This is a genomic window from Caldimonas tepidiphila (assembly GCF_003569765.1).
GTDB classification, from domain to species: domain Bacteria; phylum Pseudomonadota; class Gammaproteobacteria; order Burkholderiales; family Burkholderiaceae_C; genus Caldimonas; species Caldimonas tepidiphila.
On sequence record NZ_QXMG01000004.1, the window covers coordinates 1 to 54,936 of the forward strand.

Consider the following 54,936-nt stretch of genomic DNA (forward strand, 5'->3'; position numbering starts at 1 on the left):
CTGCACCTCGGCCGCGCACCGCTTCGTCCTCTTCAACTCACCGGGGGTGAATAGATACCTTGTAGGCGCCATGGCTGGCGCCGATCGCGAGCGCGAGCGCGTCGACGCCCGTCCTCGCGACGAAGTCTGCCGCCTGCTCGGGGTCGGTGAGCAGCTGCTCGTGCGTGAGCACGCCCTCGGCGCCGGCCCGGGCGGCGAGGCGCTCAGCGCGCGATGGCGGCCAGCTCGGCTTCGCCCGACGATGCGGACGGCACCGCGGGGCTCGCGACGCGCAGCAGGCGCCGCGCGCGGGCGGCCACCCCCTCGGGCGTGAAGCCGAAGTGGCGGAACAGCTGCGTCGCGGGCGCTGACTCGCCGAAGCGGTCCAGCCCCACCACGTCGCCGTCCTCGCCGACGTACTTCCACCACAGCCCGCAGCTGCCGGCCTCGATCGCGAGGCGCGGCAGGTGGCGCGGGACCACGCTGCGCCGCCAGGTCTCGTCCTGGCGCTCGAAGGCCTCGACGCAGGGCATCGACACTACGCGCGCCGGGATGCCGTCCGCGGCGAGCAGCTCGGCCGCGGCGAGTGCCAAGCCCACCTCGGAGCCGGTGGCGATCAGCACGACGCACTCGCCCGCCGGGCGGCGCAGCACGTAGCCGCCGCGCGCGATGTCGTCCAGGCGCGGGCGGCCGCTGCCCACATGCGGCACCGCCTGGCGCGTCAGCAGCAGGCAGCTCGGGCCCTGCGCGCGGCGCAGCGACTCGCGCCAGGCGACCGCGGTCTCGGTGGCGTCGGCCGGGCGCCAGACGTCCACGTTCGGGATCAGGCGCAGGCTGGCCGCGTGCTCGATCGGCTGGTGCGTCGGGCCGTCCTCGCCCAGGCCGATCGAGTCGTGCGTGAAGACGTGCACCACCGGCAGCCGCATCAGCGCCGACATGCGCACGCCGTTGCGGGCGTAGTCGCAGAAGGTCAGGAAGGTGCCGCCGAAGGGGCGCAAGCCGCCGTGCAGCGCCACGCCGTTCATGATCGCCGCCATGCCGAACTCGCGCACTCCGTAGTGCACGTGGTTGCCGGTCTTCTCGCCCGTCAGCGGCCGGTGGCCCTTCCAGTCGGTGAGGTTCGATCCCGTCAGGTCGGCCGAGCCGCCGAGCAGCTCCGGCATCGCGGGCCCGAGCAGCTGCAGCACGTCCTGCGAGGCCTTGCGCGTGGCGACCGGCGCGGCGCGCTGCTCGGCGGCCCGGCAGGCGGCCTCCAGCGCCGCCTCGGCCGCGGCGTCGAGCCGGGCCGGCTGCTCGCAGCGGCGCAGCAGCTCCGCGGCGAGCGCCGGGTGCTCGGCCGCGTAGGCCGAGAAGCGCGCCTGCCAGTCGCGACGCCGCGCGGCGCCCCGCTCCAGCCCCGACCAGGCCTGCCGCACCGCCTCGGGCACCTCGAAGGGCGCGGCCGTCCAGCCCAGCGCCGCGCGCGTCAGCGCGATCTCGGCCTCGCCGAGCGGCGCACCGTGCACCTCGGCGCTGCCGGCGCGGTTGGGCGAGCCCTGGCCGATGCGGGTGCGGCAGCAGATCAGCACCGGCCGGTCCGATTCCAGCGCCGCCTCGATCGCCCGGTCGAGCATCGCGAAATCGTGGCCATCCACCTCGCGCAGCACCGTCCAGCCGTAGGCCTCGAAGCGCCCGGGCGTGTCGTCGCCGAACCAGCCCTTCACGTCGCCGTCGATCGAGATGCCGTTGTCGTCGTAGAAGGCGACGAGCTTGTTCAATCGCCAGGTGCCGGCGAGCGAGCAGGCCTCGTGGCTGATGCCCTCCATCAGGCAGCCGTCGCCGAGGAAGACCCAGGTGCGGTGATCGACGATCTCGTGGCCGGGCCGGTTGAACTCGTCGGCGAGCAGCTTCTCGGCCAGCGCCATGCCGACCGCGTTCGCAAGGCCCTGGCCGAGCGGGCCGGTCGTGGTCTCGACGCCCGGCGTGTGGCCGACCTCGGGGTGGCCGGGCGTGAGCGAGCCGAGCTGGCGGAAGCGCCGCAGCTCCTGCATCGGCAGCGCGTAGCCCGCGAGGTGCAGCAGCGCGTAGAGCAGCATCGAGCCGTGGCCGTTGGAGAGCACGAAGCGGTCGCGGTCGAGCCAGTGCGGGTCGGCCGGGTCGTGCTTCAGGTGGTGGCGCCACAGCGCCTCGGCGATGTCGGCCATGCCCATCGGCATGCCGGGGTGGCCCGAGTTCGCGGCCTGCACCGCGTCCATGGCCAGCACGCGCAGCGCGTTGGCGCAGTCGCGGCGCAGCGCCGCATCCGTGGCGGCCGGGGATGTGGTGACGCGGCTCATGCGTTCATCGCCTTTCTGCGGCGCTCCACGAGCCGCATGATCATGGGGGTGAAGATCAGCTGCATCGCCAGGTCCATCTTGCCGCCCGGCACCACCAGGGTGTTGGCGCGCGACATGAAGGAGTCATGCAGCATGCTCAGCAGGTAGGGGAAGTCGATGCCGCGCGGGTTCGCGAAGCGGATCACCACCAGGCTCTCGTCGGGCGTCGGGATGGTGCGCGCGATGAAGGGGTCGGAGGTGTCGACCACCGGCACGCGCTGGAAGTTGATGTGGGTGCGCGTGAACTGCGGGCAGATGTACTCGACGTACTCGTGCATGCGGCGCAGGATCACGTCCGTCACCGCCTCGGTCGAGTAGCCGCGCGTGCTGCGGTCGCGGTGGATCTTCTGGATCCACTCCAGGTTGATGACCGGCACCACGCCGATCAGCAGGTCGGCGAAGCGCGAGACGTCCACCTTGCCGGTCTTCACGCCGCCATGCAGGCCCTCGTAGAACAGCAGCTCGGAGTCGGGCAGCGGCTCCCAGGCGGTGAAGGTGCCGGGCGGCTGGCCGTAGGGCGCGGCCTCCTCGTCGTTGTGCAGGTACTTGCGGTACTGGCCGCTGCCGGTCTCGGCGTACTGGCGGAACAGGTCCTCCAGCTCCTCGAACAGGTTGGCGTCCTCGCCGAAGTGGCTGAAGTGCGGCTTGCCGCGGCTCTCGGCCTGCGCCATCTCGAGCTTCATCTCCTGGCGGTCGTAGCGGTGGAAGCTGTCGCCCTCGATGACGACGGCCTTCACCGCCTCGCGGCGGAAGATGGTCTCGAAGGTGCGCGTGACGGACGTGGTGCCGGCACCGGACGATCCGGTGATGGCGACGATCGGATGCAGGGTGGACATGGAGCGGCCTCTCGATGCGATAAGGGGATGCGTCGTTGCGCGGGCCTCAGACGCTGGCGAACAGCCCGCGCGTGCCGAACAGCGGCGAGCGGTAGCAGTCCTGCATCGGCTCGTCGCGGTGGTAGCACTCGATCAGGTCCACCTCGTCGGCCGAACCGAACACGAAGCCGATGCGCTGGTGCAGCGACTCCGGCTTCACGTCCATCAGCCGCCGCCGCCCGGTGCTCGCCATGCCGCCGGCCTGCTCGACCAGGAAGGAGATCGGGTTGGCCTCGTAGAGCAGGCGCAGCCGGCCGGGCTTGGCCGGGTCCTTGGTGTCGCGCGGATAGAGGAAGACGCCGCCGCGCATCAGGATGCGGTGCGTCTCGGCCACCAGCGACGCGATCCAGCGCATGTTGAAGTCCGCGCCGCGCGGCCCGGTCTGGCCGGCGACGCACTCGTCGACGTAGCGCTTGACCGCCGACTCCCAGTAGCGGCTGTTGGAGGTGTTGATCGCGAACTCGCGCGTCTGGCGCGGGATCTGCAGGTTCGGGTGGCTCAGGATCCACTCGCCGTAGTTCGGGTCCATCGTGAAGGCGTGGGTGCCGGTGCCGAGCGTCAGCACCAGCATCGTCGAGGGCCCGTAGATCGCGTAGCCGGCGCAGACCTGCTCGGTGCCGGGCTGCAGGAAGTCCTCGGGTCGAGGGTCCTCGCCAGGCGTCGGCGCGCGCAGGATCGAGAAGATGCTGCCGACCGCGACGTTGACGTCGATGTTGCTCGAGCCGTCGAGCGGGTCGAACAGCAGCAGGTACTTGCCGCGCGGGTGCTGCTCTGGCAGCCGGTACGGCGCCTCCATCTCCTCGGAAACCAGCCCGGCGACGTTGCCGCCCCACTCGGTGGCGCGCACGAAGAGTTCGTTGCTCAGCACGTCGAGCTTCTTCTGCTCCTCGCCCTGCACGTTGCCGGTGCCGGCGCTGCCGAGCACCCCCGCGAGCGCGCCGAAGGCCACCTTGCGCGAGATCGCCTTGCAGGCGAGCGAGACGTCGGTGATCAGCGCGTTGAGATCGCCGGTGGATCCGGGGTGGCGCCGTCGCTCCTCGATGAGGAACTGGGTCAGCGTCGATCTGCCTCCTGCAAGCATGGCTGTCTCCTGAAGGTTGAGGGATGTTCCTGTCGGGCGTCCTGGGTGGCGGCGATCAGGCCGGCCAGCAGGTGCTGCGGCGTCTGCACGCGCCACAACGCCGTGTCGGTCTGCGCGGCCCCGGCCGCCTCGTGTCCGTAGCCCCAGCTCACCAGCGCCGCCGGGCAGCCCGCGGCCTCGGCGGCGCGCAGGTCGGCGGGGCCGTCGCCGACCATCAGCAGCTCCGCGGTCGACACCCCGAGGCGGTCGGCCGCCGCCTGCAGCATCGCGGGCGAGGGCTTGCGCAGCACCGGCGTGTCGGCGCCGTGCACCGCGCACAGGTGCGGCAGCAGGCGCGCGGCGGCGAGCACCGCGCGCGCCAGCGCCGTCGGCTTGTTCGTCACCACCACCAGCGGCTGCTCGCGGGCCAGTTGCGCCAGCAGCGCCTCGATGCCCTCGTAGACATGGCCGTGCGCCAGCGGCGCGTCGAGCGTCACGACGTCGAAGGCCACCCGCAGCCGCTGCCGCAGCGCCTCGTGCGCGTCGGCGAGGCCCTGCGCGGCGAGCGCGCGCTCGATCAGCCGGTCCGGCCCGTCGCCGATCCAGGCGCGCACCGTGTCCAGGTCGAAGGGCTGCAGGCCCGCGCCCAGGAGCGCCGCGTTGAGCGCGTGGGCGATGTCGGGCGCGCTGTCAACGAGCGTGCCGTCGAGGTCGAAGGCAATCGCGCGCAGCCGCCCGAGGGTCTCGGGCGCCCTCATGCGGCGATCCTCGCGTCGCGGCCGCGCTGCGCCTGGCCGAGCAGCGCCTGCTCGCGGATGCGGGCGATCGAGACGCCGTAGTTGCCGCCGTTGAAGACCGCCGAGCCCGCCACCAGCGTGTCGGCGCCGGCCGCCGCGATGCGCCGCGCGTTGTCGGCCTTCACGCCGCCGTCGACCTCCAGCCAGATGTCGCGCCCGCTGGCGTCGATGCGCTTCCTGACCGCCTCGATCTTCGGCAGCACCCGCTCGATGAAGCCCTGGCCGCCGAAGCCGGGGTTCACCGACATCAGCAGCACGAGGTCGAGCTGCTCCAGCACGTGGTCGAGGTGGTGCAGCGGCGTGGCCGGGTTCAGCGCGAGGCCGGCCTTGACGCCGTGGGACTTGATCAGCTGGATCGTGCGGTCGACGTGCTCGCTCGCCTCCGGGTGGAAGGAGATGATGGACGCGCCGGCCTGCGCGAAGGGCGCGATCAGCGCGTCCACCGGCCTGACCATCAGGTGCACGTCGATCGGCACCGCGGCATGGGGCCGCAGCGCCTGGCAGACCATCGGCCCGACCGTCAGGTTCGGGACGTAGTGGTTGTCCATCACGTCGAAGTGGATCAGGTCGGCGCCGGCGTCGATCACGGCGGCGGTTTCCTCGCCGAGCCGCGCGAAGTCGGCCGACAGCAGGCTGGGGGCGATGCGCAGGGTCGAACTCATCACCACGCTCCTTGGTAGAGCTCGCGCAGCGCAGAGGGCCGGCGCGGTGCGCGCACCGTGGCGAGTTCCTCCATCGTCAGCCAGCCTGCCTGGCGCAGCAGGCTGCCGGGCTCGTGCGCCAGCGGCTGCCCGGGGTCGCCCAGGCGCGGCAGCAGCAGGCCGGCTTCCGAGAAATCGTCGCCCTCGGTCCAGTAGGTCGGCGTCACCACCGTCCACAGCCCGGCGGCGACCGCCGAGCGCAGCCCGTTCCAGGAATCCTCGAACGCGACCGCCTCCTCCGGCGCGACGCCGAGCGTGTCGAGCACGAGCCGGTAGATGTCGGGCGCCGGCTTCTTCACCCGCACCAGGTCGCCGCAGCCGATCACGGCGAAGAGTCCGGGGCCGTGCTCGCCGAGCGTGGCGCGCAGCAGCGCGTCGACATTGGCCGCGGTCGTCGTGGTGGCGATCGCGAGCAGGCAGCCCGCGTCGCGCGCCTCGTGGATCAGTCGCGCCACGCCGTCGCGCAGCGGCAGCCGCCCGGCCGAGACGGCGGCGGTGTAGCGGCGCGTCTTGTCGGCATGCAGCTCGGGGATGCGCTCGATCAGGCGCCGGCGCTCGGCCTCGTCCAGCCCGAGCCGCGCCACGTGCGCGGCGATGCGCTCCTTGCCGCCGGTCACGCGCAGCAGCTCGCGGTACTCGGCCGGCGTCCACTCCCAGCCGAGGCCGGCGTCGCGGAAGGCGGCATTGAAGGACTGGCGGTGCAGCTCCTCGGTGTCGGCGAGCGTGCCGTCGACGTCGAAGATCAGGGCGTTGATGCTCATGCGGGTCTTCCTCCTCAGGTGGATGGCCGGGCCGCGCCGAAGACGCGGCTGGCGAGGATGTCCTCGGCCTGCAGCACGGTGAGCTGCTCGCGCGTCAGCGGCTCGTCGCTGCCGAACAGCCGCGTCGCGTGGCGCAGGCGCACGCGGTCGAGCGCATTGCGGATCGAGCGCGCGTTGGCGAAGTGCGGCTGGCCGCGCCGCAGCCCGATGTAGCGCGTGAAGGCCTCGGTGGCCGGCGCGTCGAAGCGGTAGTTCAGCCGCTCGAGCATCAGGCGGCCGATCTGCAGCAGCTCGGCTTCGCTGTAGTCGGGGAAGTCGATGTGGTGGGCGATGCGCGAGGCCATGCCCGGGTTGCTCGCGAAGAAGGTGTCCATGCGGTCGCGGTAGCCGGCGAGGATCACGACGAGGTCGTCGCGGTGGTTCTCCATCACCTGCAGCAGGATCTCGATCGCCTCCTGGCCGTAGTCGCGCTCGTTCTCCGGGCGGTAGAGGTAGTAGGCCTCGTCGATGAAGAGCACGCCGCCCATCGCCTTCTTGATGACTTCCTTGGTCTTGGGCGCGGTGTGGCCGATGAACTGGCCGACGAGGTCGTCGCGCGTCACGGCGACCAGGTGGCCGCGGCGCACGTAGCCGAGCTGTTTCAGGACTTCGGCCATGCGCATCGCCACCGTGGTCTTGCCAGTGCCGGGGTTGCCGGTGAAGCACATGTGCAGCGAGGGCGGCTGCGACTGCAGGCCCTGTTCGGCGCGCAGCCGGTCGATCAGCAGCAGCGCGGCGATGTCGCGGATGCGGCCTTTCACCGGCGCGAGGCCGACGAGCTCCGCGTCGAGCTGCTCGAGCACCGCCCTGACGCCGGAGTTCTCGAACAGCGCGCGGGGGGTGGCGGGGGCGGTCGCGGCGGCCTCGCCCGTGGCCGGGGAGGCGTGCGCGCGGGTGTCGGGGGTGGCGAGGGTGTCCATGGCGTGCCGCCTCCCCGCGCTCAGTAGCGCGCGCCTTCGGGCCGCGACTGCACCGCGTAGCTCTCCAGCCCGTAGCGCATCGTGCGCCCCGGCCCCTCGGCGCGCACCAGGCGGAAGCCCGGCTCGTCCTTCGGGCGGTTGACGATGAAGGTCAGCACCACCGACTCGGTGCCGTGCGTCGAGTCGAAGGCGGTGACGCGGATGTAGTGGTTCGGGAAGGTGCTGCGGCAGTTCTTGATCTCCAGCAGGATGCCCGCCGGGTCCTGCAGGTCGAACATCGGCATGCCGAACATCTCCCAGTAGGTGTTGCGCGGATGCGGGTCGTCGGTGTACTCGACGCCGACCGCCCAGCCGTGCTCGAGGCAGTACTCGAGCTGCTTGAGGATCTGCTCGTCGGTCAGCTCGGGCAGGAAGGAGAAGGTGCCTTGGGTGATGCGCATGGTGTGCCTCTTGATGTTGGGACAGGCTGTGTCGGGTCCGTCGCAGGGGGCGCGCAGGGAACGCCCCGCTGCGACATTCATGCCACCGAGGGGGTGGGCAGGAAGTCCGAGGTGTCGGTCGGCGTGTAGTTGAAGCTGATGTCGCCCCAGGTATCGAGCGCGGCCTTGAGCGGGCCGCACCAGCGCGCGGCGTCGGCCAGGATCTGCGGGCCCTCGGCCTTGATGTCGCGGCCCTCGTTGCGCGCCAGCACCATCGCCTCGAGCGCGACGCGGTTGGCGGTGGCCCCGGCCTGGATGCCCTGCGGGTGGCCGATCGTGCCGCCGCCGAACTGCAGCACCACGTCGTCACCGAACAGGTCGATCAGCTGGTGCATCTGGCCGGCGTGGATGCCGCCCGAGGCCACCGGCATGACCTTGCGCAGCGCGCCCCAGTCCTGCTCGAAGAAGATGCCGCGCGGCAGGTCCTGCCGGGTGTGGGTGTCGCGGCACACGTTGTAGTAGCCCTGCACCGTCAGCGGGTCGCCCTCGAGCTTGCCCACCGCCGTGCCGCAGTGGATGTGGTCCACGCCCGTCATGCGCATCCACTTGGCGATGACGCGGAAGGACACGCCGTGGTTCTTCTGGCGGGTGTAGGTGCCGTGGCCCGCGCGGTGCAGGTGCAGGATCATGTCGTGCTGGCGGCACCAGTGGGACAGCGACTGGATCGCGGTGTAGCCCACCACCAGGTCCACCATGACGATCACCGAGCCCAGCTCCTTGGCGAACTCGGCGCGCCGGTACATCTCCTCCATCGAGCCGGCGGTGACGTTGAGGTAGCTGCCCTTGACCTCGCCGGTGGCGGCACTCGCCTTGTTGACCGCGTCCATCACGAAGAGGAAGCGGTCGCGCCAGTGCATGAAGGGCTGCGAGTTGATGTTCTCGTCGTCCTTCATGAAGTCGAGGCCCCCTTTCAGGCCCTCGTAGACCACGCGGCCGTAGTTGCGGCCCGAGAGACCCAGCTTGGGCTTGGTGGTCGCCCCGAGCAGCGGGCGGCCGAACTTGTCCAGGCGCTCGCGCTCGACGACGATGCCGGTGGGCGGGCCGGCGAAGGTCTTCACGTAGGCCACCGGGAACTGCATGTCCTCCAGGCGCGCCGCCTTCAGCGGCTTGAAGCTGAAGACGTTGCCGATGATCGAGGCCGCGACGTTCGTGATCGAGCCCTCCTCGAACAGGCTCAGGTCGTAGGCCACCCAGCAGAACCACTGCCCCGGCTGCCCCGGCACCGGCTCGACCCGGTAGCACTTGGCGCGGTACATGTCGCAGGCGGTGAGCCGGTCGGTCCACACCACGGTCCAGGTCGCGGTGGACGACTCGCCAGCCACCGCCGCGGCGGCCTCGATCGGATCCACCCCCTCCTGCGGCGTGATGCGGAACAGCGCCAGGATGTCGGTCGCCTTCGGCTGGTAGTCGGCGTCCCAGTAGCCCATCTGCGCGTACTTCAGGACGCCTGCCGAATAGCGCTTCTTCGCGTCCACGATCTGCTTGAGTTCGTTCATCTCGCCCATGGTCTGCTCCTCTTGGTGGCTGACGCCGTGCCTGCGTCGGTGGAGTCAATGTAGGCAGCGCAATGCTTTTACAAAAATCAAATCTTTTGGCAGACGCATCAGCTTTGCCTAATATCGGAACCATGTCGCTCAAGCACGCCACCTTCCGCCAGCTCCACGCCTTCCACGCCGTCGCGCGGCTTGGCAGCGTCTCGCGCGCCGCGGACGAGCTGCACCTGACGCAGCCCGCGGTGTCGCTGCAGATCAGCGCGCTGGAGGAGTCGGCGGGAACGCCCTTGCTGCAGCGCACCGGGCGTGGCGTGCGGCTGACGGCCGCCGGCGAGCTGCTCGCCGGCTACGCGGGGCGCATCCTCGAGCTGTGGCGCGAGGCCGGCGACGAGATGGCGACGCAGCGCGGCGAGTTCTCCGGCACGCTACGCGTAGGCGCCGTCACGACGGCCGAGTACCTGCTGCCGCCGATGATCGTGACCTTCGCGAACGAGCACCCCAAGGTGAAGGTCAAGCTGCAGGTCGGCAACCGCGACCAGATCGTGCACATGCTCGCGGCGCAGGAGGTGGACCTCGCGATCATGGGGCGCCCACCGCGCGAGCTGCAGACCGTTGCCACCGCTTTCGCGAAGCACCCGATGGCATTCATTGCTGCGCCGCAGCATCCGCTGATGAGCCAGCGCGCGCTCGAGCTCTCGGGCCTGAGCGGCGCGAACCTGCTGGTGCGCGAGCGCGGCTCGGGCACGCGCACCACGGTCGAGCGGCTGTTCAAGGAGGCGGACCTGCCGCTGCGCATCGGCTCGGAGATGTCGAGCAACGAGGCGATCAAGCAGATGTGCGCCGCCGGCTTCGGCATCGCCTTCCTGTCGCTGCACACCTGCCAGCTCGAGATCCAGGCCGGGCGGCTGGCCTTGCTGCCGCTGGCTCGGAACCCGATCGAGCGCGACTGGTACGTGATGCACCTCGCCTCGCGCCAGCTGCCGCAGGTCGCGGCCGCCTTCGCCGGGTTCCTCGAGGCCCGCGGGCAGGAGCAGATCCGCGCGCAACTCGAGAGCGATGCGCTCGTGCGGCGCAACAGACGCCGCGCCGCAGGACCGGCCCCGAAAAAGGGGTGAGGACGCCCGACGGCAGCCTCGAAATCCTCGTGAGCACCGCGTGGCCGGGGCGCGCCGCAAGGGCTCGCCTGTCGCGGCGCGCGCCGCTTTGCACGGCGAAGTGTTTCAGACTGCACCACCCTGTCCACCCGGGCGGGCCGGGTGTTGCACATTGCGCTGCCGCCGAGGGTCTGCACTAGGTGGAACGCGTTCGCCGCCGGCTCTACAAGGTCAACCGGGAACTCTTCGAGCACGCCGAGGTGGTGCCCGTTCACATCGACCAAGGAGACACGAATGACGACATCCATGCGTACCGGTGCAGGGCTGTGGCGCCCCCTGGCGGCGGCGATGATGGCGCTGCCCGCGCTGGCGATGGCCAACGCCGACCTCGAGAAGCACATCGCCAACCCGAAGAACTGGGCGATGCAGGCCGGCGACATGTTCAACCAGCGCTACAGCAAGCTCGACCAGATCAATGCCGGCAACGTCGGCAAGATGCAGGTGGCCTGGACCTTCTCGACCGGCGTGCTGCGCGGCCACGAGGGCTCGCCGCTGGTGATCGACGGCACGATGTTCGTGCACTCGCCCTTCCCCAACAAGGTCTTCGCGATCGACCTGGAGACGCAGAAGATCAAGTGGAAGTACGAGCCGAAGCAGGATCCGTCGGTGATCACGCAGATGTGCTGCGACACCGTCAACCGCGGCGTGGCCTATGCCGAGGGCAAGGTGTTCCTGCAGCAGGCCGACAGCAACCTGGTGGCGCTCGACGCGAACACCGGCAAGGTGATCTGGACCGTGAAGAACGGCGACCCCAAGCTCGGCGCCGTCAACACCAATGCGCCGCACGTCTTCAAGGACAAGGTGATCACCGGCATCGCCGGCGGCGAGTGGGGCGTGCGCGGCTTCCTGGCCGCCTACGACATCAACACCGGCCGCCAGGTCTGGAAGGCCTACAGCACCGGCCCCGACGCCGAGATGCTGATGGACCCGCAGAAGACCATGACCTGGAACGACGGCCGCCTGCAGCCGGTCGGCAAGGACTCGTCGCTCAAGACCTGGAAGGGCGACCAGTGGAAGATCGGCGGCGGCACCACCTGGGGCTGGTACAGCTACGACAAGGCCACCAACACCGTCTACTACGGCACCGGCAACCCCTCGACCTGGAACCCGGCGCAGCGCCCGGGCGACAACAAGTGGTCGATGACGATCTTCGCGCGCGACCTCGACACCGGCATGGCCAAGTGGGCCTACCAGATGACGCCCTACGACGAGTGGGACTTCGACGGCGTCAACGAGATGATCCTCGCCGACATCGACGTCAAGGGCAAGCCGACCAAGGCGCTGGTGCACTTCGACCGCAACGGCTTCGCCTACACGCTCGACCGCGTCACCGGCGCGCTGCTGGTGGCCGAGAAGTACGACCCGGTGGTGAACTGGGCCACGCACGTCGACATGAAGAGCGGCCGCCCGCAGGTGGTTGCGCAGTACTCCACGGCCAAGAACGGGCCCGACGTCAACACCAAGGGCATCTGCCCGTCTGCGCTCGGCACCAAGGACCAGCAGCCGGCGTCGTTCGATCCGAACACCAAGCTCTTCTACGTGCCCACCAACCACGTGTGCATGGACTACGAGCCGTTCGCGGTCGAGTACACGGCCGGCCAGCCCTACGTGGGCGCGACGCTCGCGATGTACCCCGCGCCCAACAGCCACGGCGGCATGGGCAACTTCATCACCTTCGACGCCGGCACCGGCAAGATCGTGCAGCGCAAGGCCGAGAAGTTCTCGGTGTGGAGCGGCGTGCTCAACACCGCGGGCGGCATCTCCTGCTACGGCACGCTCGAGGGCTACCTGAAGTGCGTGGACGCGAAGGACATCAACAAGGAGCTGTTCAAGTTCAAGACCCCGTCCGGGATCATCGGCAACGTCTTCACCTATGACCACAAGGGCAAGCAGTACCTCGGCGTCTACTCGGGCATCGGCGGCTGGGCCGGCATCGGCATGGCGGCCGGCCTCGAGAAGGACAACGACGGCCTCGGCGCCGTCGGCGGCTACCGCGAGTTGAGCCAGTACACGGACCTGGGCGGCTCGCTCACCGTGTTCGCACTGCCGAACTGAGCGGCCCCGTCCGTCCCGCCGGGCCCGTGCGGGCCCGGCACCCCCGGGGAAGGGGGCCGGGCCGGCCGCCTTCCCCGCCTCACCCCCGAATGGAGTACCCCGCATGAAATTCCGCACCGCCGCGCTGGCCCTCGCTTCCTGTTTCCTCGTCACCGCGCAGGCCCAGAGCGCACCGCAGGGCGGCCAGCTCTACACCGTGGTCGAAGGCACCAAGGTCGACTCCGAGACGATGAAGGGATTCCGGGCCTGGCGCACCGGCGCCTGCGACCGCTGCCACGGCCCCAACCAGGAAGGCATGGTCGGCCCCTCGCTGATCAACAGCCTCAAGACGATGAGCAAGGAGCAGTTCGTCGCCGTCGTGCGCGACGGCCGCCTCGACAAGGGCATGCCCGCCTTCGGCACCAGCAACGCGGTGATGGGCAGCGTCGAGCAGCTCTATGCCTACCTGAAGGGCCGCTCGGACGGCGCCATCACCTCGGCCAAGGTCGAAGAGATCAAGAAATGAGCGCCGCTGCTGCCGTCTTCCGCCGTCCGGCGCGGCTTGCCGCGGCGGGCTGCGCGCTGGCGCTGGCGGCGCTGGCCTGCCTGCCGGCGGCCGCGCAGGACGCGCCGGCCCGCAAGGCCTTCCGCGTCTGCCAGGACCCGAACAACCTGCCCTTCTCGAGCGTGAAGGGCGAGGGCTACGAGAACCGCATCGCCGAGCTGTTCGCGCAGGACCTCGGCCTGCCGGTCGAGTACTACTCCTTCCCCCAGCGCCTGGCCTTCGTCCGCAACACGCTGCGCTACAAGCTGCCGGGCGAGGACTACCGCTGCGACATCGTGATGGGCGTGCCCGAGGGCTTCGGCCAGGTGCTGTCCACCAAGGCCTACTACCGCTCGACCTACGCGCTGGTGATCCCGCAGGGCCGCGGCCTCGACCAGGTGCGCAGCGCGCAGGACCTGCTGGCGCTCGACGCGGGCCGCCGCGGCAAGCTGCGCATCGGCGTGTACGACCGCTCGCCCGCCTCGCAGTGGCTCACGAAGCACGGCCTGGTCGACAACGGCGTGCCCTACCCGATGATGAGCCCCGACCCGGACCACTACCCGGGCCAGATCATCGAGCGCGACCTCGCCGAGGGCCGGCTCGACGCGGCGATCGTCTGGGGCCCGATCGCCGGCTACTTCGCGCACCGCGTGAAGCAGCCGGCGCTGCAGGTCGTGCCGCTGCAGTCCGAGCCCGGCGTCCGCTTCGACTACCCGATGGCGATGGGCGTGCGCCACGGCGAGGGCGAATGGAAACGCCAGATCGAGGCGCTGATCGACAAGCACCGGCCCCGCATCCACGCCATCCTGCAGGAATACGGCGTCCCGGTGGTCGAGGATGGCGTCCTTGCCACGACCTCGTCCCGCTGAGCCGCACGCCCCGATGCGCCCGTCCCCTGCGGCGCCGCGCCTCCCGGCCCCGGCCGCACTGCTCGTGGTGCTCGCCGCCTCGACGCCGGCCGGCGCCGCGGAGCCCGACGTGGCGATGGGAATGCGGCTCGCGCCGAGCGTGCTGCAGGTCCGTGCGACCGGCGGCACCGGCCTGCAGCTCGGCTCCGGCGTGGTGGTGGCCCGGGAGACCGTGGTGACGAACTGCCACGTCACGCGCTCGGCACAGACCGTGTCGGTGGTGCACGCCGGCGCGACGCTGCCGGCCCGGGCGCAGTCCGCCGACATGGCGCACGACCTCTGCCTGCTGCAGGTCCCCGGGCTGGCGGCGGAGGCGGTGGCGCTCGGCTCGGCCTCCGGCCTCGTCACCGGCCGGCCGGTGCTGGCGATCGGCTTCACCGGCGGCTTCGGCCCCCGGATCAGCCGCGGCCGGGTCGTCGCGCTGCACCGCTGGGACGGCGCCCATGTCGTCCAGAGCAGCACCAGCTTCACGTCCGGCGCGAGCGGCGGCGGCCTGTTCGACGCGGACGGCGCGCTCGTCGGCGTGCTCACCTTCCGCCTGCGCGGCGGCGAAGCGCACTACTACGCGGCGCCCGTCGACTGGCTGCATCCCCGCCTCGCGCCACCGCCGCGCTGGGACGACATCGGGCCGCTGGCCGGTCGCGGCTTCTGGGAACGGCGCGGCCCGGCCCAGCCGATGTTCCTGAGGGCCGCCGCGCTGGAGCACGGCGCGCAGTGGCCGGCGCTCGCGCGGCTCGCCGCCGAATGGGCGCGCGCCGCCGCCGACGACCCGGAGGCGCCCTACATGCTCGGCGTGGCCGAGGAGGCGCAGGGGCGGCACGAGCAGGCCGCCGCCGCCTGGAACCACAGCCTGCGCCTCGATGCCGACTACCACCGCAGCCGCATGCGCCTCGCGCGCCTCCACCACCGGCTGGGCCGGGAGGCGGAGGCGCGGCAGGCGCTCGACGCGCTGACGCGGCGCGAGCCGCAACTCGGCCGCGAGCTGGCCGAGGAACTGAAGTCCGGGGCCCCCGCGGGCCCCTTCCCCGGGAGACGCCCATGACGCACTGTCCCTCCGCCTGCATGCGCGCCCTGCGCGCCGCGCTCGGCACGGCCGGCCTCGCACTGGCCTGCCTGCTGCCCGCGCAGGCCGCCGAGAGCTCCTCCGAGCTTTCCGCCGCCGAGCAGATCGTCTTCAACGGCCCGCACCTGCAGAACGTGCGGCCGCCGCAGTCGCTGCACTACCGCTTCCAGAAGAGCGGCCCGCTCGAGCCGGGCTTCGAGGACGAGGTGCAGCTCGCGCTGCGCCCCGGCCCGAAGGGCGGCTGCTGCAGCGCGAGCGGCCGCTTCCTCAGCGGCGAGCGCCAGCTCTCGCTGCCCGAGATCGAGGACGCCCGGTCCAACCCGGTGATCCTCTACTTCCTCGAGCACGACGTGCGGGAGATGCAGCGCCGCACCAAGGGCCAGTCGAGCTACTTCCGCAAGCGCATCCGCCTCGCGATGGTCGAGCGCGCCAGCGTGGCCGACACGGTGGTGCGCTGGGGCGGCGCCGAGCTGCCGGCGCGCGAGGTGAGCCTCACGCCCTACGCCGACGATCCGCTGCGCGCGCGCTTCGAGCGCTTCGCCGGCAAGGAGTACCGCTTCGTGCTCGCGCCCGGCGTCCCGGGCGGCGTCTACCAGATCCGCACCCGGGTCCCGGGCGCGCGCCCGGCCGATCCGCCCGCGCTCGAGGAAACGATGACGCTCGCCGAGCCCGGCAACGGCCGCCCTGCCGCATCCACCCAAGGAAACGCACGATGAACACGAAGTCCCTCCTCCTCCCCGCGCTGCTGCTCGCGCTCGGCCTCGGCGGCAGCGGTGCCGCGCTCGCGCAGGGCTACCCGACCGCCGAGCGCGTGCTCTACGTGCAGGAGTGCATGCGCCAGCATCCCGGCCCCGGCTTCGAGATGCTCAGCAAGTGCTCCTGCACGCTCGACAAGCTCGCGGGCGAACTCTCCTACGACGACTTCGTGCTGATGCGCACCGCGACGAACGCCAACAGCATCGGCGGCGAGCGCGGCAACCAGATCCGCGACACCGAGCTGCTGCAGCAGCAGATCCGCGCCTTCCGCCGGCTGCAGTCGGCCTCGAAAAAGAGCTGCTTCATCCTCTCCGAGCCGGTCGACCGCTGAGCCGGGGGCGAGGACCGTGAAGCCGCAGCGCATCGCAAGGGGCCTCGCGCGCCGGTTCGCGCCGGTGCTCGCCGCGCTGCTGCTCGTGCCGACCCTCTGCGCGGCGCAGGCCGCGCCAGAGGCGAGCGCGGTGCTGCGCCGTATCGCCGACGGCGTCTACCTGCGCGAGGGCCGGCACGAGCCCTGGGGAGCCGGGATGCGCGGCCCGGTGGCCAACGGCGGCTTCGTGGTCGGGCGGCGCTGCGTCGCGGTGATCGACCCCGGCGGCAGCCTCGCCGAGGGCCGCGCGCTCGCCGCGGCGCTGCGACGCGTCACGCCGCTGCCGGTCTGCCACGTCGTCAACACCCACGGCCATCCGGACCACGTGCTCGGCAACGCGGCCTTCGACACGCGGCCCGCGAGCGGCGCGGCGCCCGAGTTCGTCGGGCATCACCGCCTGCCGGCCGCGCTCGCCGCGCGCGGCCCCCACTACCTGAACGCGCTGCGGCGGGGCGGCAACGCGACGGACGAACGCATCGTGCCGCCGACCCGCCTGGTGCACGACACGCTGGAGCTCGAGCTCGGCGGCCGCACGCTGCGGCTGCGCGCCTGGCCGACCGCACACACCGACGCCGACCTGACGGTGCTCGACAGCGCGAGCGGCACGCTTTGGCTCGGCGACCTGCTGTTCGACGGCCACCTGCCGGTGCTCGACGGCAGCCTGCGCGGCTGGCTCGACGTGCTCGGGCAGCTGCGGACGGAGCCGGCGCGGCTGGCGGTGCCGGGCCACGGCGCGCCGAGCACCGCCTGGCCCCGGGCGCTGGACGCGCAGGAGCGCTACCTGGTGCGGCTGCGCGACGACACCCGCGCCGCGCTGCGCGCCGGGATGCCGCTCGAGGCGGCCGTCGAGCGCGTCGCGCCGGCCGGCGACGCGCGCTGGCAGCTCGTCGACGACTTCCATCGCCGCAACGTCGGCGCCGCCTATGCCGAACTCGAATGGGACGAGTGATCCCGGGAGCCCGACGATGAGCCTGTCCGCCCTCCTCGCCCGGCCGCTCGCGGCCCTGCTGCTGTGCGCGCTGTCGCTCGGTGCGCTGGCGCAGGAGCCCGACCCGCAGGCCAGCCCGCGCTGGCAGCAGCTGCGCGAGCGGCTGTTCAAGGACCGGTCGATCGAGACCGGCTCCGCCGTCGTCACGCTCGAGGCGCCGGCGCGCGCGGCCGACGCGGCGCTGGTGCCGCTGGCGGTGCGCGCGCAGTTCCCGCAGGGCCCGTCGCGCCGCATCGAGCGGCTGTGGCTCGTCGTCGACAGCAACCCCTCGCCGGTCGCGGCGCTGTTCCGCTACGGGCCGGCGAGCGGCCGCGCCGACGTGGCGACACGGGTGCGCATCGACGAGTACACCTTCGTGCGCGCGATCGCCGAGACCGACGACGGCCGGCTGCACATGGCGGTGCGCTACGTGAAGGCGTCCGGCGGCTGCAGCGCGCCGCCCGCCAAGGACGCGCAGGCGGCACGCGCCACGCTCGGCCAGATGCGCCTGCGCGTGCATCCGCCGCTGCCGCCCGGCGAGCCCGCTCCCGCGCAGCTGCTGGTGCGCCACCCCAACCATTCCGGCATGGCGATGGACCCGCTCACGCGCCAGTACGAGCCGGCCCACTTCGTGCGCAGCGTCGAGGTGAGCTACCGGGGCCGGCCGGTGCTGTCGGCGGAGCTCGACTTCTCGATCAGCGAGAACCCGCACCTGCGCTTCTTCTTCGTGCCGCAGCAGGGCGGCGAGCTGAGGGCCGAGGCCGTCGACTCGCAGGACCGGCGGTTCGAGGCCGCGCTCGATCTCGACCGCCCCGAGCGTTGATGAATCCCCGCGCGCCCCTCATGCCGCCCGCGCGCACGGTTTCCAGGAGACGGCCCCGATGCACCGCAGACTTCCCCTGACCCTGATGCTGGGCCTGGCCCTCCTGCCCTCGCTCGCCCTGCCGCAGGCCCTCCGGGCACAGCGCAGCCTGGCGGTGCTGGACTTCGACCTGATCGAGGAGCATCCGAATCCCGCCGGCCACGCCGCGCTGCGGCGCCGGCTGCTGGCCGCGCATGCGCAGCTGCAGCAGGAGCTGCGGGAGCGGGAGCTCTACCGGGTGCTCGACCTCGCGCCGGCGCAGGAGCTGCTGGGCTCGCTGCGCGGGCAGCAGGAGCACTTGCACCGCTGCAACGGCTGCGCGCAGCAGCTCGGCCAGCGGCTCGGCGCCGAGCTGGTGATGGCGACCTGGGTGCAGAAGGTCAGCGAGCTGATCCTCAACATCAACCTGGAGATCCACGAGGTGACCACCGAGCGCGTCGTGCTGACGAAGTCGGTGGACCTGCGCGGCAACACCGACCAGTCCTGGCAGCGCGGCATCCGCTACCTGGTGCGCGACATCGCCGAGAAGCGCGAGCGCAATCCGGCCTACGGCCTCTGATCAGGCCAGCGCCGCGCTCGCGAGCCGGTGGCCGAGCGCCGCGGCGCCCAGCGCGCCGAGCACGTGGGCCAGCGCGTGTGCCAGCGCTGCGCCCCATTCCTGGCGCTGCAGCATGAGCAGCGATTCGGCCGAGAAGGCCGAGAAGGTGGTCAGGCCGCCGAGGAAGCCGGTGACGAGCAGCAGGCGCAGCAGCTCGTCGGGATGGCGGCCGAACCAGGCCAGCGCAGCGCCGATCAGCAGGCCGCCGGCGCAATTGACCAGCAGCGTGCCGAGCGGCAGCGCGCCCCAGGCGCCATTGAGCCACAGCCCGGCCTGCCAGCGCAGCAGCGCGCCGAGCGCGGCGCCGAGCGCGACGGCGAGCGCCTGCGACAGCGCGAGCGTGCCCATCGCCGGCAGCGGGCCCGGCTTCAGGCGGGATCGGACGGCGCGGCGTTGCCGGAGGCGACGCCCCAGCGCCTGAGCGCCGCATCGTCGCTGGTGCGCGCGTCGACCCAGCGCTCGCCCTGCGGCGTGCGCTCCTTCTTCCAGAACGGCGCCTCGGTCTTCAGGTAGTCCATCAGGAACTCGCAGCCCTTGAAGGCCTCGCCGCGGTGGGCGGCCGTGACGGCGACGAAGACGATCTGGTCGCAGGGAAGCAGCGGCCCGACGCGGTGGATCACGCGCGCGCCGTAGAGCTCGAAGCGGCGGTGCGCCTCGTCGATCATGGCCTCGATCGACTTCTCGGTCATGCCGGGGTAGTGCTCGAGCTCCATGCGGCTGACGCCCTGCCCCTCGTTGATGTCGCGCACCGTGCCGACGAAGCAGGCCACCGCGCCGATGCGCGCGTCGCCCTCGCGCAGCGCGGCGAGCTCGGCCGACACGTCGAAGTCCTCGGTCTGGATGGTGACGCGCGCGCGCGGCTGGTTCATCGTTCGTCCCCCGGAAAGGAAGCTCAGCCGCCGGTGACCGGCGGGAAGAAGGCGACCTCGGCGCCGTCGGCGAGCGGCGCCGACTCGTCGCACATCGCCTGGTTCAGCGCGGCGCGCAGCGCGCGGCCGCGCGCGAGCACCTCGCCGTGGCGCTCGCTCGCGGCGATCAGCCGCTCGCGCAGCGCGCCGACGGTGGTGCCCTCGGGCACGTCGAGCGCCTCGCCGGGACCGAGCGCCTCGCGGATCGAGGCGAAGTAGCGCACGTTGATTCTCATGACAGCAGTTCCGTGAACGGCAGGAAGCGGACGGCGTCGCCGCGGCGGATCGTCTGGCCGGGCGGATTGTCGACGAAGCCGTCGCCCCAGAACACCGAGGTCAGCACGCCCGAGCTCTGGTTGGGGAAGATCTCGACGCCGCCCGTGTCGGTGCGGCGCGCGCGCAGGAACTCGCGCCGGCGGTCGGCCTTCGGCCAGTCGAACTCGGCCGGCAGCGTCTGCGCCCTGGGCTCGCGGTGCGGCACGCCCTGCAGCGCAAGCAGCACCGGCCGCACCAGCAGCACGAAGGTCAGGAAGCTCGACACCGGGTTGCCCGGCAGGCCCATGAACAGCGCCGGGCGCGCGCCGCCGTGGCGGATCTCGCCGAACACCATCGGGCGGCCCGGCTTGGTCGCGAGCTGCATCGCCTCGAGCCGCCCCTCGGCCTGCACCGCCGGCTTGATGTGGTCCTCCTCGCCGGCGGACACGCCGCCCGAGGTCAGGATCAGGTCGTGCGCGCCGGCCGCGCTGCGCAGCGCCTCGCGCGTCGCGTCGAGCCGGTCGGGCACGATGCCGAGGTCGCTGACCTCGCAGCCCAGTTGCTGCAGCAGCGCGCACAGCATCGTGCGGTTGGAGTTGTAGATCGCCCCGGGCGGCAGCGGCTCGCCGGGCATCACCAGCTCGTCGCCGGTGGAGAACAGCGCCACGCGCGGGCGGCGCACCACGTCCACCTCGGCCGCGCCCACGGTGGCCGCGAGGCCGAGCGCCTGCGGCGTCAGCCGCGTGCCGCGCGGCAGCGTCACCGTGCCGCTGCGCACGTCCTCGCCGCGCGCGCGCACCCACTGGCCGGGCTGCGGCACGAGCTGGATGCGCACCGCGCCGCCCTCGAGCGCCTCGGTGTCCTCCTGCATCACCACCGCGTCGGCACCGGCGGGCATCGGCGCGCCCGTGAAGATGCGCGCGGCGGTGCCCGGCTCGAGCTCGGCGCCCACTTGGCCCGCAGCGATGCGCTGCGCGACCGGCAGCACCGTGCCCGCCGCCGCGACGTCGGCCGCGCGCAGCGCGTAGCCGTCCATCGAGCTGTTGTCGTGCGGCGGCACGTCCAGCGGCGACACGAGGTCGGCCGCGAGCACGCGGCCGAGCGCGTCGAAGGTGGGCAGCCGCTCGCGCTCGGCGATCGGCGTCAGCGCGGCGAAGAGCTTTGCCTGCGCCTCAGGCAGGCTGAGCAGCGGCGGACGCCCCGGGGAAGGCGTCGAAGGGGGGGCTGTATTCATGTCGGGAGGCATTCGCGAGCAGGTACTCGACCACCGCGTCGGGGTCGTTCAGGTCGATCAGCGGCAGGCCCGTGGGCTGGGGCAGGCGGTCCGGGCTGTCGGTGGCGATCGCGGCGATGAAGGGATCGCCCGGGTACTGCGCCGGCTTGCCGGTCTCGGCGCGCCAGATCTCGATCTTCAGCAGGTCGGCGTGCTTGAAACCCTCGACCAGCACCCAGTCGCAGGGGCTCAGCTCCTTGATGAGCTCGTGCACGCCCGGCTCGCGCGGCTGCTCGTACTCGCGGATCAGCGCCAGGCGCTGGTTCGACGCGATCAGCACCTCGCCGGCGCCGGCCTCGCGATGGCGCCACGAGTCCTTGCCGGGATGGTCGATGTCGAAGGTATGGTGCGCGTGCTTGATCACCGAGACGCGCTGGCCGGCCAGGCGCAGGCGCGTGACCACCTGCTCGACCAGCGTGGTCTTGCCCGCGCCCGAATAACCGCTGAAGCCGACGACTTTCATCTGTGTTGCTGCTGCCCCGGCGGCCCCTCGACGGGGGCCGCACGCAAAGTCAGCAATTCTCGGCGATGTAGGCCTGCACGGCCTGCGCGTCCACCGGCATGACCTTGAACCGCCTGGGGAGGTCCTCGATGCCGGCGAGCGCCGCCGGGCGCTCCGGCTCGCGGCCGAGCGCCTCGCGGATCGTCGCGGCGAACTTCACCGGCAGCGCGGTCTCGAGCACGATCATCGGCACGCCCGGCTCCAGGTACTGGCGCGCCACCTTCACGCCGTCGGCGGTGTGGGTGTCGATCATGGTGCCGCAGCGCTCGAAGGTGTCGCGGATCGTCGCGAGCCGGTCGGCATGCGTGCTCGAGCCCGAGACGAAGCCGAATTCGGCGATGCGCGCGAACTCCTCCTTCGACAGCGTGAAGGAGCCGGTCTTCTCGACCTCGTGCGCGAAGAGCTGCTTCACGCGCGCGCCGTCGCGGCCGAGCAGGTCGAACACGAAGCGCTCGAAGTTCGAGGCCTTGGAGATGTCCATCGAGGGGCTCGAGGTCTCGTGCGTCTCGGCGCTGCCGCGCACGCGGTAGGTGCCGGTGCGGAAGAACTCGTCGAGCACGTTGTTCTCGTTGGTCGCGAGCACCAGCCGCCTGATCGGCAGGCCCATCATGCGCGCGACGTGGCCGGCGCAGATGTTGCCGAAGTTGCCCGACGGGACCGTGAAGCTGACCACCTCGTCGTTGCTCTTCGTCGCCTGGAAGTAGCCGGCGAAGTAGTAGACCACCTGCGCCAGCAGCCGCGCCCAGTTGATCGAGTTGACGGTGCCGATGCGGTACTTGCGCTTGAAGTCGAGCTGGTTGGAGACCGCCTTGACGATGTCCTGGCAGTCGTCGAACACGCCCTGCACCGCGAGGTTGTGGATGTTCTCGTCCTGCAGGCTGAACATCTGCGCCTGCTGGAAGGGGCTCATGCGGCCGTGCGGGCTGAGCATGAAGACGCGCACGCCCTTCTTGCCGCGCATCGCGTATTCGGCCGCGCTGCCGGTGTCGCCGGAGGTGGCTCCCAGGATGTTGAGTTCCTCGCCGCGGCGGCCGAGCTCGTACTCGAACAGGTTGCCCAGCAGCTGCATCGCCATGTCCTTGAAGGCGAGCGTCGGTCCGTTGGACAGGGCCTCGAGGCTGAGGCCCGGCTCCAGGGCTTTCAGCGGCGTGATCTCGCGCGTGCCGAAGACCTCCTCGGTGTAGGTCTTGTCGACCAGGCGCTTGAGGTGGTCGGGCGGGATGTCGTCGATGTAGCGCGCGAGGATCTCGAACGCCAGTTCGGCGTAGGACAGGCCGCGCCAGCGCGCGAGCGTGGCGGCGTCGATCCTCGGGTAGTGCGTCGGCAGGTAGAGGCCGCCATCGGGCGCCAGGCCCTCGAGCAGGATCTCGGAGAAGCCGCGCTCGGTGCGGTCGCCGCGGGTGCTGATGTACTTCATGTCTCTTTCCTCGGGCCGGGAGCGGCCGGCGCCCAAGCGTGGTCTGTCGCGGCCCGGGACCGGCCCGGGCGCCAGCTGTGCCGGCGGGTCCGGGCGCCGCACGGGCGCCCGGAGGCCTGCCTCAGGCCAGCTCTTCCTTGCGGATGCGCACGATCGGCTGCAGCACGCTCGGCAGCGCCTGCATCTGCTCGAGCGCCGCGTTCATGCGGCCTTCCTGCGTCTCGTGCGTCAGGATGATCAGGTCGGTCTGGCTGGCGCCCTCGCCGTCCACCTCGTCGGCCTCGCGCTGCAGCACCGCGTCGATCGAGATGTCGCTCTCGGCCAGGATGCGGGTGATCTCGGCCAGCACGCCGGCGCGGTCCGCAACCCGCAGGCGCAGGTAGAACGAGGTCCGGACCTGCTCGAGCGGCAGGATCGGCGCGTCGCTCATCGCGTCGGGCTGGAAGGCCAGCGAGGGCACGCGATGGTCGGGGTCGGCGCTGTGCAGGCGCGCGATGTCGACCAGATCCGCGACCACGGCCGAGGCGGTGGGCTCGGCGCCCGCGCCCTTGCCGTAGTAGAGCGTGGTGCCAACGGCGTCGCCGTTGACCATCACCGCGTTCATCGCGCCCTCGACGTTGGCGATCAGGCGCTTGGCCGGCACCAGCGTCGGGTGCACGCGCAGCTCGATGCCGCGTGCGCCGGCCTCGTCGCGGCGCTTGGCGATGCCCAGCAGCTTGATGCGGTAGCCGAGCTGCTCGGCGTAGCGGATGTCGGTCGCCTGCAGCTTGGTGATGCCCTCGACGTGGGCGCGGTCGAACTGCACCGGCACGCCGAACGCGATCGCGCTCAGGAGCGTCGCCTTGTGCGCCGCGTCCACGCCCTCGATGTCGAAGGTCGGGTCGGCCTCGGCGTAACCGAGGCGCTGCGCTTCCTTGAGCACGACGTCGAAGTCCAGGCCCTTGTCGCGCATCTCGGACAGGATGAAGTTGGTCGTGCCGTTGATGATGCCGGCCACCCACTGCACGCGGTTGGCGGTCAGGCCCTCGCGCAGCGCCTTGATGATCGGGATGCCGCCGGCGACCGCCGCCTCGAAGGCGACCATCACGCCCCTGGCGTGCGCGGCGGCGAAGATCTCGGTGCCGTGCACCGCGAGCAGCGCCTTGTTGGCGGTGACGACATGCTTGCCGGCGGCGATCGCCTCCATCACGAGCGTGCGGGCGATGCCGTAGCCGCCGATGAGCTCGACCACGATGTCGATGTCGGGCCGCGCGATCACCGAGCGCGCATCGCTCACCACCTCGACGCCCTCGCCGACGACCTGGCGGGCACGCTCAGTGTTCAGGTCGGCGACCACGGCAATCTCGATGCCGCGGCCGGCGCGGCGGCGGATCTCGTCCTGGTTGCGGCGCAGCACCTCGAAGGTGCCGCCGCCGACGGTGCCGATGCCGAGCAGGCCGACGCGCAGCGCGCGCGGGAGCGTGTCTTGATTCATTTCAGTTGCGTCCTTCGCCGGCACGCCGGGCCGGCTTCTTGTGGGGGGATCAGAGGCTGTGGCGCTTGCGGTAGCCGTCGAGGAAGCGCGCGATGCGGCCGATCGCGTCGGCGAGGTCGTCGGAGTTCGGCAGGAACACGAGCCGGAAGTGGTCGGGCTGCGGCCAGTTGAAGCCGGTGCCCTGCACGATCAGCACCTTCTCCTCGGCCAGCAGCTCGTAGGCGAACTGCTGGTCGTTCTGGATCGGGTACATCTTCGGATCCAGGCGCGGGAACATGTACAGGGCCGCCTTGGGCTTGACGCAGCTGACGCCCGGGATCTGGGTGAGCAGCTCGTGCGCGAGGTCTCGCTGGCGGCACAGCCGCCCGGTCGGCGCGATCAGGTCCTTGATGCTCTGGTAGCCGCCGAGCGCAGTCTGGATCGCGAGCTGCCCCGGCGTGTTCGAGCACAGGCGCATCGAGGCCAGCATGTTCAGGCCCTCGATGTAGTCGCGCGCGCGCTTCTTGTCGCCCGAGACCACCATCCAGCCGGCGCGGTAGCCGCAGGAGCGGTAGTTCTTGGACAGGCCGTTGAAGGTCAGGCAGAGCACGTCGTCGGCCAGCGACGCGATGCTCGTGTGCGTGTTGCCGTCGTAGAGCGTCTTGTCGTAGATCTCGTCGGCGAAGATGATCAGGTCGTGCTGGCGCGCGATCTCGACGATCTCGCGCAGCACGCTGTCCGGATAGAGCGCGCCGGTCGGGTTGTTCGGGTTGATGACGACGATCGCGCGGGTGTTGGGCGTGATCTTGGCGCGGATGTCGGCCATGTCCGGCATCCAGTCGCTCTGCTCGTCGCAGATGTAGTGCACCGGGTTGCCGCCCGAGAGCGCCACCGACGCGGTGTAGAGCGGGTAGTCGGGCGCGGGGATCAGCACCTCGTCGCCGGCGTTCAGCAGCGCGTTCAGGCTCATCGTGATGAGCTCCGAGGCGCCGTTGCCGAGGTAGACGTCGTCCACCGTCACGCCGCGGATGTTCTTTTCCTGCGTGTAGTGCACCACCGCCTTGCGGGGGGCGAACAGGCCCTTGGAGTCGGTGTAGCCCGCCGTGTGCGGCATGTTGCGGATCATGTCCTGCACGATCTCGTCGGGCGGCTCGAGCCCGAACACGGCCAGGTTGCCGATGTTGAGCTTGATGATCTTGTGACCGTCCTCCTCCATCTGGCGGGCCTTCTCCAGCACGGGCCCGCGGATGTCGTAGCAGACATTGGCCAGCTTGGCGGACTTGGAGACGGTCTTCAAGGGAACCTCCTGAGGGAAAAGGGCCGCACCACCGGCGACTGTGGTGCAAAACCTATAATTTAACCACACCCCCACCCCTCACCCGAGCCGCAATCCGTGAAACTTCAGCCCGACCGCATCAGTTCCGCGAACGTGATTTCGGGGTATACGCCGCAACACATCGCGATCAACGGCCAGCCCTGGACGCAGAGCATGCTGGTACCCTGGGCCGGCGAGGTCGGCTCATGGGACGTGACGCGCTTCGACGAGATGTCGGCGGGGCACCTGGCCTCGGTCGCGCAACTCGCGCCGGAACTCGTCATCATCGGCACCGGGGCACGCCAGCGCTTCCTGCGCCCGGACGTGCTGCGCCCGCTGATCGAGGCGCGCATCGGCTTCGAGATCATGGACACCGCGGCCGCCTGCCGCACCTACAACATCCTCGTGTCCGAGGGGCGCTCGGTGGTCGCCGCGCTGCTGCTCGAGATCGCGGGCTGACACGGAAAACCGCACCCGCAGCGCCCCCCGACGACGGGGTGCGGCGAGTTCGCACGCGGCAGTTTATAATTGCGGGCTACGCCGAGTCGGGCGCAACTGACAGAACATTCATGACGCCAGCCCTCAACAAACCCCTCCCGGAATTTGAAGCGCTCGCGACCGGGGGCGTGAAGTACACGCCCCAGGCTTTTGCGGGGCAGACCGTGGTGCTGTACTTCTACCCCAAGGACAACACCCCCGGCTGCACCACCGAAGCCATGCAGTTCCGCGATCGCCACAAGGATTTCGTGAACGCGGGCGCGGTGGTGTTCGGCGTGTCGCGCGACAACATGGCCTCGCACGACAAGTTCAAGCAGACGCTGGAACTGCCGTACGAGCTGATCGCCGACACGGAAGAGAAGATGTGCCACATGTTCGGCGTTGTCAAGAACAAGATCATGTACGGCAAGAAGGTCAAGGGCATCGAGCGCTCGACCTTCGTCATCGACGCCGAGGGCGTGCTGCGCCACGAGTGGCGCGGCATCAAGGTCGCCGGCCACGTGGACGAGGTCCTGAAGGTGGTGCAGTCGATGAAGGCGGTCGCCTGAGCGGCATTCCACCGACGGCGTGGCGGGCATTGAAGCGTCACGCCGGACATGCATAATGGGTCCATGCCTTTGATCCGGACCCGCCGCATCAACCGAAGCCGTGCAGATTCCTGCGCGGCTTTTTTGTTGGCGCCTCGCGCTGGCGGGCCGGTCCCCTTCCCCTGACCCACCCCGACCGCCCACGATGCCGTTGCCCAAACCGCCCGCGAAGAAAGCCACCATCCTCTCCGCTGCCGAGATCGACGCCCAGGCGGCGCCGAAACCTCGAAAACGCGTGAAGGTCGCCGCCGAGCCCTCGGCGCCCGCGGTTCTGGAACTCTACGATCCCGCCCAGAAGGCCCCGGCCGCCACCCCCACCCCGGGCAATGCCGTCGAGGCCGAGGCCGCCGCGCGCGTGCCGATGCGCCGCCCCGACCCGAGCCCCAGCCCGCGCTCGCGCCGCCCGCGCCGCGAAGGCCCGTCCTGCCTGTTCGTGCTCGACACCAACGTGCTGATGCACGACCCGATGTCGCTGTTCCGCTTCGACGAGCACGACATCTACCTGCCGATGATCACGCTCGAGGAGCTCGACGGCCACAAGAAGGGCATGACCGAGGTGTCGCGCAACGTCCGCCAGGTGAGTCGCGACCTCGACGCGCTGGTGGCCGACGCCCCTGCCGACATGAGCAAGGGCATCCCGCTCTCGAAGACCGGCCACCGCGAGGCCGGCGGCTGCCTGTTCTTCCAGACCCAGATCCTCAACGCCCAGTTGCCCGTCGGCCTGCCGCAAGGCAAGGCCGACAACCAGATCCTCGCCGTGGTGCAGTCGCTGCGCGAGCAACTGCCCGAGCGCAACGTCACGCTGGTGTCCAAGGACATCAACATGCGCATCAAGGCCCGGGCGATGGGCCTGCCGGCCGAGGACTACTTCAACGACAAGACGCTCGACGACGCCGACCTGCTCTATACCGGCGTGTTGCCGCTGCCGGCCGACTTCTGGGAGCGCCACGGCAAGACGATGGAGAGCTGGCAGCAGGGCGGCTCGACCTTCTACCGCATCAGCGGGCCGATGGTGCCGGTGCTGATGGTCAACCAGTTCGTCTACCTGGAAGCCCCCGGCGTCACACCGCTCTACGCCAAGGTCTCCGAGATCACCGGCAAGACCGCGGTGCTCAAGACGCTGAAGGACTATACGCACCAGAAGAACGCCGTCTGGGGCGTGACGGCCCGCAACCGCGAGCAGAACTTCGCGCTGAACCTGCTGATGGACCCGGACTGCGACTTCGTGACGCTCTCCGGCACAGCCGGCACCGGCAAGACGCTGATCACGCTCGCCTCGGCGCTGAGCCAGGTGCTCGACGAGCGCCGCTACACCGAGATCATCGTCACGCGCGTGACGGTGCCGGTGGGCGAGGACATCGGCTACCTGCCCGGCACCGAGGAAGAGAAGATGTCGCCGTGGATGGGCGCGCTCGACGACAACCTGGAGGTGCTCGCGCGCACCGACGGCGGCGCCGGCGAATGGGGCCGCGCGGCAACGAACGAGCTGGTGCGCTCGAAGATCAAGATCAAGAGCCTGAACTTCATGCGCGGGCGCACCTTCCTGAACAAGATCGTCATCATCGACGAGGCGCAGAACCTGACCCCGAAGCAGATGAAGACGCTGATCACGCGCGCCGGCCCCGGCACGAAGATCGTCTGCCTCGGCAACCTCGCACAGATCGACACGCCCTACCTGACCGAGGGCAGCTCGGGCCTGACCTACGCGGTCGACCGCTTCAAGGGTTGGCCGCACTCGGGCCACGTGACGCTGGCGCGCGGCGAGCGCTCGCGTCTGGCGGACTTCGCGTCGGACGTGCTGTAGGCCCGCGGCGCAGTCCGCAAAAAGAAACGGCGGCCCATGCGGGCCGCCGTTTTTCCTTCGGCACGGGCGCGGCGTCAGTACTCGTCGCCGCCGCCGACGTAGCCCGGCGCGAGGTTCTCGAACTTGGTGTTGGGCTTCAGGAAGGCGAGCTTGACGGTGCCGACCGGGCCGTTGCGCTGCTTGCCGATGATGATCTCGGCCACGCCCGGCTCCTTGCACTGGTCCTTGGTGTAGTACTCGTCGCGGTAGATGAACATGATCACGTCCGCGTCCTGCTCGATGGCGCCGGATTCGCGCAGGTCGCTCATCATCGGGCGCTTGTCGGTGCGGGTCTCGACGCTGCGGTTGAGCTGCGACAGCGCGATCACCGGGCACTTCAGCTCCTTGGCCAGCGCCTTGAGCCCGCGCGAGATCTCGCCGATCACGGTGGCGCGGTTCTCCTCGCTGCCACCGCCGCTGCCGCTCATCAGCTGCAGGTAGTCGATCACGATCAGGCCGAGCTGGCCGCACTGGCGCGCCTGGCGGCGCGCGCGGGCGCGCAGCTCGTTGGGCGACAGGCCCGGCGTCTCGTCGATGAAGATGCTCGCGTTGCGCAGCTTCTCGACCGCCTCGGACAGCCGCGACCACTCGTCGTCGCGCAGCGAGCCGGTGCGCAGGTGCTGCTGGTCGATGCGGCCGAGCGAGCCGACCACGCGCAGCGCGAGCTGCGCGGCGCCCATTTCCATCGAGAACACCACCACCGGCAGGCCCTCGGCCACCGCCACATGCTCGGCGATGTTCAGCGCGAACGCGGTCTTGCCCATCGACGGGCGCGCCGCGAGGACGATCAGGTCGCCCGGCTGCAGCCCCGCGGTCATGCGGTCCATGTCGATGAAGCCGGTGCGCACGCCGGTGACGTCCTCGGCGCCGTTCTCGGCCAGCTCGGTGACGCGGTCGAGCAGGTCGACCACCAGCGCGTCCATCGACTGGAAGCCCTGCTTCGCGCGCGAGCCCTCCTCGCCGATCTTGAAGATCTTGCCCTCGGCCTCGTCGAGGATCTGCGACACCGGCTTGCCCTGCGGGTTGAAGGCGTTGGTCGCGATCTCGTCGCTCGCGGCGACAAGCTTGCGCAGGATCGAGCGCTCGCGCACGATCTCCGCGTAGCGGCGCAGGTTGGCCGCGCTCGGCACGCTCTGCGCGAGCGCGTTCAGGTAGACGAGGCCACCGCACTCCTCGGCCTTGCCGAGGCTCTGCAACTGCTCGAAGACCGTGATCACGTCGGCCGGCTTGTTGCCGCCGATCAACCCGCCGATCGCGGCGAAGATCAGCCGGTGCTCGTAGCGGTAGAAGTCGCCCTCGGTCAGCAGGTCGCCGGCCCGGTCCCAGGCCATGTTGTCGAGCAGCAGGCCGCCGAGCACGCTCTGCTCGGCCTCGATCGAGTGCGGCGGCACGCGCAGGCGCGCCACCTCGTCGTCGGCACGGCGGGACGGATCGGCGAATTCGGAACCGGAGAGGATGGCAGCCATGGCTCGATGATAAGAAGCAGCCCGCTCGCATGCGAGGGACAAGGTTGTGGACAAAGCGTGGATTTCCTGGGGGCGGCATGGGAAAACCACCCCCGGAAACGACGAGGGGCCGGTCTCGGACCGGCCCCTCGTTCGGAGGGCGGCCGCGGCCGCCTCCTGTCTTCAGCTCGCGATCAGGCGTTATCGGCCACGACGCGGACGTTGACTTCCACCGTCACGTCGGTGTGCAGCTGCACGTTGACCGGGAACTCGCCGACGGCCTTGATGGCGCTCGGCACGCGGATCTGCGACTTGTGCACCTCGAAGCCGTTCTTGGCCAGCGCTTCGGCGATGTCGGCGCTGGTGACCGAGCCGAACAGGCGGCCGTCGACGCCCGCCTTCTGACCGATCACGACGGTGGTGCCGTTGAGCTTCTCGCCCACGGACTGGGCGCCGCTCAGCTTGGCGGCGGCGGCCTTCTCGAGCTCGGCGCGCTTGGCTTCGAATTCCTTGATCGCGGCCTCGGTGGCGCGGCGAGCGGCACGGGTCGGGATCAGGAAGTTGCGGGCGTAGCCGTCCTTGACGCGGACGACGTCGCCGAGGTTGCCGAGGTTCGCGACCTTTTCAAGCAGGATGACTTGCATGTCGGAAACTCCTTAGACGCGGTGCTTGTCGCTGTACGGCAGCAGGGCCAGGAAGCGCGCGCGCTTGATGGCGGTGGACAGCTGACGCTGGTAGATGGCGCGGGTGCCGGTCAGGCGCGCCGGCGTGATCTTGCCGTTCTCGCCGATGAAGTCGCGCAGGACGTCGATGTCCTTGTAGTCGATCGACTCGACGCCGGCGACGGTGAAGCGGCAGAAGCGCTTGCGCTTGAACAGCAGCGACTGCTGGTTGCGCTTGCCCTTGCGATCCTTGGAAAACTTGCCACGAGGCGGTGCCATGATGAATCTCTTCCTTTAACTAATCGATTGATCCGGATATCGGACTACAGCAGTTCGGTGACGTGAAACACGACGCCCCGGCCGTTGCGCTGCGCCGCCAGGAAACCGCCGAACTCGCGCATCGCGCCGAGCTCGAGCCGCTCCAGGCTGCGCGCCATGTCCCCCAGGGCCACCGCGCGGAGTTCGAGCTGAACCCTTCGCGGCTGGCCGGCTTCCAGCGGCACCGACTCGTGCGCGAGGCGCAGGTCGAGCGCCGGGAGTCCGGCCGGGGTGTAGCGCATGGCCCCCCGCTCCACGAGCGCCGCGGCGAGAACCAGACGGTTCATGCGACGCGCGGCTGCTCAGGCAGGGCGGGCGAACGGCCTCAGGCCGCGGCTTCCTGCTGCTGGGACGACTTGCGAGCCTCTTCGCGCTCGACGGCCTTCATCATGACCGACGGGGCGGTCTCGGCCTTGTCCTTCTGGACGGTCAGGTGGCGCAGCACGGCGTCGTTGAAGCGGAAGCCGGTCTCCAGCTCTTCGAGCGTCTCCTTGGAGCACTCGATGTTCAGGCAGATGTAGTGGGCCTTCGCGAGCTTCTGGATCATGTAGGCCAGCTGGCGGCGGCCCCAGTCTTCCACGCGGTGGATCTTGCCGCCGGCAGCGGTGACCACGCCCTTGTAGCGCTCCACCATCGCGTTGACCTGCTCGCTTTGATCCGGATGGATCAGCAGGATGATTTCGTAGTGACGCATCGAGACTCCTTATGGATTCCGATTGGAGGGAAGCCGCCCCGGGCGTCGTATCGGGCTCCGAAGAAAAAACTGCCCCGTCGGGCAGCTTCTTCCCCGCCCGATCCAGGTGCGGCAAGGAAAGCCAAAGATTATAGCCTGGATTCGCACCGCCTTGCAGTCCCTGCCCGGCGGCGACGCCCCGGGACCCGCTCAGGCCGCCCGTTCGCCCGGCTCGTGCAGGCGCTCCACCAGGCGCTGCACCTCCCGGTCAGGCGCCGGCGTCACCAGGCTCACCAGCACGATGACGAGGAAGCCGAGCGGCACGCCGAACAGGCCCGCGGAGATCGGCTGGATGCCCCACCACAGCTGCGCCGGCCCGGTGACGCCGAACACCGAGCGCAGCCAGGGCTGATTAACGGCCATGTAGTAGACGGTGACGCCGAGGCCGGCGCACATGCCGAGCACCGCGCCCCACGAGGTCGCGCGCTTCCAGAAGATGCCGAGCACCAGCGCCGGGAAGAAGGCGGCGGCGGCGAAGGAGAACGCCGCGGAGACGAGGAACAGGATGTCGGCGGGCTTCTGCGCCGCGACATAGGCCGCCGACAGCGCGACGACGAGCAGCAGGATCTTCGAGATCGTCACCCGCCGCGTCGTCGAGGCGTTGGGGTCGATCATCTTGTAGTAGGTGTCGTGCGACAGCGCGTTGGCGATCGTCAGCAGCAGCCCGTCGGCGGTCGACAGCGCCGCGGCCAGCCCTCCCGCGGCCACCATCCCGGAGATCACGTAGGGCAGCCCCGCGATCTCGGGCGTCGCGAGCACGACGATGTCGCTGCCGATGCGGATCTCGCCGAGCTGCAGCACGCCGTCGCGGTTGACGTCGCTCACCGACAGCAGCGAGGGATCGACCTTGCTCCACTGCGCGATCCAGCCCGGCAGCTCGTCGAAGGCGGTGCCCACCAGCACGTTGAAGACCTCGAACTTCACGAGCACCGCGAGCGCCGGCGCGGTCACGTAGAGCAGGAAGATGAAGAACAGTGACCAGGCCACCGACTCGCGCGCCTCCCTCACCGAGGGCGTGGTGTAGTAGCGCATCAGGATGTGCGGCAGCGCGGCCGTGCCGACCGTCAGGCAGAACACCAGCGCGAGGAAGTTGCGCCGCGACAGCTCGTAGGCCTCGCGCTCGGCCTCGCTGCCCTGCGGATCGCCGGCATGCTGCTGCGCGTGCGGCGGCATGCCGCCGAGCGGCCGGGCCCGCTCGGCGGCCGCGGCCCGCGCGCGCTCGTAGGCCTCGCGCGCCGCCTGCTCGCTGCGCGGCAGCTGCGCCAGCGCCTTGTCGGCGGCTTGGATCTCGGCCAGCGGCGCGTCGAGGTCGCGCAACTCCGCCACGCGCTGCTGCCCCGCGGCACGGTCGGCCGCGAGCGCCTTGGGCACGTCGCGCAGCTTCGCCTCGGCCTCGGTCGCGCGCTGCGCGAAGATCTGGATCACCTCGAGCTCGCGCGCGTCGGCCATCAGCTCGCGCTCCTTGGCGCTGACCTGCTCGAGCTGCACGCCGTAGACCGCGTGCGGCACCGGCACGCCGGTCTGCTTGACCGACAGCCACACCACCGGCACCAGGTAGGCGACGATCAGCACGATGTACTGCGCGACCTGCGTCCAGGTCACCGCCCGCATGCCGCCGAGGAAGGAGCACACCAGGATGCCGCCGAGGCCGACGAAGATGCCGATCTCGAAGGCGAAGCCGGTGAGGCGCGTCGTGATCAGCCCCACGCCGTAGATCTGCGCGACGACGTAGGTGAAGGAGCACAGGATCGCTGCGAACACGCCGATGAAGCGTGCGGCGTTGCCGCCGTAGCGCGCGCCGAGGAAGTCGGGGATCGTGAACTGGCCGAAGCGGCGCAGGTAGGGCGCGAGGAACAGCGCCACCAGGCAGTAACCGCCGGTCCAGCCGGTGATGTAGGCCAGCCCCCCGTAGCCCGACAGGTAGAGCGTGCCGGCCAGGCCGATGAAGGACGCCGCCGACATCCAGTCGGCCCCGGTGGCCATGCCGTTGTAGATCGCCGGGACGCGCCGCCCGGCGACGTAGTACTCGATCGGATCGGTGGTGCGGCACATGATGCCGATCGCGGCATAGAGCACCACGGTCGCGAGCAGGAAGACGAAACCGATGTAGCGCTTGGGCAGCCCCATCTGCTCCAGCAGCGCCAGCACCACGACGAAGGCGAGGAAGCCCCCGGTGTACCAGCCGTAGACCTTGTGCAGCTGCCGCCGGAGGTCGGCGCGCCCGTCCTGCGCGGCGCTCAAGCCGCGTCCTCCGCGGCGGGACCGTGCGCCTCGTCGAGCCGGCCCATGCGCCAGGCGTAGAAGGCCACCAGCAGCACGTAGAGGATCAGCGTGCCCTGCGCGCCCATCCAGAAGCTGAAGGGCCAGCCGAAGAAGCAGAAGCTGAGCTCGCGCGCGAAATACGGCACCGCGAAGGTGACCGCGAACCACAGCGCCAGCAAGCCGCCGGTCAGGCGCAGCTTGCCGCGCCGGTAGTCCCCCGACCTGTCGCCGCCTCGCATCTCCCCTCCTCCTCGTCGCGTGCCGCGGATGCACCGTCCGCGCAGCGCCTCACATTAACTCACGCCGCCAGCCCTGTCTGCCGCTCGAGTCGCGCCGCGACGACCGGCTCGAAGCCGCGCAGCTGCCGCAGCAGCCGCCGCGCCTCGTCGAGCTCCTGCCGCCGCAGGTGCAGGTGCACCAGTCGCTCGTGGCCGTGCGGGCTCAGCGGCTGCAGCTCGACGTTGCGCCGCAGCGCCGCGATCGCCTCCTCGTCCCGGCCCAGGCCGGCCAGCACGAGGCCGAGCCCGTACCAGGCGCGATCGAGCCGCTCGTCGAGCGCGAGCGCGGCGCGGAACGCCGCCTCCGCCTCGCCGAGCCGCCCGCTGCGCTCCAGCAGGTAGCCCAGGTTGAACCAGGGCGCGGCGCCTTGCGCCGGATACCGCGCCAGCAGCCGCCGGTAGTCGGCGATCGCCCCCGCGTCGTCGCCCGCCTGCGCCCGCAGGTGGGCGCAGCTCGCGAGCGCGTCGGCGTCGTCCGGGTCGAGCGCCAGCAGCCGCTCGAAGCCGCCTCGGGCGGCCTCGGTGCGGCCGAGCAGCAGCAGCACGGTACAGGCCGCCCGGAGGCTGGCGCGGCGCAGGCGCCAAGCCGGCCGCGAGCGGCTCACCCCCGGCACGCCGCCACCCCGAGCTCGACGCAGAGCGCGATCTTGGCGAGCGTCGCGAGCAGCCAGACCAGCGCGAGCACGGCGAAGGTCGCGAGCGGCACATGCGCGTCGAGCACCACGCGCGGCGTCAGCGCCCGCACCACGCGCTCGAAGGGGCGCGTCAGCACCTGCAGCAGTTGGTAGAAGGGGTTGCGCTCGCGCCCGGCGCCGGCCATCAGGCCGAGCAGCCCCCGCCCGAGCAGCGCCAGCAGCGCGATCTCGGCCACCAGCTTCACCGACGACACCCCAAGCAGCCACATGCCCTCTTCCCTCCGGGACGCAAGAACGGCCCCCGCAGGGGCCGTCCGTTCCGCGCTTCAGCGCCCGATCAGCGGCGCGCCAGGCGCTGCCAGGTGTCGATCACCGTGTCGGGGTTCAGCGAGATCGACACGATGCCTTCCTGCGCCAGCCAGTCGGCGAAGTCGGGGTGGTCGCTGGGGCCCTGGCCGCAGATGCCCACGTACTTGCCGACCGCGCGGCAGGCCGTGATCGCGCGCGAGATCAGCGCGCGCACCGCCGCATCGCGCTCGTCGAAGTCGGCCGCGAGCAGCTCCAGGCCCGAGTCGCGGTCCAGACCCAGCGTGAGCTGCGTCAGGTCGTTCGAGCCGATCGACATGCCGTCGAAGTGCTCGAGGAACTGCTCGGCGAGGATCGCGTTGCTCGGCACCTCGCACATCATGATCACGCGCAGGCCGTCCTGGCCGCGCTTGAGGCCGTGCTGGGCCAGCAGCTCGTTGACGCGCTGCGCCTGGCGCAGCGTGCGCACGAAGGGCACCATGATCTCGACGTTGTTCAGGCCCATCTCGTTGCGCACGCGCTTGAGCGCCTCGCACTCCATCGCGAAGGCCTCGCCGAACTCCTCGCTGACGTAGCGCGACGCGCCACGGAAGCCGAGCATCGGGTTCTCTTCCTCGGGCTCGTAGCGAGAGCCGCCGATGAGCTTGCGGTACTCGTTGGACTTGAAGTCCGACAGGCGCACGATGACCGGCTTGGGCCAGAAGGCCGCGGCGATCGTCGCGATGCCCTCGGCGAGCTTGTCGACGTAGAAGGCGCGCGGCGAGGCGTGGCCGCGCGCGACCGACTCGACCGCCTTCTTCAGGTCGGCGTCGACGTTCGGGTAGTCGAGGATCGCCTTCGGGTGCACGCCGATGTTGTTGTTGATGATGAATTCCAGCCGCGCCAGGCCCACGCCCGAGTTCGGCATCTGCGCGAAGTCGAAGGCGAGCTGCGGGTTGCCGACGTTCATCATGATCTTGACCGGGCAGTAGGGCAGCTCGCCGCGCTGCACCTCGCTGACCTCGGTCTCGAGCAGGCCGTCGTAGATGTAGCCGGTGTCGCCCTCGGAGCAGGCCACCGTCACCAGCGCGCCGTCCTTGAGCACCTCGGTCGCGTCGCCGCAGCCGACCACCGCCGGGATGCCGAGCTCGCGCGCGATGATCGCCGCGTGGCAGGTACGGCCGCCGCGGTTCGTCACGATGGCGCTGGCGCGCTTCATCACCGGCTCCCAGTTCGGGTCGGTCATGTCGGTGACGAGCACGTCGCCGGGCTGCACGCGATCCATCTCGGCGATGCTGTGTACCAGCCGCACTGGGCCGGTGCCGATCTTCTGGCCGATCGCGCGGCCCTCGGCCAGCACGGTGCCCGTTGCCTTGAGCTTGTAGCGGTGCTCGACCTTGCCCTCGGCCTGGCTCTTCACCGTCTCGGGACGCGCCTGCAGGATGTAGAGCCGGCCGTCGCCGCCGTCCTTGCCCCACTCGATGTCCATCGGGCGGCCGTAGTGCTCCTCGATGATCAGCGCGTACTTCGCGAGCTCGACCACGTCGGCGTCGGTCAGCGAGTAGCGGTTGCGCTGCTCGGGGGCGGTGTTGACGGTCTTGACGAGCTTGCCGCTCTCGGCCTTCTCCTCGGGCGTCGCGAACTCCATCTTGATGAGCTTCGAGCCGAGGTTGCGGCGGATGATCGGGAGCTTCCCGGCCTTGAGCGCGGGCTTGTGCACGTAGAACTCGTCCGGGTTCACGGCGCCCTGCACCACCGTTTCGCCCAGGCCGTAGCTCGAGGTGATGAAGACGACGTCCTTGAAGCCGCTCTCGGTGTCGATCGTGAACATCACGCCCGCGGCGCCGAGGTCGGAGCGCACCATGCGTTGCACGCCCGCGGACAGCGCGACGTCGGAGTGCGCGAAGCCCTTGTGCACGCGGTAGCTGATCGCGCGGTCGTTGTAGAGGGAGGCGAAGACCTCCTTCATCTTGTGCAGCACCTCGTCGATGCCCACGACGTTCAGGAAGGTCTCCTGCTGGCCGGCAAAGGACGCGTCGGGCAGGTCCTCGGCGGTGGCCGAGGAGCGCACCGCGAACGAGGCGCCCGGGTTGCCCGCGGTCAGGCGCTCGAACTCGGCGCGGATCGCCTGCTCGAGGTCGGCCGGGAACGGGGTCTCCTCGACCCACTGGCGGATCTGCGCGCCGGCCTCGGCGAGCGCACGCACGTCGTCGGTGTCGAGCGTCTCGAGCTTGGCGTTGATGCGCTCCGCGAGCCCGTTGTGGGCCAGGAACTGGCGGAAGGCATGGGCGGTCGTGGCGAAGCCGCCCGGGACGCGCACGCCCGAAGCCGCCAGCTGGCTGATCATCTCGCCGAGGGAGGCGTTCTTGCCGCCGACCGTCTCGACGTCGGTCATCCTCAGTTCTTCAAAGGGTACGACCAGGGCGGTCGCCAGGTGGGTTGAAGACATGGAAAAGCTCCTTGATGTTGGAAAACCGGTGCTCTCCCGCCCGGTGCGACCTGCGGCGGGCGGACGGACGCGCGCTCGAACGCCCACTTTGTGGCTTGTTCTGAGTGTGGTGCGGAGCGCATCGTGTTCGTGGCGGGAGAAATTCCAGAGAATTCTACGGGGCTTTTCCGGCGACTGTCAGCATGCCGGCTGAAACAATGGCGGATGCCCAATCGCACCATCTTCTTCGTCTCCGACGGCACCGGCATCACCGCCGAGACCTTCGGCAACTCGATCCTCAACCAGTTCACGGTCAAGCCGCGGCGGGTGCGCCGGCCCTTCGTGGACACGCCGGACAAGGCGCACCAGCTGGTGCGCGAGATCAACGAGTGCGGCGCGCGCGAGGGGCGGCGCCCGGTCGTGTTCCTGACGCTCGTGGACGAGGAGATCCTCGAGATCGTCAAGGCGCAGGCGAACGCGATGGTGCTGGACATGTTCAACACCTTCATCGAGCCGCTCGAGAGCGAGTTCGGCATCAAGTCGAACCACCGCGTCGGCCGCTTCTCCGACATCGCGCACAGCGCCGAGTACGACAACCGCATCGAGGCGATCAACTTCTCGCTCGCGCACGACGACGGCCAGTCCTCGCTCAACCTCGAGCAGGCCGACGTGATCCTGGTGGGCGTGAGCCGCAGCGGCAAGACGCCGACCTCGCTGTACCTGGCGATGCAGCACGGCGTGAAGGCGGCCAACTACCCGCTGATCCCCGAGGACTTCGAGCGCGGCCGCCTGCCCTCGGCGCTGCTGCCGCACCGCAAGAAGTGCTTCGGCCTGACGATCGACCCGCAGCGCCTCTCGCAGATCCGCAACGAGCGCCGCCCGGGCAGCAAGTACGCGAGCCTCGCGAACTGCCGCTACGAGGTCGCCGAGGCCGAGACGATGATGCGCCGCGAGGGCATCTCCTGGCTGTCGTCGACGCACAAGTCGATCGAGGAGATCGCCACCACGATCCTGCGCGACATCCGCCCCGACCGGCTGATCTACTGAGCCGCGGCATGCGGCTTGCCGGCGGGCGGAACCACCCCCTCCCGCCGCCCGAGCCATGCCGCTGCACCCGCCCCACCCGCCCGACGCCGCGAGCCGTCGCCGCTTCCTGCGGGCCGGCCTGCTGACCGGCTTCGCCGCCGGCGGGCTGTTCGACGGCATCCTGCTGCACCAGGTGCTGCAATGGCACCACCTGCTGAGCGCGCTGCAGCGCCCGCCCTTCGACGAGCTGCGCACGCAGCTGCTCGCCGACGGCCTGTTCCACGTCCTGATGTACCTGATCGGCGCCTGGGGCCTGGTGCAGCTGGCGCGCTCGCGCGGCGTCTGGAATCTGCCCGACGCGAACGGCTGCCTCGCCGCGCAGCTGGCGATCGGCTTCGGCGCCTGGCAGCTGGTCGACGCGCTGCTGTCGCACTGGCTGCTCGGCCTGCACCGCATCCGCACCGACGCCGGCCCGCCACTGCTGTGGGACCTGGGCTGGCTCGCGGTGTTCGGCCTGCCCTTCCTGCTCGGCGGGCTGCTCGCGCGGCGGCGCCTGCGGCTGCACGGCGGAGGCAGCAGCCGGGGCGGCTCGCTCGCCGCCTGGACGGCGCTGCTGCTGCCGCTGGCGATGCTCGCGGCCGCGCTGCCGCCGCCGGTCAACGCCGACGGCACCCGCACGGTCGCGGTGGTGCTGCGCGATGCGCGCGATGCCGTCGCGATGCTGGAAGCCGCGCCGGCGCGCGAGGCCCGGGTGGTCTGGAACGACGACAGCGGCACCGTGTGGCTGCTCGAGGTCGGCGCCGCGTCCCGGCCCTGGCAGTGGTACCGGCACGGCGCGCTGCTCGTCGGCGGCGCGACCGGCGCGGGCTGCGCCGGCTGGCTGCGCTCGGCCTCGTCCTGAAGCCCGCACCGCAAGCGAAGGAGCTCAGCCGGGAGCGGAGGCCGGCCAGCGCTGGCGCGCCGACTCGTAGAGGCAGATCGCCGCTGCGCTCGCGACGTTGAGCGACTCCTCGCCGCCGGGCTGCGGGATGCGCACCGTCAGCGCGCAGCGCTGCATCAGCGCCTCGCCGACGCCCTGCCCCTCGTGCCCCAGCACCCAGGCGCAGGGATCGGGCAGGCGCACCTCCGGCAGCGCCGCGCTCGCATGCGAGCTGGTCGCGACCCACGGCATCTCCAGCGCCGACAGCGCCTCCTCGCCGACGCCCTCGACAAGGTGCAGCCCGAAATGCGCTCCCATGCCGGCGCGCAGCACCTTGGGCGACCACAGTGCCGCGGTGCCCCTCAGCGCGACGACCTGCTGCACGCCGAGCGCGGCCGCGCTGCGTAGGATCGTGCCGACGTTGCCCGCGTCCTGCAACCGGTCGAGCACGACGCTGCGCGCGCGCGGCAGCAGCGGCGGCGCCGGCTGCCACTCGATCAGGAAGCCGATCGGCGGCGGGCTCTCGAGCGTGCTCAGGTCGCTCCAGAGGGCATCGTCGACGACGACCGACTGAGCCGCCTCGCGGGTCAGCGCCCGCAGGGGCGGCTGCGCCGCGTTGCGCGCCGGCAGCAGCGCGACGAGCGGCCGCCCGCCGCGCGCGAGGAAGGCACGGCAGAGGTGGTCGCCCTCGAGCCAGACGCGGCCGAGCTTGCGGTAGGCGCCCGGGTCCTGCCCCAGCCGGCGCAGCTGCTGCAGCAGCGGGTTGTGGCGCGACGTGATCGTGCGTGCGCCGCCGTCAGGCTGCTCGCTCATCGTGACACTCCTGCCGCGCGCGCGGCCGGGAAGGCGTGCAGCGCCTGCTGCACCGGCGAGAAGGAGCGACGGTGCGCGGCGCAGGCGCCGTGCGCCTTCAGCGCCGCCATGTGGGTCGCGGTGCCGTAGCCCTTGTGGCCGTCGAAGCCGTACTGCGGGTACTGCGCGTGCAGCTCGGCGCAGAGCCGGTCGCGGTGCACCTTCGCGAGGATCGACGCGGCCGAGATCGCCGGCACCAGCGCGTCGCCCTTGACGATCGCCTCGGCGCTGACGCGCAGCACCGGCAGCCGGTTGCCGTCAACCAGCACCTTGGCCGGCATCAGCCGCAGGCCCTCGACGGCGCGGCGCATCGCCAGCATCGTCGCCTGCAGGATGTTGAGCCGGTCGATCTCCTCGACGCTCGCCTCGGCGATCGAGCAGCACAAGGCCTTGGCGCGGATCTCGTCGAAGAGCCTCTCGCGCGTTCGCGCCGTCAGCTTCTTCGAGTCCCCGAGCCCCTCGATCGGCTGCAGCTCGTCGAGGATCACGGCAGCGGCGACCACGGGGCCGGCGAGCGGCCCTCGGCCGGCCTCGTCGACCCCTGCGATCAGTCCGGGTGCATCCCAGCCCAGTGTCATCTGTTCAGCTCCCGAGCAGCGTCGCGATCGCATCGGTGGCGGCCTGCGCGGTGTTGCGGCGCAGCGTGTGGTGGAGTTCCAGAAAGCGCCGCTCGACGGCGCGGCAGCGCGCCGGGTCGTCCAGCCAGGCGAGCGTCGCGTCGGCGAGCGCGGCGGGCGTGGCCGCGTCCTGCAGCAGCTCGGGCACCACGAAGTCCTCGCACAGGATGTTGGGCAGGCCGACCCAGGGCTGGTACTTCATGCGCTTCATCAGCTGCCAGCTCAAGGCCTGCATCCGGTAGGTGATCACCATCGGTCGCTTGAAGAGCGCCGCCTCGAGCGTCGCCGTGCCGCTGGCGATCAGCGTCACGTCGCAGGCCGCCAGCACCTCGTGCGACAGGCCGTCGACCAGCGTCAGCGGCAGCCCGGCGGCCTGTGCCGCGATCGGCTCGACCAGCTCGCGCAGCCCCGGAACCACCGGGAGCACGAAGCGCAGTGCGGGCCGGCGCCGGTGCAGCTCGCGGGCGGCGGCGATCAGGTCCGGCGCGATGTAGCGGATCTCGCTGCGGCGGCTGCCCGGCAGCAGCGCGACGACCGTCTCGTCCGCCTCGAGGCCGAGGCGGCGTCGCGCCGCCTCGCGCGGCACCTCCAGCGGAATCGCGTCGGCGAGCGGGTGGCCGACGTAGCGGGCCGGCACGCCATGCTTCTCGTAGAGCACCGGCTCGAAGGGGAACAGGCACAGCATCAGGTCCACCGAGCGGTGGATCTTCTCGATGCGCTTGCCGCGCCAGGCCCACACCGACGGGCTGACGAAGTGCACCGCCTTGATGCCCTCGCGCTTGAGCCGGGCCTCGAGGTCGAGACAGAAGTCGGGCGCGTCGACGCCGATGAAGGCGTCCGGCCGCTCGCGCAGCAGCCGCTCGGCGAGCCGGTCGCGGATGCCGACGATCTCGCGGTAGTGGCGCAGCACCTCGACGTAGCCGCGCACCGCGAGCTTCTCGTGCGGCCACCAGGCCTCGAAACCCTGCGCGGCCATGCGCGGCCCGCCGATGCCGGCGGCCTGCAGGTCCGGCCAGCGCGCCTTCAGCCCGCCGAGCAGCAGCCCCGCGAGCAGGTCGCCGGAGGTTTCGCCGGCGACCATCGCCAGGCGTGGTGCGCCGCAATCCATTCAGCGCTCCCGTGTCAGCGGACGATGCCGCGATCGGCCGCAGCGAGGAAATCGAGCATCAGCGCGATGTCGCCCTGCGCCTCAGGCAGCTGCTCGCCCAGCTGCGCGATCTCGGCGCGCGCCTGCTCGAGCGTGAGGCCGCGCCGGTAGAGGCTGCGGTACATCTGCTTGACCGCGCTCAGCCGCTGCGCCGAGAAGCCGCGGCGCTTGAGGCCCTCGAGGTTGAAGCCGTGGGCCTTGGCGGTGTTGCCGGTGGCCATCACGAAGGGCGGCACGTCCTGGAACAGGACCGTGCCCATGCCGGTCATGCTGTGCGCGCCGATCTTGACGAACTGGTGCACGACGGTGAAGCCGCCGAGGATGACGCGGTCGCCCACGATCACGTGGCCGGCGAGCTGCGAGTTGTTCGCGAAGATCGTGCCGTCGCCGACGCGGCAGTCGTGCGCCAGGTGCACGTAGGCCATGATCCAGTTGTCGTTGCCGATGCTGGTCACGCCCCCGTCCTGCACGGTGCCGAGGTTGAAGGTGCAGAACTCGCGGATGGTGTTGCGGTCGCCAATGCGCAGCTCGGTCGGCTCGCCGGCGTACTTCTTGTCCTGCGGCGCGGCGCCGAGCGAGCAGAACTGGAAGATGCGGTTGTCGGCGCCGATCGTGGTGTGCCCCTCGATCACGCAGTGCGGGCCGATGCTCGTGCCGGCACCGACCCGCACATGCGGGCCGATCAGCGTGTAGGCGCCGACCGTCACCGATTCGGCCAGCTCCGCCTTCGCGTCGACGATCGCGGTGGGATGGATGTTCGCCAAGGCCGTCGTCCTCAGTCCTCGATGCGGCGCATCGTGCACATCAGCTCGGCCTCGACCGCGACCGACTCGTCCACCGTCGCGCGGGCCTTGAACTTGAAGATGCCGCCGCGGCTGCGCTCGAGCTCGACGTGGAGGATCAGCTGGTCGCCGGGCTCGACCGGGCGCTTGAAGCGCGCGCCGTCGATGCCGACGAAGTAGTAGACGTTCTTGTCGTCGGCCTGCGTGCCCGACGATTCGAACGACAGGATCGCCGCGGCCTGCGCGAGCGCCTCCAGCATCAGCACGCCCGGCATCACCGGCCGGTGCGGGAAGTGGCCCATGAAGTAGGGCTCGTTGATCGAGACGTTCTTCAGGGCCTTGATCTGCCTGCCCTTCTCGATCTCGAGCACGCGGTCCACCAGCAGGATGGGATAGCGGTGCGGGAGCTTCTCGAGGATCTTGTGGATGTCCATCATAGTGGGTTCGTACTTCATTCTGCGGCGCGGCGCTCGAGGGTGCGCAGCCGCTCTCTGAGGGCATGGAGCTGGCGCAGCGTGGCGGCGTTCTTCTCCCAGCTCGCGTTGTCGTCGAAGGGGAAGATGCCGCTGTAGTGGCCGGGCTTGAGGATGGATCGCGAGATGAGCGTGAACGAGGAGACGTGCACGTGGTCGACAATCGTCAGGTGGCCGAGGATGCCGGCGCTGCCGCCGATCGTGCAGTGCGCGCCGATGCGCGCGCTGCCGGCGATGCCGGCATTGCCCGCGATAGCGGTGTGGCGGCCGATGTGCACGTTGTGGCCGACCTGGATCAGGTTGTCGAGCTTGACGCCGTCCTCGATCACCGTGTCGTCGAGCGCGCCGCGGTCGATGCAGGTGTTCGCGCCGATCTCCACGTCGTCGCCGATCGCGACGCCGCCGAGCTGCTCGATCTTCACCCACTCGCCGGCGTGCGGCGCGAAGCCGAAGCCGTCGGCGCCGATCACGACGCCGGAGTGAACGATGCCCCGCGCGCCGATGCGGCAGCCGAAGCCGAGCGTGACGCGCGGCGCGAGCCGCGTGTGCGCGCCGACCACTGCACCGGCACCGATGACGGCATGCGCGCCGATCACCGCGCCGTCCCCGATCACCGCGCCCTCCTCCACGACCGCCAGCGGCCCGATGCTCACGTCGCGGCCGAGCTGCACGCCGGTCGCGATCAGTGCCGAGGCGTGCACGCCCGGCGCCGCGGCCGGCCGCACGCGCCGCGCCCACCACTGGGTGAGTCGCGCGAAGTAGAGGTAGGGATCGTCGGCGACGATGACCGCGCCGCGCGCGGCGGCCGCATCGCGCAGCGCCGGCGCGACGATCACGCAGGCGGCCTGCGTCGTCGCGAGCTGCGACTGGTACTTCGGATTGGAGAGGAAGCTCAGCGTGGTGGGCGTCGCGCCCTCCAGCGGCCCCACGCGGTCGACGGGCTGCTCGGCAGGCCCGAGCAACTCGCCGCCCAACTGCTCGGCGATCTCGCCCAGGCGAACTTGCATCACGCGTCCCGTGTCACTTCCCGCCGTTGTTGGCGTTGAGGGCCTTGATCACCTTGTCGGTGATGTCGACCCGGGCGCTGGCGAAGACGGCTTCCTGGACGATCAGGTCGTACTTTTCCTGCTCGAAGATCTGGCGGATCACGCGGTTGGCACGCTCGACCACCGCGGCGAGCTCCTCGTTCTTGCGCTGGTTCAGGTCTTCCTGGAACTCGCGGCGCTTGCGCTGGAAGTCGCGGTCCTGCTCGACGAGGTCGCGCTGGCGGCGCGTGCGCTCGGAGTCGGCCAGGGTCGGCGCATCCTTCTCGAGGCGGTCGGAGGCCGCCTTCAGGCGGGCCGCGGCGTCGGCGAGCTCCTTCTCGCGGCGCGAGAACTCGGCCTCGAGCTTGGCCTGCGCCGCCTTGGCCGGCGTGGCGTCCCTGAGCACGCGGTCGCTGTTGACGTAGCCGATCTTGAGCTCCTGGGCCTGCGCTGCCTGCAGCCCCAGCGACAACAGCCCGGCGCACAGCACGGACGCCAAAAGAGATTTCTTCATCAGAACGCAGTCCCGATCTGGAATTGGAAACGCTGGATTCTATCGCCTTGCTCTTTGCGGATCGGGGTACCGTAGCTGAGCTTCAGCGGCCCGACCGGCGAGACCCAGCTCAGGCCGATGCCGGTCGATGCGCGCAGCTCGCCGAGGTCGAAGTCCTCGCCCTCGCCATAGACGTTGCCGGCGTCGAGATAGCCGAACACGCGCAGCGTGCGGTCGTTGCCGGTGCCCGGGAAGGGCACGTACAGCTCGCTGTTGAGGTTGATGCGCTTGGAGCCGCCGGGATAGGCGCCGGTCAGGTCCACCGGCCCGAGCGAGCCCTGGTCGAAGCCGCGCACGGTGCCGAGGCCGCCGCCGTAGAAGTTCTTGAAGATCGGGTAGGGCCGCCCGCCCAGCCCCTTGCCCCAGCCGAGCTCGCCGTTGAGGCCGAGCGTGAAGCGGCTGCCGAGCGGGATGTACTGCTGGTACTGGTAGTTGGTGCGCAGGTAGCGCGTGTCGCCGGCGACGCCCCATTCGGCGTTGACGCGCTGGTAGCGGCCGCGCGTGGGCACCAGCGCGCTGTCGCGCCCGTCGCGCGACCAGCCGAGCGTGAGCGGCACGGTGGTGCTGCGCTCGCCGAACTGCGTGCGGTAGCGCAGGTAGCTGTCCGGCAGCGACGCGGCGCTGCCCTCGATCTGCGTGCTCTCGACGCCGCCGCCGATGTAGACCGTGTCGTACTCGCTGAACGGGATGCCGAAGCGCACCGAGGCACCGGGGGTGACGAGCTTGTAGTTGGTGTTCGTGACCTGCGAGGACAGCGGCCGCGTGGTGCGGTAGTAGACGTCGAGCGCGCGCGACACGCCGTCGCGCGTGAAGTACGGGTCCACCGTGCTCACGACGACCGTGCGGTTGGTCCGGCTGGTGTTGAGCTCGAGCCCCAGGTAGTTGCCGGTGCCGAACACGTTCTCCTGCTTCACCGACGCGGTGAAGGCCAGGCGCTCGGCACTCGAGAAGCTCGCGCCGACCATCAGGTTGCCGGTGGGCCGCTCGGTGACGTTGACGGTCAGGTCGACCTGGTCGAAGGTGCCCGGCACCTCGGTGGTCTCGATGTTGACCTCGGTGAAGTAGCCGAGCCGGTCGACCCGGTCGCGCGACAGGCGGATCTTGTCGCTGTCGTACCAGGACGACTCGAACTGCCGGAACTCGCGCCGCACCACCTCGTCGCGCGTGCGGGTGTTGCCGGCGACGTTGATGCGGCGCACGTAGACGCGGCGCTGCGGCTCGGCCACCAGCGCGATGCGCACGAGCCCGGTGTCGCGGTCGATCTCCGGCCGCGGCTCCACGCGCGCGAACGCGTAGCCGAAGGCGCCGAAGCGCTCGGAGAAGGCGCGCACCGTCTCGGCCACGTCCTCGGCGCGGTAGGGCTGGCCGGGGCGGATCGTGACGAGCCGCTTGAAGTCCTCGTCCTTGCCGAGATAGTCGCCCTCGAGCCGCACCCCAGCGACGTTGAAGCGCTGGCCCTCGCTGACGTTGATCGTGATCGTGATGTCCTGCTTGTCGGGCGAGATCGCGACCTGCGTCGATTCGACGTTGAATTCGAGATAACCCCGGTTCAGGTAATAGGCGCGCAGTTTCTCGAGGTCGGCATTCAGTTTCGTGCGCGAATAGCGGTCGCTCTTCGTGTACCAGGAAAGCCAGCCGCCGGTGCTCAGGTCGAACAGGCCGCGCAATTCGCCGTCCGGGAAAGCGCGGTTGCCGACGATGTCGATCTCGCGGATGCGCGCGACGCCGCCCTCGGTCACCGTGAAGGTCACGTTGACGCGGTTGTTCTCGACCGGCGTGACGGTGGTCGCCACGTCGGCGCCGTAGAGGCTGCGCGTCAGGTACTGGCGCTTGAGCTCCTGCTCGGCGCGGTCGATCAGCGCGCGGTCGAAGGGGCGGCCCTCGGCGATGCCGACGTCGCGCAGCGCCTTGAGCAGCACGTCGCGGTCGAACTCCTTCTGCCCGGCGAACTCCACGCCGGCGACGATCGGGCGCTCCTCGACCACCACGACGAGCACGCCGCCCTCGACCTCGAGGCGCACGTTCTGGAACAGCCCGGTGGAATAGAGCGCGCGCAGCGCCGCGGCGCCCTTGTCGTCGTTGTAGGTGTCGCCGACGCGGAACGGCAGCGAGCCGAATACGGTGCCGGCCTCGGTGCGCTGCAGGCCCTCGACGCGGATGTCGCGCAGCTCGAACGGCTCGACCGCCCACGCCCACCCGGCCTGCAGCGTGGCAAGCAGCGCGGCGGCGAGAACGGAGGGACGGGAAGGGATGAAACGAAAGGCCGGGGGTGAGGAAATAGGCATGCGTTCTATTGGAGCCCCAGCAGGCGGGCCACGTCGTTGTACAGGGCGAGGGACATCATCATGAACATGACGGCCACTCCCCCGCGCTGCAGCCGCTCGAGCCACAGGTCCGAGATCGGCCGCCCAGTCACCCCTTCGAAAAGATAATACATCAGGTGCCCGCCATCGAGGACGGGCAAGGGCAGCAGGTTCAGCACGCCCAGGCTGACGCTCACGAGCGCCAGGAAACCGAGGTAATAGGCCAGGCCGAGCTGCACTGTCTGGCCCGCGATGTCGGCGATCGTCAGCGGCCCGCTGAGGTTCTTCAGCGAAGCCTCGCCGATCAGCATGCGCCCGAGCATCTGCAGGCTCAGCACCGACACGTCCCAGGTACGCTTGGCGCCCTGCACCAGGCCTTCGAGCGGGCCGTGCTGCACCTTCACCATCTGCGGGGGCGTGCCGACATAGGCGTCGATGCGGCCGGCGGGCTGGCCTTGGTCCTGGCGCACCGCGGCCGTCACCGGCAGTTCGATCACGCGGCCGTCGCGCTGCACGCGCCACTGCATCTCGCGCGGCGTGCCGCCCTGCACCGACTGCCGGATCCACTCGCGCAGCTGGCCCGCATCGGGCACCGGGCGGCCGTCGACCTCGAGGACGCGGTCGCCCTTCATCAGGCCGGCGCGCGCGGCCGGACCGTCCGCCTTCACGTCGCCGAGCACCGGCTCGCTGTAGGGCGAGGCAAAGCCGAGGCGCTGCATCAGTTGCGCGTCGACGTCGCGCGAATCGATGCCGTCGAGGCGCAGCTGCACGCGGCGCTCGCCGCGGCCCTGCGCGTCGCTGACCAGAAGCACGAGGTCGCGGCCCTGCACCGCCGCGTCGGTCAGATGCCAGCGCAGGTCGTTGAAGGAATGGATCGCGATCTCGTCGCCGTCCTCGGCGACGAGCGCGCGCACCAGGTCGCCGGAGCGCAGGCCGGCGCGCTCGACCGCGCTGCCGGCAGTCGGTGCGCCGAGCAGCGCTCGCGGCTCCTCGACGCCGATCCAGTTCGCGGCGGCGTACAGCAGCACCGCGAGCACGATGTTGGCCGCCGGCCCTGCCGCGACGATCGCCGCGCGCGCGCGCAGCGGCTGGTTGTTGAAGGCCATGTGCGCCTGGTGCGGCGGCACCGCGCCCTCGCGCCCGTCGAGCATCCTCACGTAGCCGCCGAAGGGCAGCGCGCACAGCACGAACTCGGTCGAGTCGGGCGAGCGCTGGCGCCGCCACAGCACCTTGCCGAAGCCCACCGAGAAGCGCAGCACCTTCACGCCGCAGGCGCGCGCGACGCGGTAGTGGCCCCACTCGTGGACGACGATCAGGATGCCGATCGTCAGCAGGAAGGACAGGACAGTGGTCAGCATGTGCGTAGCCCCTTGACGACCTCGTTCGCCACCCGGCGCGACTCGGCGTCAAGGTCGAGCAGCGCGTCGATCGACGCCGCGCGCTCCGGTTGAGGCACCAGGCCTTCGAGCGTCGCGGCGTTGACGCTGTGAATCTGGTCGAAGCGGATGGTTCCGGCGAGGAAGGCCGCGACCGCCACCTCGTTCGCGGCGTTGAGCACCGCGGTGCTGCCGGCCGGGCCCCGCAGCGTCTCCCAGGCGAGCTGCAGGCCGGGGAAGCGGCGCGGCTCCGGCGGCTCGAAGGTCAGCGCCGAGAGCTTGAGCAGGTCGAGCCGCTGCGCGCCGGACTCGATGCGCTCGGGCCAGGACAGGCCGTAGGCGATCGGCACCCGCATGTCGGGCGTGCCGAGCTGCGCCAGCACCGACGCGTCGCGGCAGACCACCATCGAGTGGATGATGCTCTGCGGGTGGATCACGACCTCGATCTGCTCGGGCGCGAGCCCGAACAGCCAGCGCGCCTCGATCACCTCGAGCGCCTTGTTCATCATCGTTGCCGAGTCGACCGAGATCTTGCGGCCCATGACCCAGTTCGGGTGCGCGCAAGCCTGCTCGGGGGTGACCTCGGCGAGCGTCTCGGGCGCGCGCGAGCGGAACGGCCCGCCCGAGGCGGTGAGCACGATGCGCTCGATGCGCTGCGGCCAGCTCGCGCGGTCCTCCGGCAGGCACTGGAAGATCGCCGAATGCTCGCTGTCGATCGGCAGCAGCTCCGCCCCGCCCTGCGCCACCGCCTGCATGAACAGGCCGCCGCCGAGCACGATCGCCTCCTTGTTCGCCAGCAGCAGCCGCTTGCCCGCGCGGGCCGCCGCCACGCAGGGCGCGAGCCCCGCGGCACCGACGATCGCGGCCATCACCGCATCGACGTCTGGATGCGAGGCCACCTCGACGAGCGCGCGCTCGCCGCACAGCACCTCGGTGCACGAGCCGGCCTCGCGCAGGCGCTGGCGCAGCTCGGCTGCGGCCTGCTCGCCGGGCATCACCGCGAAGCGCGGCTGCCACGCGAGGCACTGCGCGAGCAGCGCGTCGACGCGCGCGTGCGCGGTCAGCGCGAACACCTCGAAGCGCTGCGGATGGCGGCCGATCACGTCGAGCGTGCTGGTGCCGATCGAGCCGGTCGAGCCGAGGACGCAGATGCGCTGGGGCCGCACGGAAGAGGGTGAGGTCATTGGATCAGACTCAGTGCGAGCGCGAGCGGGAAGACGGGCAGCAGCGCGTCGATGCGGTCGAGCACGCCACCGTGTCCGGGCAGCAGGGCGCTGCTGTCCTTGGCGCCGACGGCGCGCTTGACGAGCGACTCGAACAGGTCGCCGACCACGCTCATCCCCCCCAGGAACAGGCAGCCGACGACCAGGCCGGGCCAGCCCGCCTGCGCGTTCAGCATGCCGTAGAGGCTGGGGGCGTCGACGCTGGCGCGCGCGTCGAACTGCAGCCACAGCAGCGCCAGCACCAGCACGCCCGCCATGCCGCTGTAGACGCCGGCCCAGCTCTTGCCGGGGCTGATCGACGGCGCGAGCTTGCGTCGCCCGAAGGCCCGGCCGCCGAAGTAGGCCGCGATGTCCGCCGCCCACACGAGCGCGAACACCGACAGCAGGAAGTTGAGCCCGATGCCGCGCGCCTGCGTGAGAGCGAGCCAGGTCAGCCACAGCACGACGGTGCCGATGGCCAGGCGGACGGCCGGCGCGAGCCGCGGCCAGCCTGCCGGACCGAGCCGCAGCACCGCGGCGCCGCCCAGCACCCACAGCAGCGCGGCGGCCCACCAGAGCGCGGGCAGCGATTGCGCGGCAGCCCCGGCAATCCAGCTCAGCCCGCAGGCGAGCGCGACCGCGCCGCCGAGCGCCGCGGCCGGCCCGGTGCCGAGACCGTTGAGGCGGCCCCATTCCCAGCCGGCCGTGACCACCAGCAGCAGCGACAGCGTGGCGAAGGGCCAGACGGCGGGCGCGAACAGCGCCGCCAGCAGCACGACCAGCAGCACCACCGCGGTGATCACGCGTTGCTTGAGCATCGGAGGGGAAGCGTCAGGCCGCGGTCAGCGGCGCAGGCTGCGCCTGGAGCGCCTGCACGCCGCCGAAGCGGCGGTCGCGCCGCCGGAAGTCGTCGAGCGCCGCATCCAGCTCGGCCTCGCCGAAATCGGGCCAGAGGCACTCGGTGAAGAAGAGTTCGGAGTACGCCACCTGCCACAGCAGGAAGTTGCTGATGCGCACCTCGCCGCCGGTGCGGATGAACAGGTCGGGATCGGGCGCATGGCTGAGCGCCATGTAGCGGCCGAGCTGCTCCTCGGTCAGCTGCTCGGGCGCGAGGCCGGCGGCGAGCGCCTGCCGGCAGGCCTGCATCACGTCCCAGCGGCCGCCGTAGTTGAAGGCCACCGACAGCGTGATGCGGGCGTTGTGGCGGGTGGCCTGCTCGGCCCGCTCCCAGGCCGAACGCACCTTGTCGGAGACCGCGCTGCGATCACCGACGATGAGGATGCGCACGCCCTCCTCGGCAAGCCCGGCGAGGTGCTTCGCGACGGTGTCGAGCACCAGGCTCATCAGGCCGGAGACCTCGTCGTTCGGGCGCTTCCAGTTCTCCGACGAGAAGGCGAACACCGTCAGGTACTCGATGCCGCGGTCGGCGCAGGCGCGCACCGTGCGCACCAGCGCGTCGACGCCGTGCTTGTGACCCACCACGCGCGGCATGAAGCGCTTGCTGGCCCAGCGCCCGTTGCCGTCCATCACGATGGCGACGTGGCGCGGCACCACGGAGGAGGAGGAAGAGTTCGTCAAGACCGGGTGCGTGCCGTCAGACCGCCATGATCTCGGCTTCCTTGCCGGAGATCAGCTTGTCGATCTCGGCGATCGTCTTGTCGGTGAGCTTCTGCACCTCGTCGAGCGAGCGGCGCTCCTCGTCCTCGGTGATCGTCTTGTCCTTGAGCGCCTTCTTGGCCTGCTCGTTGGCATCGCGGCGCAGGTTGCGCACCGCGACCTTGGCGTCCTCGCCCGCGCCCCGGACCACCTTGGTCAGCTCCTTGCGGCGCTCCTCGGTCAGCGGGGGCATCGGCACGCGGATCAGGTCGCCCTGCGACGAGGGGTTCAGGCCCAGGTCGGACTCGCGGATCGCCTTCTCGATCTTGGCGCCCATGCCCTTCTCCCAGGGCTGCACGCTGATGGTGCGCGCGTCGATCAGCGTCACGTTGGCGACCTGGCTGATCGGCACCGGCGAGCCGTAGTAATCGACATGGACCTGATCCAGGATGCCGGGATGCGCGCGGCCGGTGCGGATCTTGGTCAGTTCGTGCTTGAAGGCCTCGACCGACTTCTGCATCTTCTGCTCGGCGGTCTTGCGAATGTCTGCAATGCTCATTTTCTGATCCTCAAACGTGCACGAGGGTGCCTTCGTCTTCGCCGAGCACCACCCGCTTGAGCGCACCTTCCTTGAAGATGCTGAACACCTTGATCGGCAGCTTCTGGTCGCGGCACAGCGCGAAGGCGGTCGCGTCGAGCACCTGCAGGTTGCGCGAGATCGCCTCGTCGAAGCTGATGCGCGCGAAACGCGTCGCGCCCGGGTCCTTCTTCGGGTCGGCGGTGTAGACGCCGTCGACCTTGGTCGCCTTGAGCATGATCTCGGCGCCGATCTCCGCGCCGCGCAGCGCGGCGGCGGTGTCGGTGGTGAAGAAGGGGTTGCCGGTGCCGGCGGCGAAGACCACCACCTTGCCCTCTTCCAGGTACTGCAGCGCCTTCGGGCGCACGTAGGGCTCGACCACCTGCTCGATGTTGATGGCCGACATCACGCGCGCGGTCATGCCCTCCTGGCGCATCGTGTCGGCGAGCGCCAGCGAGTTCATCACCGTGGCGAGCATGCCCATGTAGTCGGCGGTGGCCCGGTCCATGCCGACCGAGCCGCCCGCGACGCCGCGGAAGATGTTGCCGCCGCCGATCACCACCGCCACCTCGCAGCCGAGGGCCGTCACGTCCTGGATCTCCCGCACCATGCGCACGATCGTGGCACGGTTGATGCCGTAGGCATCGTCGCCCATCAGGGCCTCACCGGAAAGCTTGAGCAGGATGCGCTTGTAGGCCGGCATGCGGGAATCCTCTTGGAAGTGCGTTGCGAAGTTTAGGTGAAGAGTCGGCGGCCCGGGCTTACTGGCCCTTGGCGGCGGCGACCTGCGCGGCCACCTCGGCGGCGAAGTCGTCCTGCTTCTTCTCGATGCCCTCGCCGACCACGTAGAGGGTGAAGCCCTTGACGGTGGTGTTGGCGGCCTTGAGCATCTGCTCGACGGTCTGCTTGTCGTTCTTCACGAAGGCCTGGTTGAACAGGGACACTTCCTTCAGGTACTTCTGCACCGAGCCCTCGACCATCTTGGCGGCGATCTCGGCCGGCTTGCCGGACTCGGCAGCCTTCGCGTTCGCGACCGAGCGCTCCTTCTCGATCAGCTCGGCGGGCACGTCGGCGGCGGACAGCGCCACCGGCTTCATCGCCGCGATGTGCATCGCCACGTCCTTGGCCGCGACCTCGTCGCCGGTGTACTCGACCACCACGCCGATGCGGGTGCCGTGCAGGTAGGAGGCCAGCTGGCTCTCGCCCGAGAAGCGCTTGAAGCGGCGGAAGCTCATGTTCTCGCCGATCTTGCCGATCAGGCCCTTGCGCACGTCCTCGAGCGTCGGGCCGAAGCCGTCCTGCTCGTAGGGCAGCGCGCCCAGTGCCGCGACGTCGGCCGGGTCGTTCTTCGCGATCAGCTCGGCCGCGGCACGCGCCAGGGCCAGGAAGCTGTCGTTCTTCGTGACGAAGTCGGTCTCGCAGTTCACTTCCAGCAGCGCGCCGGTGTTGCCCTCGATGAACGAGGCCACCACGCCTTCGGCGGTGATGCGCGCGGCCGCCTTGCCGGCCTTGTTGCCGAGCTTGACGCGCAGGATCTCCTCCGCCTTGGCCATGTCGCCGTCGGCCTCCGTCAGGGCCTTCTTGCACTCCATCATCGGCGCGTCGGTCTTCGCGCGCAGCTCGGCGACCATGCTTGCGGTGATTGCAGCCATGTTTCTCTCCAGTTCAGGGTCGGGCCCGGGGCAAACCGCCTGCCGGGCGAACAAAATGCGGGTTCGGGTCGTGAAAAAGGGGCTGAATCAGCCCCTCTTCGCGTCGTCGGGCCGGATTCAGGCGGCTTCGTTGACTTCCACGAATTCGTCGCCTTCGGCGCCGGCGGCCTGCTGCACCACCTCGTTGACCGCGTTGGCCTTGCCTTCCAGCACGGCGTCAGCCACGGCACGGGCGTACAGCGCGACGGCCTTGGCCGAGTCGTCGTTGCCGGGGATGACGTAGTCGATGCCCTCGGGCGAGTGGTTGGAGTCGACCACCGCGATGACCGGGATGCCGAGCTTCTTGGCTTCCGCGACGGCGATCTTGTGATAGCCGACGTCGATCACGAACATCGCATCGGGCAGCGCGTTCATGTCCTGGATGCCGCCGATGTCCTTCTCGAGCTTGGTGATCTCGCGCTGGAACAGCAGGGCTTCCTTCTTGTTCAGCTGCTCGAGGCCGCCCTCGGCCTGGGCCTTCATGTCCTTGAGCTTCTTCAGCGAGGTCTTGACCGTCTTGAAGTTGGTCAGCATGCCGCCGAGCCAGCGCTGGTCGACGAAGGGCATGCCGGCGCGCTGGGCTTCCTGCGACACGAACTCGCGGGCCTGGCGCTTGGTGCCGATCATCAGGATCGTGCCGCGGCGGGCCGACAGCTGGCGCACGAACTTCATCGCCTCCTCGAAGAGCGGCAGCGTCTTCTCGAGGTTGATGATGTGGATCTTGTTGCGATGGCCGTAGATGTAGGGGGCCATCTTGGGGTTCCAGAAGCGGGTCTGGTGTCCGAAGTGGACACCGGCTTCCAGCATTTCACGCATCGTGACGGGCATGGAGTACTCCAAAGGTTGGGTCTAGAATCCGGCGCGAATTGCAACGCGAAGCATTTGCTGCAACACCTTTAAACTGCCGGGATTCGCGATTTGTTCCACCGGCGACGCCGACTGACGCCTTCTCCTGAAAACCGCGTCGCCGCCTCCGACCGCCGCCC

58 protein-coding genes and 1 pseudogene are annotated in these 54,936 nt (G+C 70.4%); 15 read left to right on the top strand and 44 right to left on the bottom strand.

Translation table 11 applies throughout. The annotated features are described in order from the left end of the window. Positions 1–43 precede the first annotated feature (43 nt). The 10 genes and pseudogenes from D3A59_RS07680 to D3A59_RS07725 form a co-directional block, all read right to left on the bottom strand. Positions 44–184 (bottom strand): annotated as a pseudogene (locus D3A59_RS07680) (class II fructose-bisphosphate aldolase); the annotation flags it as partial. 19 nt (positions 185–203) lie between these two features. Beyond that, positions 204–2,294, bottom strand: a complete 2,091-nt coding sequence (gene tkt / locus D3A59_RS07685) for a transketolase (RefSeq protein ID WP_119154333.1) — start codon at positions 2,292–2,294, stop codon at positions 204–206. Continuing rightward, positions 2,291–3,169: a phosphoribulokinase gene (locus D3A59_RS07690; RefSeq protein WP_119154334.1), complete on the bottom strand. Its 879-nt coding sequence runs from the start codon at positions 3,167–3,169 to the stop codon at positions 2,291–2,293. Before D3A59_RS07690 ends, tkt begins: the two co-directional genes overlap by 4 nt. Positions 3,170–3,215: 46 nt before the next feature. Continuing rightward, entirely contained in the window at positions 3,216–4,289 is a 1,074-nt protein-coding gene (locus D3A59_RS07695) for a class 1 fructose-bisphosphatase (RefSeq protein WP_119154335.1), read from the bottom strand. Beyond that, complete coding sequence (locus D3A59_RS07700; RefSeq protein WP_119154336.1) at positions 4,262–5,026, bottom strand: HAD-IA family hydrolase; 765 nt, start codon at positions 5,024–5,026, stop codon at positions 4,262–4,264. The genes D3A59_RS07695 and D3A59_RS07700 overlap by 28 nt, the downstream gene beginning before the upstream one ends. Continuing rightward, a complete protein-coding gene (gene rpe, locus D3A59_RS07705; protein ID WP_119154337.1) occupies positions 5,023–5,727 on the bottom strand; it encodes a ribulose-phosphate 3-epimerase in 705 nt (234 codons plus the stop codon). Before rpe ends, D3A59_RS07700 begins: the two co-directional genes overlap by 4 nt. Continuing rightward, complete coding sequence (locus D3A59_RS07710; RefSeq protein ID WP_119154338.1) at positions 5,727–6,527, bottom strand: HAD-IA family hydrolase; 801 nt, start codon at positions 6,525–6,527, stop codon at positions 5,727–5,729. Before D3A59_RS07710 ends, rpe begins: the two co-directional genes overlap by 1 nt. 14 nt (positions 6,528–6,541) lie before the next feature. After that, a complete protein-coding gene (gene cbbX / locus D3A59_RS07715) occupies positions 6,542–7,486 on the bottom strand; it encodes a CbbX protein (RefSeq protein ID WP_119154339.1) in 945 nt (314 codons plus the stop codon). A gap of 20 nt (positions 7,487–7,506) precedes the next feature. Next, on the bottom strand, positions 7,507–7,926 hold the full coding sequence (locus D3A59_RS07720) for a ribulose bisphosphate carboxylase small subunit (protein ID WP_119154340.1): 420 nt from the start codon (positions 7,924–7,926) through the stop codon (positions 7,507–7,509). 77 nt (positions 7,927–8,003) lie between these two features. Continuing rightward, complete coding sequence (locus D3A59_RS07725; RefSeq protein ID WP_119154341.1) at positions 8,004–9,470, bottom strand: form I ribulose bisphosphate carboxylase large subunit; 1,467 nt, start codon at positions 9,468–9,470, stop codon at positions 8,004–8,006. A gap of 122 nt (positions 9,471–9,592) precedes the next feature. Here D3A59_RS07725 and D3A59_RS07730 point away from each other — a divergent pair, with 122 nt between their 5' ends. From D3A59_RS07730 to D3A59_RS07775, 10 genes are all read left to right on the top strand, one after another. Beyond that, positions 9,593–10,573 carry a LysR family transcriptional regulator gene (locus D3A59_RS07730; RefSeq protein ID WP_119154342.1) on the top strand — a complete coding sequence of 327 codons (981 nt, stop codon included), beginning with the start codon at positions 9,593–9,595 and terminating at the stop codon, positions 10,571–10,573. Between the two features lie 327 nt (positions 10,574–10,900). Beyond that, a complete protein-coding gene (locus D3A59_RS07735; RefSeq protein WP_205665139.1) occupies positions 10,901–12,667 on the top strand; it encodes a methanol/ethanol family PQQ-dependent dehydrogenase in 1,767 nt (588 codons plus the stop codon). A gap of 103 nt (positions 12,668–12,770) precedes the next feature. Further along, entirely contained in the window at positions 12,771–13,172 is a 402-nt protein-coding gene (locus D3A59_RS07740) for a c-type cytochrome (RefSeq protein WP_119154344.1), read from the top strand. Next, positions 13,169–14,059 carry a substrate-binding domain-containing protein gene (locus D3A59_RS07745; RefSeq protein ID WP_119154345.1) on the top strand — a complete coding sequence of 297 codons (891 nt, stop codon included), beginning with the start codon at positions 13,169–13,171 and terminating at the stop codon, positions 14,057–14,059. Before D3A59_RS07740 ends, D3A59_RS07745 begins: the two co-directional genes overlap by 4 nt. A gap of 13 nt (positions 14,060–14,072) precedes the next feature. Further along, entirely contained in the window at positions 14,073–15,140 is a 1,068-nt protein-coding gene (locus D3A59_RS07750; RefSeq protein WP_119154346.1) for a trypsin-like peptidase domain-containing protein, read from the top strand. After that, on the top strand, positions 15,137–15,877 hold the full coding sequence (locus D3A59_RS07755) for a hypothetical protein (protein WP_119154347.1): 741 nt from the start codon (positions 15,137–15,139) through the stop codon (positions 15,875–15,877). The genes D3A59_RS07750 and D3A59_RS07755 overlap by 4 nt, the downstream gene beginning before the upstream one ends. Beyond that, entirely contained in the window at positions 15,874–16,248 is a 375-nt protein-coding gene (locus tag D3A59_RS07760) for a hypothetical protein (RefSeq protein ID WP_119154348.1), read from the top strand. The genes D3A59_RS07755 and D3A59_RS07760 overlap by 4 nt, the downstream gene beginning before the upstream one ends. Before the next feature lie 16 nt (positions 16,249–16,264). Beyond that, positions 16,265–17,236 carry a quinoprotein relay system zinc metallohydrolase 2 gene (locus D3A59_RS07765; protein ID WP_240635979.1) on the top strand — a complete coding sequence of 324 codons (972 nt, stop codon included), beginning with the start codon at positions 16,265–16,267 and terminating at the stop codon, positions 17,234–17,236. A 16-nt stretch (positions 17,237–17,252) separates the two neighbouring features. After that, positions 17,253–18,077, top strand: a complete 825-nt coding sequence (locus tag D3A59_RS07770) for a quinoprotein dehydrogenase-associated SoxYZ-like carrier (RefSeq protein ID WP_119154349.1) — start codon at positions 17,253–17,255, stop codon at positions 18,075–18,077. Positions 18,078–18,135: 58 nt separating this feature from the next. Then, entirely contained in the window at positions 18,136–18,675 is a 540-nt protein-coding gene (locus D3A59_RS07775; protein WP_119154350.1) for a DUF3280 domain-containing protein, read from the top strand. On the opposite strand, the gene crcB is transcribed toward D3A59_RS07775, so the two are convergent. From crcB to D3A59_RS07815, 8 genes are all read right to left on the bottom strand, one after another. Beyond that, a complete protein-coding gene (gene crcB / locus D3A59_RS07780; protein WP_119154351.1) occupies positions 18,676–19,062 on the bottom strand; it encodes a fluoride efflux transporter CrcB in 387 nt (128 codons plus the stop codon). Between the two features lie 20 nt (positions 19,063–19,082). After that, positions 19,083–19,583: a molybdopterin synthase catalytic subunit MoaE gene (moaE, locus tag D3A59_RS07785; protein WP_119154352.1), complete on the bottom strand. Its 501-nt coding sequence runs from the start codon at positions 19,581–19,583 to the stop codon at positions 19,083–19,085. Positions 19,584–19,606: 23 nt separating this feature from the next. Beyond that, complete coding sequence (moaD, locus tag D3A59_RS07790) at positions 19,607–19,858, bottom strand: molybdopterin converting factor subunit 1 (RefSeq protein WP_119154353.1); 252 nt, start codon at positions 19,856–19,858, stop codon at positions 19,607–19,609. Further along, on the bottom strand, positions 19,855–21,111 hold the full coding sequence (locus D3A59_RS07795; RefSeq protein ID WP_119154354.1) for a molybdopterin molybdotransferase MoeA: 1,257 nt from the start codon (positions 21,109–21,111) through the stop codon (positions 19,855–19,857). The genes moaD and D3A59_RS07795 overlap by 4 nt, the downstream gene beginning before the upstream one ends. Then, positions 21,050–21,613 carry a molybdopterin-guanine dinucleotide biosynthesis protein B gene (mobB, locus tag D3A59_RS07800; RefSeq protein WP_119154355.1) on the bottom strand — a complete coding sequence of 188 codons (564 nt, stop codon included), beginning with the start codon at positions 21,611–21,613 and terminating at the stop codon, positions 21,050–21,052. The genes D3A59_RS07795 and mobB overlap by 62 nt, the downstream gene beginning before the upstream one ends. A gap of 49 nt (positions 21,614–21,662) precedes the next feature. Further along, positions 21,663–23,069, bottom strand: a complete 1,407-nt coding sequence (gene thrC / locus D3A59_RS07805) for a threonine synthase (protein WP_119154356.1) — start codon at positions 23,067–23,069, stop codon at positions 21,663–21,665. A gap of 121 nt (positions 23,070–23,190) precedes the next feature. Further along, positions 23,191–24,543 carry a homoserine dehydrogenase gene (locus D3A59_RS07810; RefSeq protein WP_119154357.1) on the bottom strand — a complete coding sequence of 451 codons (1,353 nt, stop codon included), beginning with the start codon at positions 24,541–24,543 and terminating at the stop codon, positions 23,191–23,193. A 49-nt stretch (positions 24,544–24,592) separates the two neighbouring features. After that, positions 24,593–25,819, bottom strand: coding sequence for a pyridoxal phosphate-dependent aminotransferase (locus D3A59_RS07815; protein WP_119154358.1), 1,227 nt, complete (start codon positions 25,817–25,819; stop codon positions 24,593–24,595). A gap of 96 nt (positions 25,820–25,915) precedes the next feature. Here D3A59_RS07815 and D3A59_RS07820 point away from each other — a divergent pair, with 96 nt between their 5' ends. The 3 genes from D3A59_RS07820 to D3A59_RS07830 all read left to right on the top strand — a co-directional run bounded on the left by D3A59_RS07820 (position 25,916) and on the right by D3A59_RS07830 (position 28,726). Continuing rightward, a complete protein-coding gene (locus tag D3A59_RS07820; RefSeq protein ID WP_119154359.1) occupies positions 25,916–26,296 on the top strand; it encodes an Mth938-like domain-containing protein in 381 nt (126 codons plus the stop codon). Positions 26,297–26,406: 110 nt separating this feature from the next. Further along, positions 26,407–26,883 (top strand): peroxiredoxin, encoded by a 477-nt coding sequence (locus D3A59_RS07825; protein ID WP_119154360.1) that lies wholly within the window; start codon positions 26,407–26,409, stop codon positions 26,881–26,883. 184 nt (positions 26,884–27,067) lie between these two features. Beyond that, the gene (locus D3A59_RS07830) at positions 27,068–28,726 is read left to right on the top strand and encodes a PhoH family protein (protein WP_119154361.1); all 1,659 of its coding nucleotides are present in this window, start codon (positions 27,068–27,070) and stop codon (positions 28,724–28,726) included. A gap of 74 nt (positions 28,727–28,800) precedes the next feature. Here D3A59_RS07830 and dnaB read toward each other — a convergent pair whose 3' ends face one another. The 10 genes from dnaB to ppsA form a co-directional block, all read right to left on the bottom strand. Further along, positions 28,801–30,231, bottom strand: a complete 1,431-nt coding sequence (gene dnaB, locus D3A59_RS07835) for a replicative DNA helicase (RefSeq protein WP_119154362.1) — start codon at positions 30,229–30,231, stop codon at positions 28,801–28,803. Between the two features lie 173 nt (positions 30,232–30,404). Then, the gene (gene rplI / locus D3A59_RS07840; RefSeq protein WP_119154363.1) at positions 30,405–30,854 is read right to left on the bottom strand and encodes a 50S ribosomal protein L9; all 450 of its coding nucleotides are present in this window, start codon (positions 30,852–30,854) and stop codon (positions 30,405–30,407) included. Between the two features lie 12 nt (positions 30,855–30,866). Beyond that, entirely contained in the window at positions 30,867–31,151 is a 285-nt protein-coding gene (rpsR, locus tag D3A59_RS07845; protein ID WP_119154364.1) for a 30S ribosomal protein S18, read from the bottom strand. 44 nt (positions 31,152–31,195) lie between these two features. Beyond that, positions 31,196–31,477: a primosomal replication protein N gene (priB, locus tag D3A59_RS07850; protein ID WP_119154365.1), complete on the bottom strand. Its 282-nt coding sequence runs from the start codon at positions 31,475–31,477 to the stop codon at positions 31,196–31,198. 38 nt (positions 31,478–31,515) lie between these two features. Beyond that, complete coding sequence (gene rpsF / locus D3A59_RS07855) at positions 31,516–31,884, bottom strand: 30S ribosomal protein S6 (RefSeq protein WP_119154366.1); 369 nt, start codon at positions 31,882–31,884, stop codon at positions 31,516–31,518. A gap of 189 nt (positions 31,885–32,073) precedes the next feature. Then, entirely contained in the window at positions 32,074–34,164 is a 2,091-nt protein-coding gene (locus D3A59_RS07860) for a sodium:solute symporter family protein (RefSeq protein WP_240635980.1), read from the bottom strand. Next, entirely contained in the window at positions 34,161–34,424 is a 264-nt protein-coding gene (locus D3A59_RS07865) for a DUF4212 domain-containing protein (RefSeq protein WP_119154367.1), read from the bottom strand. Before D3A59_RS07865 ends, D3A59_RS07860 begins: the two co-directional genes overlap by 4 nt. Before the next feature lie 59 nt (positions 34,425–34,483). Further along, positions 34,484–35,068, bottom strand: coding sequence for a tetratricopeptide repeat protein (locus D3A59_RS07870; protein WP_240635981.1), 585 nt, complete (start codon positions 35,066–35,068; stop codon positions 34,484–34,486). Further along, positions 35,065–35,367, bottom strand: a complete 303-nt coding sequence (locus D3A59_RS07875) for a YggT family protein (protein WP_119154368.1) — start codon at positions 35,365–35,367, stop codon at positions 35,065–35,067. Before D3A59_RS07875 ends, D3A59_RS07870 begins: the two co-directional genes overlap by 4 nt. Positions 35,368–35,435: 68 nt before the next feature. Continuing rightward, positions 35,436–37,832, bottom strand: coding sequence for a phosphoenolpyruvate synthase (gene ppsA, locus D3A59_RS07880; RefSeq protein WP_119154369.1), 2,397 nt, complete (start codon positions 37,830–37,832; stop codon positions 35,436–35,438). A 204-nt stretch (positions 37,833–38,036) separates the two neighbouring features. On the opposite strand from ppsA, the gene ppsR reads away from it, so the two are divergent. After that, positions 38,037–38,858, top strand: a complete 822-nt coding sequence (ppsR, locus tag D3A59_RS07885) for a posphoenolpyruvate synthetase regulatory kinase/phosphorylase PpsR (protein WP_119154370.1) — start codon at positions 38,037–38,039, stop codon at positions 38,856–38,858. 55 nt (positions 38,859–38,913) lie between these two features. Then, positions 38,914–39,738 (top strand): DUF2243 domain-containing protein, encoded by an 825-nt coding sequence (locus tag D3A59_RS07890; protein WP_119154371.1) that lies wholly within the window; start codon positions 38,914–38,916, stop codon positions 39,736–39,738. Positions 39,739–39,762: 24 nt separating this feature from the next. Here D3A59_RS07890 and D3A59_RS07895 read toward each other — a convergent pair whose 3' ends face one another. The 16 genes from D3A59_RS07895 to rpsB form a co-directional block, all read right to left on the bottom strand. Beyond that, positions 39,763–40,569: a TrmH family RNA methyltransferase gene (locus D3A59_RS07895; protein WP_119154372.1), complete on the bottom strand. Its 807-nt coding sequence runs from the start codon at positions 40,567–40,569 to the stop codon at positions 39,763–39,765. Beyond that, positions 40,566–41,219, bottom strand: a complete 654-nt coding sequence (rnhB, locus tag D3A59_RS07900; RefSeq protein WP_119154373.1) for a ribonuclease HII — start codon at positions 41,217–41,219, stop codon at positions 40,566–40,568. Before rnhB ends, D3A59_RS07895 begins: the two co-directional genes overlap by 4 nt. Continuing rightward, positions 41,191–42,333, bottom strand: coding sequence for a lipid-A-disaccharide synthase (lpxB, locus tag D3A59_RS07905; RefSeq protein ID WP_240635982.1), 1,143 nt, complete (start codon positions 42,331–42,333; stop codon positions 41,191–41,193). Before lpxB ends, rnhB begins: the two co-directional genes overlap by 29 nt. 14 nt (positions 42,334–42,347) lie before the next feature. Continuing rightward, on the bottom strand, positions 42,348–43,136 hold the full coding sequence (lpxA, locus tag D3A59_RS26285) for an acyl-ACP--UDP-N-acetylglucosamine O-acyltransferase (RefSeq protein ID WP_240635983.1): 789 nt from the start codon (positions 43,134–43,136) through the stop codon (positions 42,348–42,350). Positions 43,137–43,147: 11 nt separating this feature from the next. After that, positions 43,148–43,591: a 3-hydroxyacyl-ACP dehydratase FabZ gene (fabZ, locus tag D3A59_RS26290; RefSeq protein ID WP_240635984.1), complete on the bottom strand. Its 444-nt coding sequence runs from the start codon at positions 43,589–43,591 to the stop codon at positions 43,148–43,150. Positions 43,592–43,605: 14 nt separating this feature from the next. Further along, positions 43,606–44,634 (bottom strand): UDP-3-O-(3-hydroxymyristoyl)glucosamine N-acyltransferase, encoded by a 1,029-nt coding sequence (gene lpxD / locus D3A59_RS07915; protein WP_119154375.1) that lies wholly within the window; start codon positions 44,632–44,634, stop codon positions 43,606–43,608. Between the two features lie 13 nt (positions 44,635–44,647). Further along, complete coding sequence (locus D3A59_RS07920; protein WP_119154376.1) at positions 44,648–45,166, bottom strand: OmpH/Skp family outer membrane protein; 519 nt, start codon at positions 45,164–45,166, stop codon at positions 44,648–44,650. Continuing rightward, entirely contained in the window at positions 45,166–47,490 is a 2,325-nt protein-coding gene (bamA, locus tag D3A59_RS07925) for an outer membrane protein assembly factor BamA (RefSeq protein ID WP_119154377.1), read from the bottom strand. The genes D3A59_RS07920 and bamA overlap by 1 nt, the downstream gene beginning before the upstream one ends. A 5-nt stretch (positions 47,491–47,495) precedes the next feature. Beyond that, positions 47,496–48,866 (bottom strand): RIP metalloprotease RseP, encoded by a 1,371-nt coding sequence (gene rseP / locus D3A59_RS07930; protein WP_119154378.1) that lies wholly within the window; start codon positions 48,864–48,866, stop codon positions 47,496–47,498. Beyond that, positions 48,860–50,068, bottom strand: a complete 1,209-nt coding sequence (ispC, locus tag D3A59_RS07935) for a 1-deoxy-D-xylulose-5-phosphate reductoisomerase (RefSeq protein ID WP_119154379.1) — start codon at positions 50,066–50,068, stop codon at positions 48,860–48,862. Before ispC ends, rseP begins: the two co-directional genes overlap by 7 nt. After that, complete coding sequence (locus D3A59_RS07940) at positions 50,065–50,904, bottom strand: phosphatidate cytidylyltransferase (protein WP_119154380.1); 840 nt, start codon at positions 50,902–50,904, stop codon at positions 50,065–50,067. The genes ispC and D3A59_RS07940 overlap by 4 nt, the downstream gene beginning before the upstream one ends. Before the next feature lie 13 nt (positions 50,905–50,917). Beyond that, the gene (uppS, locus tag D3A59_RS07945) at positions 50,918–51,664 is read right to left on the bottom strand and encodes a polyprenyl diphosphate synthase (RefSeq protein WP_119154381.1); all 747 of its coding nucleotides are present in this window, start codon (positions 51,662–51,664) and stop codon (positions 50,918–50,920) included. A gap of 16 nt (positions 51,665–51,680) precedes the next feature. Continuing rightward, positions 51,681–52,241 (bottom strand): ribosome recycling factor, encoded by a 561-nt coding sequence (gene frr, locus D3A59_RS07950; RefSeq protein WP_119154382.1) that lies wholly within the window; start codon positions 52,239–52,241, stop codon positions 51,681–51,683. Positions 52,242–52,251: 10 nt separating this feature from the next. Further along, positions 52,252–52,962 carry a UMP kinase gene (pyrH, locus tag D3A59_RS07955; RefSeq protein ID WP_119154383.1) on the bottom strand — a complete coding sequence of 237 codons (711 nt, stop codon included), beginning with the start codon at positions 52,960–52,962 and terminating at the stop codon, positions 52,252–52,254. A gap of 58 nt (positions 52,963–53,020) precedes the next feature. Continuing rightward, the gene (gene tsf / locus D3A59_RS07960) at positions 53,021–53,911 is read right to left on the bottom strand and encodes a translation elongation factor Ts (protein ID WP_119154384.1); all 891 of its coding nucleotides are present in this window, start codon (positions 53,909–53,911) and stop codon (positions 53,021–53,023) included. Between the two features lie 117 nt (positions 53,912–54,028). Continuing rightward, positions 54,029–54,778, bottom strand: coding sequence for a 30S ribosomal protein S2 (gene rpsB / locus D3A59_RS07965; protein ID WP_119154385.1), 750 nt, complete (start codon positions 54,776–54,778; stop codon positions 54,029–54,031). Positions 54,779–54,936 lie beyond the last annotated feature (158 nt).

Coding starts and splice junctions, on each gene's coding strand:
- ppsA (WP_119154369.1), bottom strand. CDS start 37,832: ATGTCTTCAACCCACCTGGCGACCGCCCTGGTCGTACCCTTTGAAGAA.
- D3A59_RS07730 (WP_119154342.1), top strand. CDS start 9,593: ATGTCGCTCAAGCACGCCACCTTCCGCCAGCTCCACGCCTTCCACGCC.
- rplI (WP_119154363.1), bottom strand. CDS start 30,854: ATGCAAGTCATCCTGCTTGAAAAGGTCGCGAACCTCGGCAACCTCGGC.
- D3A59_RS07825 (WP_119154360.1), top strand. CDS start 26,407: ATGACGCCAGCCCTCAACAAACCCCTCCCGGAATTTGAAGCGCTCGCG.
- rpsB (WP_119154385.1), bottom strand. CDS start 54,778: ATGCCCGTCACGATGCGTGAAATGCTGGAAGCCGGTGTCCACTTCGGA.
- D3A59_RS07895 (WP_119154372.1), bottom strand. CDS start 40,569: ATGAGCGAGCAGCCTGACGGCGGCGCACGCACGATCACGTCGCGCCAC.
- crcB (WP_119154351.1), bottom strand. CDS start 19,062: ATGGGCACGCTCGCGCTGTCGCAGGCGCTCGCCGTCGCGCTCGGCGCC.
- lpxB (WP_240635982.1), bottom strand. CDS start 42,333: ATGGATTGCGGCGCACCACGCCTGGCGATGGTCGCCGGCGAAACCTCC.
- moaD (WP_119154353.1), bottom strand. CDS start 19,858: ATGAGAATCAACGTGCGCTACTTCGCCTCGATCCGCGAGGCGCTCGGT.
- D3A59_RS07695 (WP_119154335.1), bottom strand. CDS start 4,289: ATGCTTGCAGGAGGCAGATCGACGCTGACCCAGTTCCTCATCGAGGAG.
- thrC (WP_119154356.1), bottom strand. CDS start 23,069: ATGAAGTACATCAGCACCCGCGGCGACCGCACCGAGCGCGGCTTCTCC.
- lpxD (WP_119154375.1), bottom strand. CDS start 44,634: ATGCAAGTTCGCCTGGGCGAGATCGCCGAGCAGTTGGGCGGCGAGTTG.
- D3A59_RS07775 (WP_119154350.1), top strand. CDS start 18,136: ATGCACCGCAGACTTCCCCTGACCCTGATGCTGGGCCTGGCCCTCCTG.
- D3A59_RS07710 (WP_119154338.1), bottom strand. CDS start 6,527: ATGAGCATCAACGCCCTGATCTTCGACGTCGACGGCACGCTCGCCGAC.
- moaE (WP_119154352.1), bottom strand. CDS start 19,583: ATGAACCAGCCGCGCGCGCGCGTCACCATCCAGACCGAGGACTTCGAC.
- D3A59_RS07875 (WP_119154368.1), bottom strand. CDS start 35,367: ATGTGGCTGCTTGGGGTGTCGTCGGTGAAGCTGGTGGCCGAGATCGCG.
- priB (WP_119154365.1), bottom strand. CDS start 31,477: ATGAACCGTCTGGTTCTCGCCGCGGCGCTCGTGGAGCGGGGGGCCATG.
- D3A59_RS07700 (WP_119154336.1), bottom strand. CDS start 5,026: ATGAGGGCGCCCGAGACCCTCGGGCGGCTGCGCGCGATTGCCTTCGAC.
- D3A59_RS07690 (WP_119154334.1), bottom strand. CDS start 3,169: ATGTCCACCCTGCATCCGATCGTCGCCATCACCGGATCGTCCGGTGCC.
- tkt (WP_119154333.1), bottom strand. CDS start 2,294: ATGAGCCGCGTCACCACATCCCCGGCCGCCACGGATGCGGCGCTGCGC.
- D3A59_RS07830 (WP_119154361.1), top strand. CDS start 27,068: ATGCCGTTGCCCAAACCGCCCGCGAAGAAAGCCACCATCCTCTCCGCT.
- D3A59_RS07750 (WP_119154346.1), top strand. CDS start 14,073: ATGCGCCCGTCCCCTGCGGCGCCGCGCCTCCCGGCCCCGGCCGCACTG.
- D3A59_RS07810 (WP_119154357.1), bottom strand. CDS start 24,543: ATGAATCAAGACACGCTCCCGCGCGCGCTGCGCGTCGGCCTGCTCGGC.
- cbbX (WP_119154339.1), bottom strand. CDS start 7,486: ATGGACACCCTCGCCACCCCCGACACCCGCGCGCACGCCTCCCCGGCC.
- pyrH (WP_119154383.1), bottom strand. CDS start 52,962: ATGCCGGCCTACAAGCGCATCCTGCTCAAGCTTTCCGGTGAGGCCCTG.
- rnhB (WP_119154373.1), bottom strand. CDS start 41,219: ATGCGATCGCGACGCTGCTCGGGAGCTGAACAGATGACACTGGGCTGG.
- D3A59_RS07755 (WP_119154347.1), top strand. CDS start 15,137: ATGACGCACTGTCCCTCCGCCTGCATGCGCGCCCTGCGCGCCGCGCTC.
- frr (WP_119154382.1), bottom strand. CDS start 52,241: ATGAGCATTGCAGACATTCGCAAGACCGCCGAGCAGAAGATGCAGAAG.
- D3A59_RS07770 (WP_119154349.1), top strand. CDS start 17,253: ATGAGCCTGTCCGCCCTCCTCGCCCGGCCGCTCGCGGCCCTGCTGCTG.
- tsf (WP_119154384.1), bottom strand. CDS start 53,911: ATGGCTGCAATCACCGCAAGCATGGTCGCCGAGCTGCGCGCGAAGACC.
- D3A59_RS07740 (WP_119154344.1), top strand. CDS start 12,771: ATGAAATTCCGCACCGCCGCGCTGGCCCTCGCTTCCTGTTTCCTCGTC.
- mobB (WP_119154355.1), bottom strand. CDS start 21,613: ATGAAAGTCGTCGGCTTCAGCGGTTATTCGGGCGCGGGCAAGACCACG.
- rpsF (WP_119154366.1), bottom strand. CDS start 31,884: ATGCGTCACTACGAAATCATCCTGCTGATCCATCCGGATCAAAGCGAG.
- D3A59_RS07760 (WP_119154348.1), top strand. CDS start 15,874: ATGAACACGAAGTCCCTCCTCCTCCCCGCGCTGCTGCTCGCGCTCGGC.
- rpe (WP_119154337.1), bottom strand. CDS start 5,727: ATGAGTTCGACCCTGCGCATCGCCCCCAGCCTGCTGTCGGCCGACTTC.
- D3A59_RS07920 (WP_119154376.1), bottom strand. CDS start 45,166: ATGAAGAAATCTCTTTTGGCGTCCGTGCTGTGCGCCGGGCTGTTGTCG.
- dnaB (WP_119154362.1), bottom strand. CDS start 30,231: ATGGCTGCCATCCTCTCCGGTTCCGAATTCGCCGATCCGTCCCGCCGT.
- bamA (WP_119154377.1), bottom strand. CDS start 47,490: ATGCCTATTTCCTCACCCCCGGCCTTTCGTTTCATCCCTTCCCGTCCC.
- D3A59_RS07725 (WP_119154341.1), bottom strand. CDS start 9,470: ATGGGCGAGATGAACGAACTCAAGCAGATCGTGGACGCGAAGAAGCGC.
- rpsR (WP_119154364.1), bottom strand. CDS start 31,151: ATGGCACCGCCTCGTGGCAAGTTTTCCAAGGATCGCAAGGGCAAGCGC.
- D3A59_RS07720 (WP_119154340.1), bottom strand. CDS start 7,926: ATGCGCATCACCCAAGGCACCTTCTCCTTCCTGCCCGAGCTGACCGAC.
- D3A59_RS07735 (WP_205665139.1), top strand. CDS start 10,901: ATGATGGCGCTGCCCGCGCTGGCGATGGCCAACGCCGACCTCGAGAAG.
- D3A59_RS07745 (WP_119154345.1), top strand. CDS start 13,169: ATGAGCGCCGCTGCTGCCGTCTTCCGCCGTCCGGCGCGGCTTGCCGCG.
- D3A59_RS07795 (WP_119154354.1), bottom strand. CDS start 21,111: ATGAATACAGCCCCCCCTTCGACGCCTTCCCCGGGGCGTCCGCCGCTG.
- D3A59_RS07890 (WP_119154371.1), top strand. CDS start 38,914: ATGCCGCTGCACCCGCCCCACCCGCCCGACGCCGCGAGCCGTCGCCGC.
- ispC (WP_119154379.1), bottom strand. CDS start 50,068: ATGACCTCACCCTCTTCCGTGCGGCCCCAGCGCATCTGCGTCCTCGGC.
- ppsR (WP_119154370.1), top strand. CDS start 38,037: ATGCCCAATCGCACCATCTTCTTCGTCTCCGACGGCACCGGCATCACC.
- fabZ (WP_240635984.1), bottom strand. CDS start 43,591: ATGATGGACATCCACAAGATCCTCGAGAAGCTCCCGCACCGCTATCCC.
- rseP (WP_119154378.1), bottom strand. CDS start 48,866: ATGCTGACCACTGTCCTGTCCTTCCTGCTGACGATCGGCATCCTGATC.
- D3A59_RS07940 (WP_119154380.1), bottom strand. CDS start 50,904: ATGCTCAAGCAACGCGTGATCACCGCGGTGGTGCTGCTGGTCGTGCTG.
- D3A59_RS07865 (WP_119154367.1), bottom strand. CDS start 34,424: ATGCGAGGCGGCGACAGGTCGGGGGACTACCGGCGCGGCAAGCTGCGC.